At 63.2% G+C, this 57,671-nt stretch carries 50 protein-coding genes and 1 riboswitch (2 of these 51 only partly in view); of the genes, 14 read left to right on the top strand and 36 right to left on the bottom strand.

Features of this window, described 5'->3' with window-relative positions; translation table 11 throughout:
- Nucleotides 1-127: riboswitch (FMN riboswitch) on the bottom strand (it extends 74 nt beyond the left edge of the window).
- A 96-nt stretch (nt 128-223) separates the two neighbouring features.
- Nucleotides 224-1,399, bottom strand: coding sequence for an MFS transporter (locus O7A70_RS17350; RefSeq protein ID WP_337141457.1), 1,176 nt, complete (start codon nt 1,397-1,399; stop codon nt 224-226).
- Between the two features lie 48 nt (nt 1,400-1,447).
- Here O7A70_RS17350 and O7A70_RS17355 point away from each other — a divergent pair, with 48 nt between their 5' ends.
- Nucleotides 1,448-1,987, top strand: coding sequence for an Lrp/AsnC family transcriptional regulator (locus O7A70_RS17355; protein WP_140714696.1), 540 nt, complete (start codon nt 1,448-1,450; stop codon nt 1,985-1,987).
- A 117-nt stretch (nt 1,988-2,104) separates the two neighbouring features.
- Here the strand turns inward: O7A70_RS17355 and mtnA are convergent, their stop codons facing one another.
- Together mtnA and mtnK are read right to left on the bottom strand one after the other, a co-directional pair.
- Nucleotides 2,105-3,199 (bottom strand): S-methyl-5-thioribose-1-phosphate isomerase, encoded by a 1,095-nt coding sequence (gene mtnA, locus O7A70_RS17360; protein WP_337141458.1) that lies wholly within the window; start codon nt 3,197-3,199, stop codon nt 2,105-2,107.
- Complete coding sequence (gene mtnK, locus O7A70_RS17365) at nt 3,196-4,467, bottom strand: S-methyl-5-thioribose kinase (protein WP_337141459.1); 1,272 nt, start codon at nt 4,465-4,467, stop codon at nt 3,196-3,198. The genes mtnA and mtnK overlap by 4 nt, the downstream gene beginning before the upstream one ends.
- Nucleotides 4,468-4,604: 137 nt before the next feature.
- Between mtnK and O7A70_RS17370 the strand changes: the two genes are divergently transcribed.
- The 3 genes from O7A70_RS17370 to O7A70_RS17380 all read left to right on the top strand — a co-directional run bounded on the left by O7A70_RS17370 (nt 4,605) and on the right by O7A70_RS17380 (nt 8,295).
- Nucleotides 4,605-6,116, top strand: a complete 1,512-nt coding sequence (locus O7A70_RS17370) for a sugar ABC transporter ATP-binding protein (protein WP_337141627.1) — start codon at nt 4,605-4,607, stop codon at nt 6,114-6,116.
- A gap of 81 nt (nt 6,117-6,197) precedes the next feature.
- Complete coding sequence (locus O7A70_RS17375; protein WP_337141628.1) at nt 6,198-7,193, top strand: ABC transporter permease; 996 nt, start codon at nt 6,198-6,200, stop codon at nt 7,191-7,193.
- Nucleotides 7,194-7,242: 49 nt separating this feature from the next.
- Nucleotides 7,243-8,295, top strand: a complete 1,053-nt coding sequence (locus O7A70_RS17380; RefSeq protein ID WP_337141461.1) for a substrate-binding domain-containing protein — start codon at nt 7,243-7,245, stop codon at nt 8,293-8,295.
- Between the two features lie 72 nt (nt 8,296-8,367).
- Here the strand turns inward: O7A70_RS17380 and O7A70_RS17385 are convergent, their stop codons facing one another.
- The 4 genes from O7A70_RS17385 to O7A70_RS17400 form a co-directional block, all read right to left on the bottom strand.
- Nucleotides 8,368-8,655 (bottom strand): type II toxin-antitoxin system RelE/ParE family toxin, encoded by a 288-nt coding sequence (locus tag O7A70_RS17385; protein ID WP_337141462.1) that lies wholly within the window; start codon nt 8,653-8,655, stop codon nt 8,368-8,370.
- On the bottom strand, nt 8,648-8,908 hold the full coding sequence (locus O7A70_RS17390; protein ID WP_337146278.1) for a ribbon-helix-helix domain-containing protein: 261 nt from the start codon (nt 8,906-8,908) through the stop codon (nt 8,648-8,650). Before O7A70_RS17390 ends, O7A70_RS17385 begins: the two co-directional genes overlap by 8 nt.
- Nucleotides 8,909-9,017: 109 nt before the next feature.
- On the bottom strand, nt 9,018-11,072 hold the full coding sequence (locus O7A70_RS17395) for a bifunctional aldolase/short-chain dehydrogenase (RefSeq protein ID WP_337141465.1): 2,055 nt from the start codon (nt 11,070-11,072) through the stop codon (nt 9,018-9,020).
- 85 nt (nt 11,073-11,157) lie between these two features.
- Nucleotides 11,158-12,123 (bottom strand): sugar-binding transcriptional regulator, encoded by a 966-nt coding sequence (locus O7A70_RS17400; protein WP_337141466.1) that lies wholly within the window; start codon nt 12,121-12,123, stop codon nt 11,158-11,160.
- Between the two features lie 201 nt (nt 12,124-12,324).
- On the opposite strand from O7A70_RS17400, the gene O7A70_RS17405 reads away from it, so the two are divergent.
- The 4 genes from O7A70_RS17405 to O7A70_RS17420 all read left to right on the top strand — a co-directional run bounded on the left by O7A70_RS17405 (nt 12,325) and on the right by O7A70_RS17420 (nt 19,363).
- Entirely contained in the window at nt 12,325-13,965 is a 1,641-nt protein-coding gene (locus tag O7A70_RS17405) for an acyl-CoA synthetase (protein WP_337141467.1), read from the top strand.
- A gap of 190 nt (nt 13,966-14,155) precedes the next feature.
- Nucleotides 14,156-14,761 carry a TetR family transcriptional regulator gene (locus O7A70_RS17410; RefSeq protein ID WP_337141468.1) on the top strand — a complete coding sequence of 202 codons (606 nt, stop codon included), beginning with the start codon at nt 14,156-14,158 and terminating at the stop codon, nt 14,759-14,761.
- 54 nt (nt 14,762-14,815) lie between these two features.
- Nucleotides 14,816-15,958, top strand: coding sequence for an efflux RND transporter periplasmic adaptor subunit (locus O7A70_RS17415; protein WP_027142247.1), 1,143 nt, complete (start codon nt 14,816-14,818; stop codon nt 15,956-15,958).
- A gap of 258 nt (nt 15,959-16,216) precedes the next feature.
- Nucleotides 16,217-19,363 (top strand): efflux RND transporter permease subunit, encoded by a 3,147-nt coding sequence (locus tag O7A70_RS17420; protein WP_337141469.1) that lies wholly within the window; start codon nt 16,217-16,219, stop codon nt 19,361-19,363.
- 80 nt (nt 19,364-19,443) lie between these two features.
- Here the strand turns inward: O7A70_RS17420 and O7A70_RS17425 are convergent, their stop codons facing one another.
- The 16 genes from O7A70_RS17425 to O7A70_RS17500 form a co-directional block, all read right to left on the bottom strand.
- Nucleotides 19,444-21,153: an APC family permease gene (locus tag O7A70_RS17425; RefSeq protein ID WP_337141470.1), complete on the bottom strand. Its 1,710-nt coding sequence runs from the start codon at nt 21,151-21,153 to the stop codon at nt 19,444-19,446.
- A 255-nt stretch (nt 21,154-21,408) separates the two neighbouring features.
- On the bottom strand, nt 21,409-23,778 hold the full coding sequence (locus O7A70_RS17430; protein ID WP_337141471.1) for a DUF1989 domain-containing protein: 2,370 nt from the start codon (nt 23,776-23,778) through the stop codon (nt 21,409-21,411).
- 142 nt (nt 23,779-23,920) lie between these two features.
- Nucleotides 23,921-24,547, bottom strand: a complete 627-nt coding sequence (locus tag O7A70_RS17435) for a sarcosine oxidase subunit gamma (protein ID WP_337141472.1) — start codon at nt 24,545-24,547, stop codon at nt 23,921-23,923.
- Nucleotides 24,540-27,521 (bottom strand): sarcosine oxidase subunit alpha, encoded by a 2,982-nt coding sequence (locus tag O7A70_RS17440; RefSeq protein WP_337141474.1) that lies wholly within the window; start codon nt 27,519-27,521, stop codon nt 24,540-24,542. Before O7A70_RS17440 ends, O7A70_RS17435 begins: the two co-directional genes overlap by 8 nt.
- A 226-nt stretch (nt 27,522-27,747) precedes the next feature.
- The gene (locus O7A70_RS17445; RefSeq protein ID WP_027142253.1) at nt 27,748-28,023 is read right to left on the bottom strand and encodes a sarcosine oxidase subunit delta; all 276 of its coding nucleotides are present in this window, start codon (nt 28,021-28,023) and stop codon (nt 27,748-27,750) included.
- Between the two features lie 14 nt (nt 28,024-28,037).
- Nucleotides 28,038-29,291, bottom strand: coding sequence for a sarcosine oxidase subunit beta family protein (locus O7A70_RS17450; protein WP_337141475.1), 1,254 nt, complete (start codon nt 29,289-29,291; stop codon nt 28,038-28,040).
- A 38-nt stretch (nt 29,292-29,329) separates the two neighbouring features.
- Nucleotides 29,330-30,637: a type III glutamate--ammonia ligase gene (gene glnT / locus O7A70_RS17455; RefSeq protein ID WP_027142255.1), complete on the bottom strand. Its 1,308-nt coding sequence runs from the start codon at nt 30,635-30,637 to the stop codon at nt 29,330-29,332.
- A gap of 32 nt (nt 30,638-30,669) precedes the next feature.
- Complete coding sequence (locus O7A70_RS17460; RefSeq protein ID WP_337141476.1) at nt 30,670-31,998, bottom strand: FMN-binding glutamate synthase family protein; 1,329 nt, start codon at nt 31,996-31,998, stop codon at nt 30,670-30,672.
- A 6-nt stretch (nt 31,999-32,004) separates the two neighbouring features.
- On the bottom strand, nt 32,005-32,727 hold the full coding sequence (locus O7A70_RS17465) for a GXGXG domain-containing protein (RefSeq protein ID WP_337141478.1): 723 nt from the start codon (nt 32,725-32,727) through the stop codon (nt 32,005-32,007).
- 4 nt (nt 32,728-32,731) lie between these two features.
- Nucleotides 32,732-33,628 carry a class II glutamine amidotransferase gene (locus O7A70_RS17470; RefSeq protein ID WP_140716964.1) on the bottom strand — a complete coding sequence of 299 codons (897 nt, stop codon included), beginning with the start codon at nt 33,626-33,628 and terminating at the stop codon, nt 32,732-32,734.
- 84 nt (nt 33,629-33,712) lie between these two features.
- Nucleotides 33,713-34,042 carry a hypothetical protein gene (locus O7A70_RS17475; RefSeq protein WP_337107839.1) on the bottom strand — a complete coding sequence of 110 codons (330 nt, stop codon included), beginning with the start codon at nt 34,040-34,042 and terminating at the stop codon, nt 33,713-33,715.
- Nucleotides 34,039-34,728, bottom strand: coding sequence for a hypothetical protein (locus O7A70_RS17480; protein ID WP_337141481.1), 690 nt, complete (start codon nt 34,726-34,728; stop codon nt 34,039-34,041). Before O7A70_RS17480 ends, O7A70_RS17475 begins: the two co-directional genes overlap by 4 nt.
- Before the next feature lie 46 nt (nt 34,729-34,774).
- Complete coding sequence (locus tag O7A70_RS17485; RefSeq protein WP_140507951.1) at nt 34,775-36,181, bottom strand: APC family permease; 1,407 nt, start codon at nt 36,179-36,181, stop codon at nt 34,775-34,777.
- Between the two features lie 14 nt (nt 36,182-36,195).
- The gene (locus tag O7A70_RS17490; RefSeq protein ID WP_027142261.1) at nt 36,196-36,357 is read right to left on the bottom strand and encodes a hypothetical protein; all 162 of its coding nucleotides are present in this window, start codon (nt 36,355-36,357) and stop codon (nt 36,196-36,198) included.
- A 32-nt stretch (nt 36,358-36,389) separates the two neighbouring features.
- Entirely contained in the window at nt 36,390-36,767 is a 378-nt protein-coding gene (locus O7A70_RS17495) for a hypothetical protein (protein WP_023771056.1), read from the bottom strand.
- A 12-nt stretch (nt 36,768-36,779) separates the two neighbouring features.
- Complete coding sequence (locus tag O7A70_RS17500; RefSeq protein ID WP_027142262.1) at nt 36,780-37,067, bottom strand: hypothetical protein; 288 nt, start codon at nt 37,065-37,067, stop codon at nt 36,780-36,782.
- 287 nt (nt 37,068-37,354) lie between these two features.
- On the opposite strand from O7A70_RS17500, the gene O7A70_RS17505 reads away from it, so the two are divergent.
- From O7A70_RS17505 to O7A70_RS17520, 4 genes are all read left to right on the top strand, one after another.
- Entirely contained in the window at nt 37,355-38,488 is a 1,134-nt protein-coding gene (locus O7A70_RS17505) for an aminomethyltransferase family protein (RefSeq protein ID WP_027142263.1), read from the top strand.
- Between the two features lie 38 nt (nt 38,489-38,526).
- Nucleotides 38,527-39,123: a dimethylamine monooxygenase subunit DmmA family protein gene (locus O7A70_RS17510; RefSeq protein ID WP_337141483.1), complete on the top strand. Its 597-nt coding sequence runs from the start codon at nt 38,527-38,529 to the stop codon at nt 39,121-39,123.
- Nucleotides 39,120-40,085 (top strand): PDR/VanB family oxidoreductase, encoded by a 966-nt coding sequence (locus tag O7A70_RS17515; protein WP_337141484.1) that lies wholly within the window; start codon nt 39,120-39,122, stop codon nt 40,083-40,085. The genes O7A70_RS17510 and O7A70_RS17515 overlap by 4 nt, the downstream gene beginning before the upstream one ends.
- 91 nt (nt 40,086-40,176) lie before the next feature.
- Entirely contained in the window at nt 40,177-41,217 is a 1,041-nt protein-coding gene (locus O7A70_RS17520; RefSeq protein WP_337141485.1) for a heme-dependent oxidative N-demethylase family protein, read from the top strand.
- Nucleotides 41,218-41,345: 128 nt separating this feature from the next.
- Here O7A70_RS17520 and O7A70_RS17525 read toward each other — a convergent pair whose 3' ends face one another.
- Both O7A70_RS17525 and O7A70_RS17530 read right to left on the bottom strand, forming a co-directional pair.
- Complete coding sequence (locus O7A70_RS17525) at nt 41,346-41,717, bottom strand: endonuclease domain-containing protein (RefSeq protein ID WP_337107848.1); 372 nt, start codon at nt 41,715-41,717, stop codon at nt 41,346-41,348.
- Between the two features lie 157 nt (nt 41,718-41,874).
- Nucleotides 41,875-42,591, bottom strand: coding sequence for a helix-turn-helix domain-containing protein (locus tag O7A70_RS17530; protein ID WP_140507935.1), 717 nt, complete (start codon nt 42,589-42,591; stop codon nt 41,875-41,877).
- A 258-nt stretch (nt 42,592-42,849) separates the two neighbouring features.
- Between O7A70_RS17530 and O7A70_RS17535 the strand changes: the two genes are divergently transcribed.
- Entirely contained in the window at nt 42,850-44,208 is a 1,359-nt protein-coding gene (locus O7A70_RS17535) for an NAD(P)/FAD-dependent oxidoreductase (protein WP_337141487.1), read from the top strand.
- Nucleotides 44,209-44,227: 19 nt separating this feature from the next.
- On the opposite strand, the gene O7A70_RS17540 is transcribed toward O7A70_RS17535, so the two are convergent.
- The 11 genes from O7A70_RS17540 to O7A70_RS17590 all read right to left on the bottom strand — a co-directional run bounded on the left by O7A70_RS17540 (nt 44,228) and on the right by O7A70_RS17590 (nt 57,074).
- Nucleotides 44,228-46,210 (bottom strand): ABC transporter permease, encoded by a 1,983-nt coding sequence (locus O7A70_RS17540; protein ID WP_337141488.1) that lies wholly within the window; start codon nt 46,208-46,210, stop codon nt 44,228-44,230.
- Complete coding sequence (locus tag O7A70_RS17545) at nt 46,207-47,277, bottom strand: quaternary amine ABC transporter ATP-binding protein (RefSeq protein WP_337141490.1); 1,071 nt, start codon at nt 47,275-47,277, stop codon at nt 46,207-46,209. Before O7A70_RS17545 ends, O7A70_RS17540 begins: the two co-directional genes overlap by 4 nt.
- Nucleotides 47,278-47,353: 76 nt before the next feature.
- Nucleotides 47,354-48,328 (bottom strand): ABC transporter substrate-binding protein, encoded by a 975-nt coding sequence (locus O7A70_RS17550; protein WP_337141492.1) that lies wholly within the window; start codon nt 48,326-48,328, stop codon nt 47,354-47,356.
- A gap of 436 nt (nt 48,329-48,764) precedes the next feature.
- The gene (locus tag O7A70_RS17555) at nt 48,765-49,529 is read right to left on the bottom strand and encodes an SDR family oxidoreductase (protein ID WP_337141493.1); all 765 of its coding nucleotides are present in this window, start codon (nt 49,527-49,529) and stop codon (nt 48,765-48,767) included.
- Between the two features lie 58 nt (nt 49,530-49,587).
- The gene (locus tag O7A70_RS17560; protein WP_337141494.1) at nt 49,588-50,172 is read right to left on the bottom strand and encodes a hypothetical protein; all 585 of its coding nucleotides are present in this window, start codon (nt 50,170-50,172) and stop codon (nt 49,588-49,590) included.
- Between the two features lie 100 nt (nt 50,173-50,272).
- Nucleotides 50,273-50,464, bottom strand: a complete 192-nt coding sequence (locus tag O7A70_RS17565) for a hypothetical protein (RefSeq protein WP_337141495.1) — start codon at nt 50,462-50,464, stop codon at nt 50,273-50,275.
- Nucleotides 50,461-51,567: a mandelate racemase/muconate lactonizing enzyme family protein gene (locus tag O7A70_RS17570; RefSeq protein WP_337141496.1), complete on the bottom strand. Its 1,107-nt coding sequence runs from the start codon at nt 51,565-51,567 to the stop codon at nt 50,461-50,463. Before O7A70_RS17570 ends, O7A70_RS17565 begins: the two co-directional genes overlap by 4 nt.
- Nucleotides 51,568-51,602: 35 nt before the next feature.
- Nucleotides 51,603-52,295: a GntR family transcriptional regulator gene (locus O7A70_RS17575; protein ID WP_337141497.1), complete on the bottom strand. Its 693-nt coding sequence runs from the start codon at nt 52,293-52,295 to the stop codon at nt 51,603-51,605.
- Nucleotides 52,296-52,485: 190 nt separating this feature from the next.
- Nucleotides 52,486-53,637 carry an efflux RND transporter periplasmic adaptor subunit gene (locus O7A70_RS17580; protein WP_337141499.1) on the bottom strand — a complete coding sequence of 384 codons (1,152 nt, stop codon included), beginning with the start codon at nt 53,635-53,637 and terminating at the stop codon, nt 52,486-52,488.
- Nucleotides 53,638-53,652: 15 nt separating this feature from the next.
- Complete coding sequence (locus O7A70_RS17585) at nt 53,653-56,829, bottom strand: efflux RND transporter permease subunit (RefSeq protein WP_027142278.1); 3,177 nt, start codon at nt 56,827-56,829, stop codon at nt 53,653-53,655.
- Nucleotides 56,823-57,074 carry a hypothetical protein gene (locus tag O7A70_RS17590; protein WP_337141501.1) on the bottom strand — a complete coding sequence of 84 codons (252 nt, stop codon included), beginning with the start codon at nt 57,072-57,074 and terminating at the stop codon, nt 56,823-56,825. The genes O7A70_RS17585 and O7A70_RS17590 overlap by 7 nt, the downstream gene beginning before the upstream one ends.
- 264 nt (nt 57,075-57,338) lie before the next feature.
- On the opposite strand from O7A70_RS17590, the gene O7A70_RS17595 reads away from it, so the two are divergent.
- On the top strand, nt 57,339-57,671 hold the 5' portion of the coding sequence (locus O7A70_RS17595) for a TetR/AcrR family transcriptional regulator (protein WP_015318879.1). It continues 258 nt past the right edge of the window; 333 of the gene's 591 nt are visible here — the first part of the coding sequence; the start codon lies at nt 57,339-57,341; its stop codon lies beyond the right edge, outside the window.

The following is a 57,671-nucleotide window of genomic DNA, read 5'->3' on the forward strand; positions in this document are numbered from 1 at the left end:
GAAAGCGCTCGCGGGCTTGGGCCCCGCGCATGACCCCGAAAACCGGAACCGGTTTTCGGAAAGGAATCATGCGCAACTGGGAGTCCTTACCGCCGGTGGGGACTTTCACCCCGCCCTGAGAACATTAACGCGCTCTGTATGAAGAGCAGGGGTGCCGGTGTCAACCGCGCGACAGGCCGCTGGCCAACCACGTTCCGTCGGCTCGAGCAATGCGATGATGGTTCTACCGGGTGCGCCATGCCGCAGCCGAGGCGGCAACCAGCATCAGCACCGCCGCGACCATCGCGCATGTGGCAAAGCCGAAGCCGGAATAGAGCGGCCCGAAGCCGGTGGTGCCGACGAACACCGCGAGGTAGGTTACCGCGCTGTTCAGGCCCATGATCGTACCCCGCCGTGACGGATCGAGCGCCGACAGGCGCATCACCAGCACGTTCAGGCCGAAATGATTGGCAAGCCCCCAGGCGGCCACCATGGCGAGTGTCAGGCCATAGCTGTCGCTGGTCGCGGCGATCGCCACATAGACCATGGCGACGAGAAGATAGGCGAAAGGCATGACGCGCCGGGCGCCCAGGCGATCGATGATGCCATCGAAGAGCGCCGCCGTGCCGAACCCCGCGCCATAGGCGAGGGCCGCCAGACCGTTGGCGCTGACCGCCTGTCCCAGTCCGCTGTGAAGATGATCGCCAAGATAGCCATAAACACCGTAGAAGGCCGTCATGAAGGCGCCGCAGGCGACCAGCAGCGGCACGATGCCGGGAATGCCGAACGCCTCGAACGGCGAGGGCGCCGGCCCGGTCTTCCTGACATCCGGGAGCGACGATGCGCTGAGACCGCCCAGCGCCAGGGTGGCCAGCAGCGCCACGGCGGCGAAGACGGCGCGCCAGTGCACGAGATCGGCAAGCACCGCCGACAGCGAAACGCCGGCCACCATGCTGAGCGTCCATCCGGTCAGCACCACGCCGATCGTGCCGCTTTCGCGGCCGGGCGGAGCGATAGCCGCGGCACTCGCGTAGATTGCCGGCATGGCGACGCCGGCGGCAATCCCGGCGACAAGCTGCGCGGCAACCAGCGCGGCCACCGTGGGCGCGGCCGCGCTGGCGACCAGGGCCAATGCCAGCAGCAGCAAGGCCGCTTGCAGCATCCGGCGCGCGCCGACCCGGTCGATATGGCGTGCCAGGAACAGGGCGCTCGCCGATGTGCCGAGGCCGAAGGCGGCCGCCGCCATCATCACCATGGGAACGCTGGTCGCGAACGATACGGCCACCGCCGGAGCGATCGGGCCCAGCACCAGCGAATTCGAGCCGATCACGGCGATGCATCCGGTCAGGAGATAGGCAAGCGCCGGGATGGGCGGCCTGGTGTCCGCGTTCAAGGTTGCAGCTTGATCGTTGTTCGACATATCATCATAATGGCCGTATTAAATTCCGTGACAATCGGGAATATCGGCATGGATGAAGAAACAGATGGCATTCAGCGGAACAGGCCGGCGGCCCGGGATGTCGATGCGACCGACCGAAAGATATTAGGCGTTCTGGTCGACGACGCGACCGTCAGTTATGCCGAGCTCGGCGAACGTGTCGGCCTGTCGCCGCCGGCAGCGCATGAGCGCGTCAAGCGGCTTCGGCGCAGCGGCGCCATCCGCAACACGGCCGCCATCATTGATCCCAACGCGGTGAGAAAGCCGCTGCTCACCTTCGTCCATATCGACACCAGCGGCTGGGGCAAGACCCCGGAACTGATGGCGATCTCGGAATATCCCGAGGTCGAGGAAATCCACACCGTCGCCGGCGACACATGCGTCTTGCTCAAGGTGCGCACCGAGGACACCAAGGCGCTCGAAGGACTGCTGTTGCGTCTCTACGAGACACCCGGCGTCACCTCGACGCGCAGCTACGTGGTTCTGGCGACCTACCTCGAACGGCCGGTGCAGCCCGGCATCACGGCGCAATGGCCGACGCCGAAGCACATGGGCAAGCCGCTCTACTGAAGCAATTCCAGGAAAACTGTGCTGCGGTTTCCGTCGGGAATTGCGTGAAAACAGAGAGTTGGAGCGGCCGGCGATTCCAGCTGGACCGCTCTAACGGATGACGCCGCTCGGTTCTGATTATCCCCGCTCGGGGAACATCGCCTTCAGTCCTTCGCGCGATGCCTTGGCGATGCCGCGCTCGGTGATCAGTCCGGTCACCAGCCGTGCCGGCGTCACGTCGAAGGCGGGGTTCCTTGCCGGCGTCGCTTCGGGCGACACACGCACCTGGGCGATCTCGCCCGTGGCGGTCTTGCCCCAGACCAGCGATACCTCGTCGCCCGAGCGCTCCTCGATCGGGATTTCGGCGAGGCCGTCGCCCACCGTCCAGTCGATGGTGGGAGAGGGCAGCGCGACGTAGAACGGCACGTCGTTGTCGGCTGCGGCGAGCGCCTTCAGATAGGTGCCGATCTTGTTGCAGACATCGCCGTCGGCTGTCGTGCGGTCGGTGCCGACGATGACCATGTCGATTGCGCCGCGCTGCATCAGATGGCCGCCGGCATTGTCGACGATCAACGTGTGCGGCACGCCATGGCCGGCCATCTCCCAGGCGGTCAGCTGGGCGCCCTGGTTGCGCGGGCGTGTTTCATCCACATAGACATGGACGGGAATGCCGGCTTCGACAGCGAGATAGATCGGTGAAGTGGCTGTGCCATAGTCGACCGTCGCCAGCCAGCCGGCATTGCAGTGGGTGAGGATATTGACCGTCTCGCCCGGCTGCTTGCGCGCCGCGATGTCCTTGATGATGGCGAGACCGTTCACGCCGATGGCGCGGTTGAGCCCGACATCCTCGTCGGCGATTTCACTGGCGCGCCGATAGGCGGCAGCGGCGCGTTGTCCGGCCGGCAACGGCCGCAGGAAACGCCGCATCTCGTCCAGCGCCCAGCGCAGGTTGATCGCCGTCGGTCGTGTCTCGTGCAGAGTTTCCCACACGGTGTCGAGCGCTTCGTCGGACGGATCGTGCGCCATCTGCATGGCGACGCCGTAGGCCGCCGTGACCCCGATCAACGGTGCGCCGCGCACCCACATGTCGCGGATCGCGGTGGCGATGCCGGCGACCGTGCCAAGCTTCTCGATGCGGAATTCATGCGGCAGCCAGCGCTGATCGATGATCTCCACCGAGCGGCCGTCGTCGCTGAGCCAGATGGTCCGATAGTGGCGGTCGCCGACGTTCAAATGCTGTTCTCCTGTTCGATCAGCGCGGCCAGATTGTTGACCTCGTCGATGCTGTGAATCTGGCGCCGGTTCACGGCGATGTGGCGGCCGAATTTCAGTGCCTTCGCCTCACAACTGGCGCGCAGATCTTCATCGGCAATGGTCTCGAAGTCGGCATTGTGGGCGAGGCCGAGGATGCGCCTGTGCACCTCGATGCCGGCAAAGCCGAGCAGATCATCCCAGATCTGGTGCAGGACATTATCGAGCGCCTGTTCGGCGCCCAGCCTGTCGCCCTGATCCTCGAACAGGCTCTTCTGGTAGAGCATGCCGGTGCGCTCGGTGCGCCACAGATGCGAGAACTCGGCGCGGAACACCGCCCATGTCTCGACCACGACGTCGAGCAGATAGGCACGCATGGCGTCGCGCTTGCCCTTCTGCTCATGCCCGCGTTGCGAGAAGAACGACATCCAGAAATTGGCGAGCAGCATGCCGACGTCGAACGCCATCGGACCGTAGTAGGCGAACTCCGGATCGATCATCCGCGTTTCCTGATCGGTGACCATGATCGAGCCGGAATGCAGGTCGCCATGCAGAAGTGTCTCGGCATTGGCGGCGAAGAGATGCTTCAGCCGCTGCGCCTCCACCTTGAGATCGCGGTCGGCCCGCAGTTCCGCCACCAGACCGTCGAGCTGCGGACTGGTGTGGCGGTTCATCTTGGCGTCGAAATACGGGTCGGAAAACACCAGGTTCTCGGTGATGTCGCAAAGCTCGACATTGTCCGCGAACAGCGCCAGGTCCGCCTTGCGCTCCTTGGTCACCATCGACAGGTCGGACCCGCGGAACAGCGTGCGGGCCATGAACAGCCCGATATCCCGGGCGATGTTCGGCAACTGCCGGCCTTCGATCAGCGCCCGCCGCAGGATGATGTGCGGCGACAGATATTCCATGATGATCAGCGCCTGGACTTCGTCGAAGTAGTAGATCGCCGGCACCGAGCCCGGCGCGCGCGCCTCCTGCCGGGTCAGTGCGTGGTATTCGAAGAAGGAGCGCTTCAAGGGGAGCGGCCAGCTGTCGCCGACCAGCCGGACATAGGGCAGGGCCTGCTTGACGATGGCGCCGCCGCTGGCGCCTTCGACGATGAACACCAGGTTCAGATTGCCGTCCCCGACCTCGCGGACCTTCCAGGCGCTCGCATCCTTGCCGATCTTCGCGCACAGCGCTTCGTTCGTGCCGAGACGTGTTGAGAGCGTCTCCACCGACAATGCTTCGAACGGCAATTTCCCAGTCATCCTTGTCCCTCCCGCCTATGTGCTCCCATCATAAGGGAGCCTTGACGGCGAGGCCAAGCTAGGAAGCCGTCTGGCAATTGTCAATCGTGTTGACAATTGCCGATATTGACCATAGCGTCATGGTCAGGGAGGAACGCATGGTCGGCAATGCCGTGTTCCGCGTAGAGGGACTGAGGAAATCCTTTGGCCGCAACGAGGTGCTTGGCGGCATCGCGCTGGATCTCCATGCCGGTGAAGTGACCGTGCTGATGGGCGCCAACGGCGCCGGTAAATCCACCCTCGTCAAGATCGTCAGCGGCGTCTACGAGCGTGGCGGCGGCACGATGACGCTTGCCGGGCAGGATTTTGCGCCGAACACGCCGGCGGAAGCGATCCGCGCCGGCGTCGTCACCGTGCACCAGAACATCAATGACGGCGTCGTCGCCGATCTCGACGTAGCCACCAATCTCACCCTCGACAGGCTGAGCGGCAAAGGCGCGCCGACCCTGTTCAATCCCGCCCGCGTGCGCCGCGAAGCCAAGGCGGTCGCCGACCGCATGGGGCTGGATATCGATTTGAAGGCGCGCGTCAGCGATCTTTCGCTCGCCGATCGCCAGATGGTGGCGATTGCCCGTGCGCTGGCACACCAGCCGAAAGTGCTGATCCTCGATGAGCCGACCTCGTCGCTCTCCAGCGCCGAAGCCGACAGGCTGTTCGCGCTGGTCGACCGGCTGCGCGAGCAAGGCGTGGCGATCCTCTATATCTCGCACCGCATGTCGGACATCAGGCGGCTTGCGGACCGCATCGTCTCGATGCGCGACGGTGTCGTCTCCGGCGTCTTCGACACCAAGCCGCTCGACTATGAAGGCGCGGTCAACGCCATGCTTGGCCGCAAGATCCATCTCGACCGCATCGTCGCCAGGAGTTCGGCCAGGGCGGTCCTGAGCGTCGAAGGCCTTCGCATCGCGCAGGGCGCCAAGCCGATTTCGCTGACGCTTGGCGATGGCGAAGTGGTCGCCATCACCGGTCTCGTCGGTGTCGGCAAGACCGCTCTTGCCGAGACGCTGTTCGGCGTGCGCCGACCAGTCGCCGGCACCATGACGATGAACGGCAAGCCTTACGCGCCGCGCTCGGCGGGCGACGCAATCGCCGCCGGCGTGTTCCTCGTCGCCAAGGATCGCGCCACCAGCGGCATCGTCGGCGGCTTCAACATCGAGCGCAATGTCAGCTTGCCTTTCCTGAAGCGTATGTCGAATTTCAGCGTGCTCAAGCGCCGCCTCGAACGCTCCACTGCGCGCCGGCAGATCGAGCAGCTCGGCATCGTCTGCCGCTCGGAGAAGGATGAGATGTCGGCGTTGTCCGGCGGCAACCAGCAGAAGGTGATGGTCGCCCGCTGGATGGCCCAGAATGCCGCGCTGTTCATCCTCGACGAGCCGTTCCAGGGCGTCGACATTTCGGCCCGGCGCGACATCGCGGCCAAGCTGAGGGCAAGCGCCAATGGCCGCGCCACGCTTTTGTTCGTCACCGAACTCGACGAAGCGCTGGAGACCGCCGACCGCATCCTGGTGATGTCGGAGCACGCAATCGTCGGCGAACACCGCAACGCCGATGTCGATCTAGATCGCCTGCTGGCCGAGGTCGCGGGCGGACCGCTGCACAGCGCTGCCTGAGCGTGGCGGCCGATGGAATTGGAATGGAGAGACCATGGGTTGGAGTTGGGTAAAAACGGCAGCGGCGCCGGGGTGCGCGGAATGACGCTGCGCGACTACGCCATCCGCTATGGGTTCATCGTGCTGTTGTTCGGATTGGTCGCCTATTTCGCGATCGCCGCCGACGGGTTCGTCTCGCCGCAAAGTGCCGTCTTCATCTTCCAGTCGGTCGCCATCACCGGCGTGCTGGCGCTCGGTGTTACCGCCACCCTGGTAGTCGGCGGCTTCGACCTGTCGATCGGTTCGGTCGCGACCTCGGCCATGATGGCGGCGGCCTATGTCATGGTGGTGCTGGAGCAGAACGCGTTCGTGGCGGTCATCGTCTGCCTGTTGATCGGCGCCATTGTCGGCCTGATCAATGGCTGGCTGATCGTCTATATGCGCGTGCCAGACCTGCTGGCGACACTCGGCATGATGTTCCTGCTGGTCGGCCTGCAGCGCATCCCGACAGAAGGCCGCTCGATCGCCACCGGCATGACAATGCCCGATGGCTCGGTCGCCAACGGCAAGTTCTCCGATGCCTTCCTGGCGCTTGGCCGCCACCGCTTCGACTTCTTCATCCCGAACCTCATTCCGGTCTCGGTGGTCGTGCTTCTGGTGCTGGCCGTGCTGATCTGGTTCTTCCTCGAATACACCCGCTTCGGCCGCATGATGTACGCGGTCGGCAGCAATGAGCGCGCCGCCGAACTCGCCGGCGCGCCTGTCAAGGCATACAAGATCTGGGCCTACGTTATTTCAGGAGTTTTTGCCTCGATCGGCGGCATTTTGCTCGCTGCCCGGCTTGGACGCGGCGACATCGCCTCGGGTAATAATCTGCTGCTCGATGCGGTTGCCGCTGCGCTGATCGGCTACGCGGTGCTCGGCGCCGCCAAGCCGAACGCCTTCGGCACCGCCATCGGCGCGCTGTTCGTCGGCATCTTGCTGCAGGGCCTGACGATGATGAACGCGCCCTACTACACGCAGGATTTCGTCAAGGGCGTGGTTCTGGTCGTCGCCCTTGTCTTCACCTTTGCCCTTTCGGGTAGGGGCAGGAACTAGCATTTGGCCGGATAGGATTTTGGGTTCAACAAAAGTGGAGGAAAACAAGGTGAACATCACAAGAAGACTTCTGGGGAAAGTGGCGCTCGGGCTCGCCGGCGCAACCATGCTGATGCAGGTCCCGGCATTGGCCGCGGACAAGCCGGCGCCGTTCGACAAGCCCGGTGTCAAGATCGCGCTGGTCCGCTATCTCTCGACCGGCGACTTCTTCCAGGCCTATCTGTCGGGCGTCGAGGCGCAGTCGAAGGCGCTCGGCATCGACCTGCGCGTGCTCGACAGCCGCCAGGACGCCGCCCTTCAGGCCGACATGGTCGATCAGGCGATCGCGCTCGGAGTGCAGGGCATCATCATCCAGCACGGCCTGACGGAATCGATGAAGGACGCCGCCCAGCGTGCCGTCGACGCCGGCATCAAGGTGGTGGCCTTCGACGTCAATGTCGAAAACCCCAAGGTCCCGCAGATCGAACAGTCGGACAAGGACCTGGCGCGGCTGGCGCTCGAACAGGCAGTCAAGGACAATGGCGAAAGCTGGAACGCCGGCTATGTCTATGTCGCCGGCATCGCGCCGCTCGACCGCCGCAACGAAACCTGGGTCGACGTGAAGAAGAAATATGCCGGCATCAAGGAAGCCGCCATGTTCGGCACGCTCGACAATCCGATCGCCAACTCCGTCGCCAACCAGGCGCGCTCGGTGCTGTCGGCGCACCCCGACATCAACGTGATGTTCGCCCCTTATGACGAATTCGCCAAGGGCGTGAAGATCGCCGTCGACGAAGCGAGCCTGAACAAGAAGATCAAGATCTATTCGGCCGACATTTCGACGTCCGACATCGCGGCGATGCGCGAGCCCGACAGTGCTTGGGCGGCGACCGCGGCGACCAACCCGGCCGTCGTCGGCCAGGTCTCGGTGCGCGCCCTGGCGCAGTTGCTCGCCGGCGAAGACCCCGGCCACAACGTCATCGTGCCGCCGACGCTGATCACCCAGAAGGAGCTGATCGACAAGGACATCAAGAACATGGAAGACCTGTCGGCCAAGCTGCCGCAGTTCGCCCACGCCGATGTCGCCATGCCTGCCTGGATGCCGAACCCCAACGCGAAGTAGGCGCCGGTCCGATAAGAAGCGAAAGGGCGGCCACGAGCCGCCCTTTCCATATGGATGTTCGCTTCTTTCGGTCTACAGCCAGTGTTCTGGATCGCGCATCCCGTGGACAATCGCCACGACTAGGACACCGTCCGACTGTGGTTCGTAGATGACGATGTAGCGGCCTTCGATCAGCACTCGGGCTGTTGCACTCAATTCCGGGCGGGCTGCTCCTATCCTGGGGTGCTGAGCCGCCAGATCCAGCTTGTCGAAGATGCGCATCAGCAGCTTGTCCGCTGCCTTTTCGTTGTCGATTGCGATGGTGTGCCAGACATCTCGCAAATCCTGCGAGGCGCGCGGTGTGAACCGATATTTAGCCACGGGCGCGGCGTTCTGCCTTCAGGCCTCGAATGAACTCGGCGGGTTCGACTTCCACTGGCTTGCCGCTGGCCATGCCATCGGCATAGGCGCGTTTCAAGTGCTCAAGCTCCAGCGCACGCAATTCCTCGCGCTGCTCCCACAGGCGCAAGGCGTCGCGGACAATCTCGCTATTGGAGGCGTATGCCCCGCCTTCGACCGCACTTTGCAGGCGAGCAATCTGCTGCGCGGTGAGCGAGATGGTGAGGGTGCGCATCGGTTCGGCTTTCATGCCGACTATTATAGCGGACCCCGCAAGAACTAACAATATTTGTTAGGACTTTCGTCTCGATCTCTGCCTGGCTCTAAACGATGGCAGAGATTGCCTACCGCAGCGCCGCGGCTATGTTGCCGCCGTCGACCGTCGTCACATCGGCGGTCGTCCGGTCGGCCAGGGCGTGATGCAGGAAGGCCTGCGCCACATCCTGCGCCGTCACTTCCTGGCCGAGCAGATTGCCGGACATGTAGTCCTTCTCCGACACGCCGCGCGCGCCCGAGCGGCTGGCGATCATCGCGTCCGTCAAAAGACCCGAGCGGATGCGGTCGGCGTTGACGGCATTCGAACGGATGCCATGGGCGCCGTAGTCGAGCGCGTATTGCCTGGACAGGAACAGCGTCGCCGCTTTCGGCACGCCGTAGGCGCCGAACTTCGGGCCGGGGTTGACCGCCTGCTTGGAGGTGTTGAACAGGAGAGCGCCGCCGGTGCCCTGTTCGAGCATGATGCGCACGGCGTTCTGCGCCGCCGACTGATGGGCGAAGAAATTGAGCTCGAAGCTCTTGCGCAGCAGCGCATCGTCAAGCTCGCCGATGCGGCCTTCCCACGCAGCACCCGCATTGGACACCAATATGTCGACGCCGCCGAAGACGGCAACAGCCTTGTCGAATGCGGCGCGCATCTGAGCCGGGTCGGTGATGTCGGCGCCAACGCCGATCGAATTGTTGCCGGCTTTCCTGGCGGCATCAGCGGCCTTTTCGGCGTCGAGATCGACGACGACAGCATGGGCGCCATTGTCGGCGAACAGTTTTGCGGTCGCCGCGCCGATCGCACCGGCGCCGCCGGTGATCAGCACCACTTGTCCAGTCAGCGGCTTCGGCTTGTTAGAGGCAAGCTTGGCCTGTTCCAGCGACCAGTATTCGAGCGGGAACAGGTCGGCCTTGGACAATGGGTGGAAACGGCCGACCGCCTCGGCACCGCGCACCGCCTCGATCCACATCTCGCCGACGTCCGATGCGATCCTGGCGTCCTTCAATGTGCGGCCATGGCCGAACATGCCGAGCCCCGGCACCAGCGTCAGCCGCGGCATGGGATCGAGCATGGTGCGCTTGACGTCGTCGAGCGCGTCATTGGTCTCGAAATAGGCACGATAATCCTTGGCGAAGGCATCGACATGACTCTTGATCACCGCCTTGTAGTCACCGACCTTGTCGGCGTCGGGCGCCGGCACCGCCATCGGTCCGGTCTTGATGCGGATCGACAGATCCGGCGTCGACACGCCACGTTGTGCATAGTCGGCGATCTCTGCCGAATTGATGAAATCGACGATCGCGTCCGAGGAACGGAAATCGCTAATCATGCGGTCGAAGCGGCCTTCGCCGCGTGGCGCCGCGACAGCGCCGCGCAGCATGGGCGCGATCGCCGCCGGTGACGCGAGCCTTGCCGGCAATGCCGCCTTCGCAGCCTTGGGCTTGGCGTGCTTGGCCACATAGTCCTCGGCGACGTTCACATAGTGGATCATCCGGTCATAGGCCTGCCTGGCGTCGTCGCCGAAAGTGAAGATGCCGTGCTTGTCGAGGATCAGGCCTTCTACCGCAGGGTCGGCGTCGAAGACGTCGGCCGCCGCCTTGGCGAGGTCGAAGCCTGGCATGATGTAGGGCACGTAGCCCATCTTTGCTCCGAACACCTTTGCCACCAGCGGTTTGCTGTCTTCCTGATCGACAATGGCCAGGATGGCGGTCGAATGGGTGTGGTCGACGAATTTGTGCGGCAGGAAGGCATGCAGCAGGGTCTCGACCGATGGGTTGGGCGAGGCGGGGTCGATCAGGTTTGCCCGCTGCAGGGCGACCATGTCCTCGTCGGAAAGCCTGTCCAGCTTGCGCGCCTTGAGCAGGGCGCCCATCTTGACGGCGGGTAGGCCCTGCGGCTCGATGACGGCCATGTCCCAGCCGCTGCCCTTGACGCACAGCACGTCCCACTCGTCGCCGACGAGGTCGGTCGCCTTGATCTTGCAGGAGGTGTTGCCGCCGCCATGCAGGACCAGCTGTGGCACGCCGCCCAGAAGCCGCGTCGTGTAGACACGCAAGGCCAGGTCGCGGCCGACGCCCTTCTTCGCATAGTCGGCAACGAGTTTTTCGGCCGCGTCGTCGTTCCACAGGTTCTTCATGTTCGCTTCGTCCAGTTGCTGTTTTTGATGGTGAAACAGGAATGCCGCGACGCCTTGATGACAATGCGTCGGCAAAGGGTTGGTTTCAGGATGCCTTTTCTGCTGACGCTCCGGCATGATCGAGCAGCCGCTGCGCCATATGCGCGCCGACCACCAGATGCGTGCAGAGGCCGCCGGCGATTGCCGCGAGCAGCGGCTCGAACTTGCTGTCTTCCTGCACGACCATCAGCCGCTTCCCGATGACGCGCAGTGAAGCAAGCCCCGCTGAGATGACCCGCCGGTTGTAGCTGCAGTCGAGCAACTCGCCACCGGCATCGATGATCTGCCCGGCAATGACACCGGCGGCACCTTCCTTGCGCAGTGCCGCCATCTCGGCTGCCGTCAGCGCACCACACTTCACCAGGTGGCTGTCGGCATCGACCGCGCCGATGGAATAGAGCGCAAGATCGCAGTCGCTGATCCCGGCAAGCTGGTCACGGATCACCGGCTCGGCGCGCAGGCCTTGCGCCAGTTCCTCGGTCGACAGCACCAGAGGTGCGTAGAAATTGAGGCCCTTGGCATTGAGCCGCCGCGCGATTTCCATGGTGCACTGGTCGGGCCGGTAGGAATAGGGCGCGCCAAGATTGCCGCAGAGCTGCACCACGGTGACGTCCTGCAGGTCGGCATAGGACATGATGTCGGCGATGGTGTAGACGGTGCGGCCCCAGGCGACGCCGATGCGGTCGCCCTTCCTGACGAGTTCCAGGAAGACGCTTGCCGCCAGCACCGCGATATCGATCGAGGGATCGGCGAGGTAGGCGTTTTCCGGCGCGATCCAGACGGCGTCGAGCTTCAGGGCATCTTCCAGCCTGCGCGCCATGATGTCGTCGGTGAAGAGCTGCGTCGAGGTCGAGATGTTGACGATGCCTGTCTCGCGCGCCTTGCGCAGATACATGGCGACGGAAGCGCGCGAAATGTTGAGCTGATTGGCCACTTCGTCCTGGCGAAGCCCATGGGCATAGTAAAGCCAGGCCGCCTTGTGGATGAGCTGTTCTGCCGGTCGGATCGCCATGCCGCCTCCTCGGCTGACATTAGTCACGGCTCTCGACAAAAGTCAAATTTGGATGAGCAAGAGGGATCTTCTGCCGGCGCGGCTCAATCGAGATCACCGTTCCAGCAAGTCGGCGCAGTATAGCATTCTCAGCCCTTCTGGGGGATAGCGTGACGACGAGCCTAAGGTTAGAAAGTTCGAAAAGACTTTGGGGAGAACGGGATGGCCAATCCCTACGAACAGGATCTCGACAGGAACGCCGCCAACCACCAGCCGCTGACGCCGCTCACCTATCTGGAGCGCGCTGCAAAGACTTATCCCGACCACATCGCCATCATCCATGGCGGCCAGCGCATCAGCTACCGCGATTTCTGGCGCCGCTCGCTGAAGCTCGCTTCGGCGCTGCACCAGCACGGCATCGGCAAGGGCGATACGGTGACCGTCATGCTGTCGAACACGCCGCCGATGCTGGAGGCGCATTTCGGCGTGCCGATGACCAAGGCGGTGCTGCACTCGCTCAACACGCGCCTCGACGCCGCGGTCATCGCCTTCCAGCTCGATCATGCCGAAACCAAGGTGCTGATCGTCGATCGCGAGTTCTCCGGAGTCGTGCGAGAAGCGCTCGATCTGGCCAAGGTCAAGCCGCTGGTCATCGATTACGACGATCCCGATTACGCCGCTGACGCGCCCTATCCGAAAGGCGAGCGGGTCGGCACGGTGGACTATGAGGCCTTTGTCGCCAATGGCGACGAGGAGTTCGCCTGGTCGATGCCCGACGACGAATGGGACGCCATCTCGCTCAACTACACGTCGGGCACGACAGGCAATCCCAAGGGCGTCGTCTATCACCACCGGGGTGCGGCGCTGATGGCCTACACCAACACCATCCATGCCGGCATGGCCAAGCATGCGGTCTATCTCTGGACACTGCCGATGTTCCATTGCAACGGCTGGTGTTTTCCCTGGACGCTCGCGGTCCAGGCCGGCACGCATGTCTGCCTGCGCTGGGTGCGGCCGAAGCCGATCTATGACGCCATCGCCGACCACAGCGTCACGCATCTGTGCGGGGCGCCGGTCGTCATGTCGGTGCTGATCAACACCAGGGAGGAGGACAAGCGCGCGTTTGCGCAAACCGTCACCTTCAACACGGCGGCCGCGCCGCCGCCCGAAGCCGTGCTGTCGGGGATGGCCGATGCCGGCTTTGCCGTCACCCACCTCTACGGATTGACCGAAACCTATGGTCCGGCTGTCGTCAACGAATGGCATAATGGCTGGGACGCGCTCGACAAAGGGGCGAGGGCGGGCAAGAAGGCACGGCAGGGCGTGCGCTACGCCGCGCTCGAAGGCCTGACGGTGATGGACCCCGAGACCATGGCCGAGACCCCCGCCGACGGCGAGACCATCGGCGAGGTCATGTTCCGGGGCAACATCGTCATGAAGGGCTATCTGAAGAACCGCAAGGCGACCGACGAGGCTTTCGCCGGCGGCTGGTTCCACTCCGGTGATCTCGGCGTCATGCACCCCGACGGCTACATCCAGCTCAAGGACCGCTCCAAGGACATCATCATCTCCGGTGGCGAGAACATTTCCTCGATCGAGGTCGAGGACGCGCTCTACAAGCATCCCGCCGTCGCCTCCTGCGGCGTCGTGGCGCGCCATGACGACAAATGGGGCGAGGTGCCTGTTGCCTATGTCGAGTTGAAGCCGGGCAAGGTGGCGAGCGAGGCGGAGATCATCGAGCACTGCCGGACGCTGCTCGCCCGCTTCAAGGTGCCGAAAGCGGTGATCTTCGCCGAGATACCGAAGACCTCGACCGGCAAGATCCAGAAATTCCGGCTGCGGGAAATGGCCAAGGTCGCCTGAAGCCGTCCCGCGCATTTTCGAGAGAATTATTTTCAGTCGCCCGCATCCTGGGGGCACCTTGTGACGTCTATGGGATGTCACCATCTGTCACCTATCGTACGCGTACATCGAATCCGCGTTGACACAGTGCTCTTTTCGATTTACGAGTGATGAAAATCGAAATTCGTCACTCGTTATTTGACAGAGAGCTATGTCCGAAGCCGCCAACATCGTCGCCGACGTCGCCCGACAGGAAAATGTGACGCGCATTCTCGATTGCGCCGAGCGCCTGTTCCGCCACTATGGCTACGGCAAGACCAATGTCGCCGACATTGCCCGCGAACTCGGCATGTCGCCGGCCAATATCTACCGTTTCTTTGCCTCCAAAGTCGAAATCCACCAGGCCGTCTGTGGCCGGATGCTCGGCGCCAGCTACAAGATGGCCTACGAGATCATGCACCTGCCGGTCAGCGCCGAGGAGCGGTTGCGGCGTTACGTGCATGCGCAGTACAAGATGACGATGGAGGTCATGCTCGACGACCAGAAGGTCCACGAGATGGTCATCGTTGCCCTCGAGCGCGACTGGGGCGTCATCGACAAGCATGTCGACAGCATCCACGATCTCTTCGCCGAGGTGATCCGCGAGGGCATCGAGGCCGGCGAGTTCAGGAAACAGGACCCGGTGACCGCGTCGCGCTGTTTCGGTGCCGCCACCGTCATCCTGTGCCATCCGCAGATGGTGGCGCAGTGCCTCGCCAAGACCAATCGGGCGATGCCCGACGACCTCATCGATTACGCAATCAGAGCCTTGAAATAGCCGCCGCCAGCCGGTGCCGGTGTCGACAGTCCGTCTCCAGTCGGGAGTATCAATATGTTTTTGCCCAGTTCCATCCTTCGCAAGCTGCCAGCTGCCGGCCTGATCGTCGCATCGCTTGGGCTCGCCGGCTGCTCGCAGGAAAAAGCGGAGGTGAAGGACATCATTCGCCCGGTCAAGGTCGTCGAGATCGCCCAGGCCCATGACACGCGCACGCTGTCCTATTCCGGATCGGTGCGCGCTCGCACCGAGAGCACACTGGGTTTCCGGGTCAATGGCAAGATCACCGAGCGTCTCGTCGACATCGGCCAGCGCGTGGCGCCTGGCGATGTGCTGGCCCGTATCGATCCCTCCGACTATGACCTGTCGGTCAAGAGCGCGCAGGCCGCGCTGGATGCCTCCGAACGGCAGGTCGAGACCGTCGAACTCGCCCGCAAGCGCGCCGAGCAGCTTTTCGCCAAGAACTTCGCGCCGAAATCGCAGCTCGAACAGGCAACGCTGACCTATGACCAGGCCGTCGCCACGCGCGACTCTGCCCGCTCGACGCTTGCCCAGGCCAGGAACCAGGTCGGCTATACCGACCTCAAGGCCGACAGGGACGGCATCGTCACGGCGGTCAACGCCGATGTCGGCCAGGTGGTCGGGTCGGGCACGCCGGTGGTCACCGTCGCGGTCGATGGCGAAAAGGAAGTGCTGATCGCGGTTCCGGAAATGGAGATCGCGCAGTTCAAGCCGGGCAAGGACGTCAAGGCGGGCTTCTGGTCCGATGCCGCTCTGGCGCTCGACGGCAAGGTTCGCGAGGTCGCCGGCAGCGCCGATCCGCAGTCGCGCACCTTTGCCGTCCGCGTCAGCCTTCCCAACGACCCGCGCGTGCTGCTCGGCATGACCGCCAATATAGAGGCGTCGGCGGCCAATGAAAAGCAGCTCGTTTCTATCCCACTGAGCGCGCTCGCCGAGAAAGACAGCCAGTCGATCGTTTGGACGGTCGATCGCGGCGCCGACACGGTTCATGCCCGTCCGGTCAAGGTCGCCAAGTTCGCCGCCGATGGCGTGCGTGTCGCGGAGGGATTGAAACCGGGCGATATCGTGGTCGCCGCCGGTACGCAGTTCATGACCGAGGACCTGAAGGTGAAACTCGCCGGCGGCATCACACAGCAGTCCGCCTCGGCCGAGGGCGGGGACGCCAGCCAGTTGCGCTGACGACAGACAGGTCGGCCGCGCGTTCCCGCGGCCGCAGGTTTCCGGGCGGCGTGCCCGAAAGGTCGAGACGTCAAGGCCGATGTACCCCCGCATCGACCCTCGCGTCCCACCGCGATGAGTGTCTCTCCGCTCGAAGAGCGACGCCGCCCGGAAACCAGTATCGAACGCAAATGATTTCGTTTCGCGCGCCGCGCTTCTTCGTAGCACCTTCCTCGAAGCACAAGGGCGCCGGCAACCAAGCAAAGTGGACCACCACCGATGACGACCTCCACTGAAGAAAAGCGGCCCTTCAATCTCTCTCGTTGGGCAATCGGCCATCCCTCCATCGCCCGCTTCCTGTTCGGGCTGATCATCATCGCCGGCGCGCTCGGCCTGATGCGCATGGGCCAGAAGGAGGATCCCGACTTCACCTTCCGGGTCATGGTCGTGCAGGCGATCTGGCCGGGCTCCTCGATCCAGGAGATGGAAGACCAGGTCGTCAACAAGATCGAGCGCAAGCTGCAGGAGACGCCGCATCTCGACTTCGTGCGTTCCTTCACCCGCGCCGGCAGCGCCATCATCACCGTCCAGATCAAGGGCGACACCAACGCCGCCGAAGTGACCGATGCTTTCTATCAGGTGCGCAAGAAGGTCGGCGACATATCGGGCGACCTGCCGCAGGGTCTGCTCGGCCCCTATTTCAACGACGAATTCGGTGACACCTTCATCACGCTGCATTCGATCAGCGGCGACGGCTTCTCTTATCCCGAGCTGAAGAAGTTCGCCATCCAGGCGCGCGATATGCTGTTGACGACGCCTGGCGTCGAAAAGGCGGTCATCATCGGCGACCAGCCGGAAAAGCTCTACATCGATGTCTCGTCCAAGGCGCTGGCCGAACGCGGCCTGACGCTGACCGACGTGCAGAACGCGATCAAGGGCCAGAACAACGTCGACCCGGCTGGTTCCGTCGACACCGGCGTCAATTCGGTGCGCATTTCGGTCGAAGGCGACGTCGCCAAGGCCGCCGACATCCGCGAGCTGCGCCTGCGCGCCGGCGGTCAGGTCACCCGGCTTGGCGACATCGCCACCGTCACTTCGGGGCTGGAAGACCCCTTCCAGCGCAAATACCGCTTCAATGGTCACGACAGCGTGCAGCTTGGCGTCGTCATGGCCAAGGGTTTTAAAGTCACCGACGTCGGCAAGGATGTCGAGGCGACCTACAAGCACTTCGAGGAAGCGCTGCCCTATGGCGTTTCGGTCGACCAGATTTCCGACCAGCCGGGCGTCGTTACGGACGCGGTAGCCGAATTCATGCATGCGCTCGGCGAAGCGCTGCTGATCGTGCTCGTCGTCTCGTTCCTGTCGATCGGCTGGCGCTCAGGCCTGGTGATCGCCATCGCCATACCGCTGGTGCTCGCCGCCACCTTCGCCATCATGTACGAGATCGGCATCGACCTGCAGCGCATTTCCCTGGGCGCGCTGATCATCGCGCTCGGCCTGCTCGTCGACGATGCCATGATCGTCGTCGAGATGATGGAGCGCAAGCTCGAGGAGGGGCTGGTCAAGATCGAGGCGGCAAGCTTCGCCTATTCCTCGACCGCCTTCCCGATGCTGACCGGCACGCTGATCACCACCGCCGGCTTCATCCCGGTCGGCTTCGCCGCTTCGACGGCTGGCGAGTATGTGCGCACCCTGTTCTATGTCGTCGGCATCGCGCTGATCGTGTCGTGGTTCGTGGCGGTCTATTTCACGCCGTGGCTCGGCCATATGATCCTCAAGCAGCGCAAGCATGCCGGCAGCCATCACGACGCCTTCGACACGAGCTTCTATCGTCGGCTGCGTGCCACGGTCGGCTGGGCCGTGCGCCATCGCATCATCGTCCTGGTGATGACGCTGGTGACTTTCGGCACCAGCCTTTGGGCGTTCCAGTTCATCCCGCAGAATTTCTTCCCGCAATCGTCGCGGCCGGAAATCCTCGTCGACCTCTGGCTGCCGGAAGGCACCAGCATCAAGGAGGTCGAGACGCAGGCCAAGGCCCTGGAAGCCAAGATGATGGACGACAAGGACAAGCGTTTCATCGCCACCTATATCGGCGAGGGCGCCCCGCGCTTCTTCCTGCCGCTCGACCAGCAACTGCGCAACCCGAATTTCGCCCAGTTGCTTGTCATGGCCAATGACGAGCCGGCGCGCGAGCGGCTGATCGTCAAGCTTCGTACGGTTCTGGCGCAGGATTTCCCATCGATCCGTGCCAAGGTCGACCGCCTGTTCCTCGGACCGCCAACCGGCTGGCCGGTGCAGATGCGTGTCATGGGTCCGGACCGCCAGGAGGTGCGTCGCATCGCCGACCAGGTGAAGGCGAAGTTCCGGCAGGATCCGCTGCTCGGCGCCGTCCATGACGACTGGCTGGAGCCCGTTCCGGCGATGAAACTGGTCATCGACCAGGATCGCGCCCGTGCGCTCGGCGTCACCTCGCAGCGCATCCGCCAGATGCTGCAGGCCACGATGTCCGGCGCGCCGCTAGACGATTTCCGCGACGGCGAGGAGACGGTATCCATCGTCGCCCGCGAACCGGATGCAAGCCGCAGCCTGCTGTCCTCGGTCGACTCGGTCTATATCCCGACCGATTTCGGCGGCTTCGTGCCGCTGTCGCAGGTCGCCAAGGTGGTGCCTGTGCTGGAGCAAGGCATAGAGTGGCGCCGCGACCGCCTGCCGACGATCAGCGTGCGCGCCACATTGCCCGACGGCGTGCAGTCCAACGACGTCGTCACCAAGATGTACAAGGACATGCAGGGCCTGCGTGACGGCCTGGCGCCCGGCTACAAGATCGAGATCCAGGGCGGGGCCGAGGATTCGGCCGAAAGCCAGGCTTCCATCGCCGCCAAGGCGCCGATCATGCTGGCCATCATCGTCGTGCTCCTGATGATCCAGCTGCAGAACTTCGGCAAGGCGATGCTGGTGCTGGCGACCGGCCCGCTCGGTATCATCGGTGCTGCCGCCGCTCTGCTGATCAGCGGTGCGCCGTTCGGCTTCGTCGCCATCCTCGGCGTCATCGCACTGCTCGGCATTATCATGCGCAACTCGATCATCTTGGTCGACCAGATCGACCAGGACATCGCCAGGGGCATGGACCGTTCCGAAGCGATCATCGGCTCGGCGGTGCGCCGCTTCAGGCCGATCGTGCTGACGGCGATGACGGCTGTGCTGGCCCTGATTCCGATCTCGCGCGCCGTGTTCTGGGGCCCGCTCGCCTACGCCATGATGGGCGGCATTCTCGTCGCCACTGTGCTGACCATCCTGGTGCTGCCGGCGGGGTATGCGCTCTTCTTCGGACGGGAGCCGAAGAAGGCGAAGACCGACGAGCAGGCGCCGGAGCCGGAAGCGATCGAAGGCATTGAACGTCCGCAACTGGCGTTGGCGGCCGAATAAAAAAACCGGCCGGTCGAATTTGCGACCGGCCGGTTTTCCCTTAATGCAACAGTGGCTTGGGCCGCTTGGCGGTCAGACCATCAGATGACGAATACCCAATTGGCGATGAGCATGACCGCCACGCCGGCGACCAGCGTCAGATAGGGCAGCATGCCCGCCTTCCTGACCTTTAGATCGGCCGAGCTCATGCCGAGATCGGCCAGCATGTGGTCGGGGAATTTGCCCTTGTCCTGGATGTAGTGGCGGAAGCAGAACACCGGGATGATCAGCGCGGCGGTGATCAAGCCGGCCCACAGAGCCATCGGGTTCCAAACCTTGGCGCCTGCGCCCATGAAGATGGCGTTGACATAGGCGAAGATCGCCCCGATCCCCAAGAGCCAGCTAGGCGCTTTCCATGGCCGTGCGATATGGCCGTTGTCGATGCGGTGGATCCAGCCGGCATTGAGGTTGAGGAAGTTGAAGATGATGTAGCCGCAGTTCGACACGGCGAGGATGAAGAAGAAGCTCGTCGCGTCGGCCGAGGCGATGGCCAGCACGATCAGGTTGAAGCAGAGGTCGGTCCACATGGCCCGCGTCGGCGCACCGTGCTCGTTGACGTGGCTGAGATAACGCGGCAGCCAGCCGTCGACCGAGCCCTGGTAGAGCGTGCGCGAGGAGCCGGCCATCGCCGTCATGATGCACAGCACCAGCGCCAGGATCATCAGCATCACCAGGAGGCTGTGGATCAGCCTGCCGCCGCCGACCATGCCGGCCAGTGCATCCGCCACGCCGGAGCCGTCGACGATCGGCGTTGCCAGCATGCCGTTCAGGCCGAGCACGCCCTGGAAGGTGAAGGGCACCAGGATGAACAAGAGCATGCAGAGCAGGCCGGAATAGAAGATGGCCTTGAACGTATCGGTGCCGGGGTTCTTGAACTCCGACGTGTAGCAGACGGCCGTTTCGAAGCCATAGGTCGACCACGCGGCAATGAACATACCGCCGAGCGCCAATGTCCAGCCGGCAATGTTCCAGGAGCCCGGTTCGGGCGCGTAGGCGGCGGCCAGCGGCACCAGCGGCGAAAAGTTCGACCAGTCGATCTGGCCGGTGAAGATCGGCACCACGCCGACGATCAGCATCGGGATGATGACCAGCAGGCCGATATATTTCTGCACGCTGGCGGTGCCCAGGATGCCGCGATGCTGGATCGAGAAGATGATCAGCATCAGCACCGCGCCAATGAAGAAGGTGGCGTTGAGCGTGAACGAGACCGGTCCGAGCGTATGGCTCCACAGCGTCCAGTTACGGATCGCTGGTGTCGCGGCGGCCGTCACCGCGGTGATGGCATCGGCGGGAACCGTTCCGGCATGCGCGGCGATGTAGGCGACAACATCGGGCGAAGTTTCGGTGAACAGCGGCACCGGCGCCAGCGCGTTGAGGATATAGGCGGCGGCGATCGAGCAGCCGAGCGACAGCACCGGCGACCAGGCGAACCAGTTGCACCACACCGACAGCGGCGCGATGAACTTGGAATAGCGCAGCCAGGCGGTGGCGCCATAGATCGAGGCGCCGCCGGATTTGTTCGGGAACAGGCCGGCGATCTCGGCATAGGTAAAGGACTGCAGGAAGCCCATGATCATGGACACCGTCCAGATCAGGAAGGCCAGCTTTCCCGTCGTGCCGGCAATGCCGCCGATCGAGAACAGGACCAGCGCCGGAACGCCGCTCGCCACCCAGAAGGCGCCGCGCCAGTCGATATGTCTGAGCAGCTTGCTTTCGGCAGGCTGGTCCAGGACCGTACTTATCGTGCTCATGTCGATGAGTTCCCCTTTTTCGATGTTCCCCGCCAGCGATGCCTCGGCTACGCGAAGCTTGCTCCCCGGCAAATGATCGTTCCGGCCGCGGTGTTTCCACTCAGTCGTATTTTTTTCTTAACAGTGAAGATTGATCCGGCGCGCTTTCACGTCAAGCGATTTGTGAAACCATGCACATCACGCTTGCGCGTGCGGATGAAAAAGCGTCCGGCGGGGTGGCCGGCGGGCGCTTTGAGAGCCCAAAAAGGGCAGTCGTCAGGAACGTGGTTTGGTCTTTTGCGGATCGTAGTGGGCAAAGGCGACGACCCGGGCCGGCAGCCGCTTGGCATGACCATCGAGCTTGCCGATCTCGACCTCCGTGCCGATGGCGGCGTGGGTGACGTCGAGCCGCGCCAGCGCGATGTTTTTGTTCAGCACCGGCGAGCGCATGCCCGACGTGACGACGCCGATCTGGGCGCGGCCGATATGGACGCAGTCGCCATGGCCGACGGCGACATTGCTGTCTATGTCGAGGCCGACCAGCTTCGTCTTAGGATGGTCCTTGCGCCGGATCAGTGCCTCGCGGCCGATGAAATCGTCGGTCTTGGTCTTCAGCGGCACGGTAAAGCCGATGCCCGCCTCGAACGGATCGGTCTGGTCGGAAAACTCGTAACCGGCGAAGATCAGCCCGGCCTCGATGCGCACCATGTCGAGCGCCTGCAGTCCCATCGGCTTCAGCCCATGCGGCTGGCCGGCTTCCCAGATGGCGTCGAACACCTTTTCGGCGTCGCGCGGATGGCACCAGATCTCGTAGCCGAGTTCGCCGGTATAGCCGGTGCGCGAGACGACGATGGGAATGCCATTGCCGCCGCCGATCCTGGCGACCGCGAAGCGGAACCATTCGAGTTCCTCGATCGAGGGCTGCAGCGGGGAGGTCCAGATCACCTGTTTCAGGATGTCGCGGCTCTTTGGCCCTTGCACGGCGATGTTGTGCATCTGGTCGGTGGACGAGCGCACCAACACGTTGAGGCCGAGCTTTGTCGCCGTCTCGCGTAGCCATTCACCGGAGAGATCGTCGCCGCCGATCCAGCGGAAATTGTCCTTGCCGAGCCGCAGCAGCGTGCCGTCGTCGATCATGCCGCCATGCTCGTAGCACATGGCGGAGTAGACGACTTGGCCGACGCCGAGCTTCTTGACGTCACGCGTCAGCGTGTATTGCAGCAGCGCTTCGGCATCCGGACCGGTGACCTCGAATTTGCGAAGTGGCGACAGGTCCATGATCACCGCATCCTGCCGGCAGGCCCAGTATTCGGCGATAGCGCCTTCTTTGGCGAACGAGTTGGCCAGCCAATAGCCCCTGTACTCGACGAAGTCGCGCGTGTGTTTGGCAAAGCTCGAATGAAAAGCTGTCTCGCGGGTCATTTTGGGTTCCGAATCGGGCGTCATGCGTCTGGCGATCGCTCGCGAGAATTTATGCTGGCCGGAATAGGACCGCACATGGATGTCGGTCAGGTCCCAGCCATTGGCAGGCGTCGTGTCGTCAGGACAGGCGGAGGAGACGCAGACGATGTCGGTGAGCGCCCTGAGCAGAACATAGTCGCCGGCTCGCGACCATGGCTCGTCCGACACCATGACGCCATGGGCGTCGATCGCCGTGTTGAAGAAGAAGTTGATCGCCATCCAGCCGGCGCGGGGATTGACGCCCTTGCCGGTGAGCGCGCGGTTGAAATTCTCCGAGCAGTTGGTGTGGCCGGGATAGCCGATGTCATCGTAATACTTCGCCGCACAGGCGAGCGCGAAGGCGTCGTGCCGGCCGCACGTGTCCTGCACCACCTCGACCAGCGGCTCCATGTCCTGGTCGTAGTATTTCGAATGCAGGCCGGGCATCGGATAGCTCGCGCCCATCAGCGTGCGCGTCGTCGTGACGTCGAGCGGATGGTCGAGCCCCTTGTCCAGCTTGCGCGCCGAAAAACACTGGAAGTCGGTGCACTGGCGCCCGTCGACATCGATGATCTGCAGATAGTCGCCCGCCTTGACGAAATAGGACTCCGCCGTCGCCGAATGGACGCGCAGATCGAGCACCGGATCGGCCAGTGGATCGGCAAGCCGGGATTTTGTTTTCAGGCGGATTGTGTTGCGCCGCACGATGACGCTGAGTGGCGTCGCCGTGTCGTGGCCGTCGACCAGCATTGGCCCGCCGGGCGCGGCAATCAGCATCGCACCATCGCGCGCTATCGCGAATGCCTGCTCGGCACCGGCCGGAGTGGTGCCGCCAAACACGCGCACAGCATTGGCCTGGTCGAGCTGAACCTGGCGACGCTCGAGGCCGCGGCGCAGGGTGCCGAGACTGTCGTCGCCCTCGGAGAGCAGCGCCTTGATGCCGGCGGCATTGCTGTTCGATTTTTCGCCGAGAATGCCGGGGTCGGTGACGCCCGACTTGTCCCAGGCCAGCAACTCGCAGGCCTGGCCGCCCTCGACATTGCGTACCGTGATCGTATCGCCGGCCTCGACCTCGATCAGCACCGCGCCATTGCCCTGTACGGTATAGCGCTCCATGCCGGCCGGCAGCGCGATCTGGCCCGGCCTCAGGATGAGGCTTGGCCTGGGCGGTCCGGCTGTCACGGCTGGGTAGGGCGACTGGCTCATCTCAGCCTTGCGGTTCGAGAAACAAGTTTGCCTGTGCGTGAAATTATTTTAGCAGCAAGAATAGCAGCGGAGCGGAGTTTGGCAAGGCGGAGGGTGGCGCTTCTTCCTTCTCCCGCAAGGGGAGAAGGACAGGCGCGCCATGCTACGCCAAGTCCTCCGAATGCCCGATCTCGACACCATACTCGGCACCCGAGTCCAGCATAGTATGCCACAAGCTCTCGGCGAACGTCGCGAACACCAGGACGTTGAACACCGCCTGTCCGTCCCGCGCATCATTGCCGCGCCACAGCGTGACGCTGGTGTGGTCCATCGAGGTGGCTGCCGCGGTTCCGACCGGGAACGCCGCCGGATATAGATCGATCGACGACAGTTTGGCGAGCAGGGCGCGCGCCTTGTCGCCGGAAATGCGGATCAACACCCGCGCATGCGACTGGTCCGACAGCGAAGCCGAGGCCGCGAAAACTGGAGCCAGCGACCCCACCTGATATCTGCCACTTTTCGACAGCACGAAGAACTGATCCGGTCCCGACCAGATGAGCGTGGCTTCGGCTGCTCCAGCCGTCATCGGTGTTTCCGGAACCGCTACGCCGAAATGGGCGTTAGCGGCGCTCGCCATCTCGGCCGCCTTGTCGCGGCGCGCCATCACTTGGACGAGATCGAAATTGCGAATCTCGGTCAGGGTGACGCCGGCCTCGCCATGCGCGCCATACGGTCCCGAAACCAGCGCGCGATGGAGCGGGCTGCGGGTTTCCCAGGAAAACTCAGCCACGCTGGCGCCCTCCATCCGGATCGTAGAAGACGGGGTTGCAAATCTCGACGTCATAGTCTTCGCCGCGCAGCGGATCGTGCGCATGCACGATCTCGCCGATGCGCTCGCGGCCGCGCTCGACAAGCGCAAGCCCTATCCATTGGTCTGCCGTCGGCGAGAAGCAGACCGAGGTGACGTAGCCCTGGTCGTTATCAGGCCCGGGTGTTTGCCCCTTCGGAATGATGTGCGCGCCGGAGCGTAGCCGTCGCGTCTTGTCGGTCGGCTTGATGCCGACGACGACCTGCCGATCCGCAGCAACCAACGCCTCGCGGCCAGCCATGACGCGGCCGATGAAATCCTTCTTGGTCGACATCATCTTGCCGAGACCGAGATCGGCGGGGGTGGTCGTGCCGCTGAGTTCCGGTCCCGCGACATGACCCTTTTCGATGCGCATGACGCCGAGCGCCTCGGTGCCGTAAGGCGTCACGCCGAACGGCTTGCCCGCGATCATCAGATTGCGGGCCATCGCCTCGCCGTAGCGCGCCGGCACCGAAATCTCGAACGCCATTTCGCCGGAGAAGGAGATGCGGAACAGCCGCGCCCTGACGCCGCCGCGCAACGCGACTTCGCGTGCGCCCATGAAGGGGAAGCCTTCGTTGGAAAGGTCTTCCGAAGGATCGACGATCTCTTTCAACAGGTCGCGGGTTTTGGGTCCGGCGATCGAAAATTGTGCCCACTGGTCGGAGACCGAAGTCAGCTGGACATCGAGTTCAGGGAACAGCACCTGCCGGCAGAATTCGAGATGCTGCATCACCAGTCCGGCCTTGGCGGTTGTGGTGGTCAGGAAATAGTGGTCCTCGGCCAGGCGCGACGTGGTGCCGTCATCGTAGACGATGCCGTCCTCGCGCAGCATCAGTCCGTAGCGCGCTTTTCCCACCGCAAGATTGGAGAAGGTGTTGATGTAGACGCGGTCGAGGAAGGCGCCGGCGTCGGCGCCATGCACGCCGATCTTGCCAAGCGTCGAGACGTCGCAGAAGCCGACGCCGGAGCGCACAGCCTTGACCTCGCGGGTCACCGATTCCAGCCAGTCCTTCTCGCCGGCGCGCGGATACCATTGCGCGCGCTTCCACAGGCCGGTGTCGACGAAGATCGCGCCCTGCTCGGCGGCCCAGTGATGCGACGGCGTCAGCCGCGTCGCGTGAAAAGTCTCATCGCGATGATGGCCGGCGAAGGCGCCGATGGCGACCGGCACGTAAGGTGGCCGGTAGATTGTCGTGCCGGTCTCGGGAATGGATTTGCCCGTGACCGCCGCCATGATGGCGAGGCCGGCGACGTTCGAGGTCTTGCCCTGGTCGGTTGCCATGCCGAGCGTGGTGTAACGCTTCAGGTGCTCGACCGATTCAAAACCTTCGCGCTGCGCCAGCTCGATATCCGATGCGGTGACATCATGTTGCTGGTCGACGAAGGCTTTGCCCTTGCCCTCGACATGCCACAGCGGCGTGAGCGAAAAGGCTTGGTCGTCGGCCATCGGCGTGGAGCCTGAACCATTGCCGTGTCCGGCATCACGTGCCGCCGCCGCGCCCGCCGCAAATCCTTCGCGCAGGCAGGCGCCAAGTCCGAAGGCGCCGTTGGCGGCACCCGCGGCAACCATGCCAGGCGGCGCGCCGTCGGGAACGAAGGCGGCGATGTCGTCGCGCCATTTCGGCCGGCCGCGATGGTAGGAGGTGAGCCCGACCGCCGGGTTCCAGCCGCCGGAAACGGCAAGCCCATCGGCTTCCACTTCGGCACGCGCGCCGCCGGTGAGTGCGACGGAAATCTTGCGCACGCCATTCTTGCCGCCGTCGATGCCGCTGACGGTGCCATGCAGGATGGGAAAGCCGCTCTTGCTGGCAAGCGAGCGCTGCTCGGGCGCGATTTCCGCGCGCGCGTCGATCACGGCGGCGACCTGCAGCCCGGCGCCGAGTGCCGTCTCGACCGTGCGCCAGCCATCCTCGTTGTTGGTGAACAGCGCGATGCGCTTGGCCGGCGCCGCGGCGTAACGTGCGATATAGCTGCGCATGGCGGACGCCATCATCACGCCCGGCGTGTCGTTGCCGGCAAAGACGATTGGCCGTTCGAGCGCGCCCGCCGCGACGACGCAGCGCTTGGCCACGATCCGCCATAGCCGCTGGCGCACCTGGTGCTCCGGCGGCGAGGGCAGGTGGTCGTTGACACGCTCGATCGCGCCGTAGGTGCCGCCGTCATAGACGCCGAACAGCGTCGTGCGCGTCATGATGCGGACATCGGGCATGGCGGCAAGCTCACTGAGCGTGCGCGCAATCCATTCGGCGGCAGGCAATCCGTCGATCATGCCGCCATCGGCAAGCAGCCGGCCGCCGAGGACAAAATCCTCTTCGCACAGGATGACGCGGGCGCCGCTGCGGCCTGCTGCGAGGGCGGCCGCGAGGCCAGTCGGGCCGGAGCCGGCGATCAGCACGTCGCAATGCGCCCAGGCCTTGTCGTAATGGTCGGGATCGGCGATGCCGGCGGCGCGGCCAAGGCCGGCGGCACGGCGGATCGCCGGCTCATAGATCGCTTCCCAGAACTTCGCCGGCCACATGAAGGTCTTGTAGTAAAAACCGGCGACGAAGATCGGCGCGAACAGCTGGTTGACCGACATCACGTCGAAGTCGAGCGACGGCCAGCGGTTCTGGCTGGCGGCGTCGAGCCCTTCATAGAGCTCCGCTGTCGTCGCCTTGGTGTTCGGCTCGCGCCGTGCACCGCTGCGCAATTCGACCAGCGCATTGGGCTCTTCCGACCCAGCGGTCAGGATGCCGCGCGGGCGGTGATACTTGAATGAGCGGCCAACCAGCTTGACGCCGTTGGCAACCAATGCCGAGGCAAGCGTGTCGCCTTTGAAACCGGAGAAGCTCTTGCCGTCGAAACTGAAATTCAGTGGCGCCGAGCGGTCGACGAGACCGCCGTCGGCGAGGCGATTGGGTTGAAAGGAAGTCACGATGCACGCCTCACAATCGGAAGGTCGGCGCTGCCCCTCATCGCCCTGCCGGGCACTTCGCCCCGTATAGTGACGGGGAGAAGGCGGCTGGCCGCGATGCTGGCTCTCTTCCTGCAACGCTGGCGATTGGCGAAACCGGCGACGGCAGCGCCCCTCTCCTCGTCCCTATATGGGGAAAGGATGCCGGCAGGCAGGTGAGGGGCAGCGCCGAGTTCGATAGGAAACCTCATTTCGCGACCTGCCTAGCGCCGGCACCCGCCGCTGGTTCGACCGCCGAAATCTCGTGCGTCAGCGTGTTGCGGGTGACTTTCAGCCAGGCCCGGCAACCGCCGCCGTGATACCAGTTCTCGTCCATCACGCCGGCGATGTTGTCGCGCAGATAGACGTAATCGTAGACCTCATCTTCCGATGCTCCAGGTGCCGGCCGCATCGGCTTGGCGTCGCCGAGATAGGTGAATTCGCCGAGTTCGCGTTCGCCGCAGAAGGGACAGGTGATGCGCATGGTTCCAGCCGCCTTCAGTGCAGGTTCGGTTGGGCGCCCTGGCCCTTTTCGTCGATGACAGCGCCAGACCGGAACCGGTCGAGACGGAAGCGGGCGGCCTCCTCATGCGACTCATCGCGGGCAAGCAGATGGGCGAAGACAAAGCCTGAGCCAGGTGTCGCCTTGAAGCCGCCATAGCACCAGCCGGCGTTGAGGTAGAGCCCGTCGACCGGTGTCTTGTCGATGATCGGCGAACCATCCATCGACATGTCCATGATGCCGCCCCATTGGCGCAGCAGGCGCACGCGGCCGATCATCGGCATCAGCGCCATGCCGCCCTCGCAGACATCTTCCATGACAGGCATGTTGCCGCGCTGGGCGTAGGAATTGTAACCGTCGATGTCGCCGCCGAAGACCAGCCCGCCCTTGTCGGACTGGCTGACATAGAAATGGCCGGCGCCGAAGGTCATGACACCGGGAATGAGAGGCTTGATCGCCTCCGAGACGAAGGCCTGCAGCACATGGCTTTCGATCGGCAGCCGCAGGCCGGCCATTGCAGCGACCCGTGACGAAGAGCCGGCCACCGCCATGCCGACCTTGCCGGCGCCGATCCTGCCGCGCGACGTCTCTACGCCGGTCACCTTGCCGTTGGCGTCCCTGACAAAGCCGGTGACTTCGCAATTCTGGATGATGTCGACGCCAAGTTCGCTGGCAGCATGGGCGTAGCCCCAGGCCACGGCGTCGTGCCGCGCCGTGCCGCCGCGCCGTTGCAGCAGCCCGCCCTGCACGGGAAAACGCGCATTGTCGAAATTCAGGAACGGGATCATCTTCCTGACCGCCGCCAGGTCGAGCAGTTCGGCGTCGATACCGTTGATGCGCATGGTGTTGCCACGCCGCGCATAGGCGTCGCGCTGCGCGTCGGAGTGATAGAGATTGATGACACCGCGCTGGCTGACCATCGCGTTGTAATTGAGGTCCTGCTCCATCCGCTCCCACAGCTTCATCGACAATTCGTAGAAGCCGGTATTGCCGGGCAGGCCGTAATTGGAGCGAATGATGGTGGTGTTGCGACCGGCATTGCCGGAGCCGATCCAGCCCTTTTCCAACACCGCGACATTTTTGATGCCGAACTCGCTGGCCAGGAACCAGGCGGTGGCCAGCCCATGGCCGCCACCGCCGATGATCACGACGTCATAGCGGTCCTTCGGCGAAGCGTCGCGCCAGGTGCGTTGCCAGTTCTTGTGGCCGGAAAGAGCGGCGCGGGCGAGCGAGAAGATCGAGTATTTCATAAAATCATTCCAAGGCCGCTCGCCCTACGCGTTGGAGGTCAGATATCCAGCGTGTGGTCGCGCTCCCACTGCGTGAAGTGCGAAGCATAGGAATTCCATTCCTGGTGCTTGAGCTTTAGGTATGCCGACGAAAATTCCTCACCCAGCGCCGCCTTGAGCGATTTGTCGTGGTCGAACTCGCGCAGCGCGTCGAGCAGGTTGAGCGGCAGTTTCGGCGCATCCGTGACGGTATGGCCGAGCTGGTACATGTCGATGTCGTAGCGCTTGCCGGGATCGGCCTTGGAGCGGATGCCGTCGAGGCCGGCGGCGATGATGACGGCCTGCAGCAAATACGGGTTGGCCGCGCCGTCGGGCAGGCGGAGCTCGAAGCGGCCCGGCCCCGGCACGCGCACCATGTGGGTGCGGTTGTTGCCGGTCCAGGTCACCGTGTTCGGCGCCCAGGTCGCGCCCGAAATGGTGCGCGGCGCGTTGATGCGCTTATAGGAATTGACCGTCGGATTGGTGATCGCGGCCAGCGCCGAAGCGTGCTTCATGATGCCGCCGAGGAAGTTCTTGCCCTTGGCGGAAAGACCGAGTTCCATCGAGTTGTCGGCAAAAACATTGGTCTTGCCGGTCTCGTCCCACACCGAGATATGGGCATGGCAGCCATTGCCGGTCAGGCCCTGGAAGGGTTTGGGCATGAAGGTGGCGCGCAGCCCATGCTTTTCCGCGATCGACTTGACCATGAACTTGAAGAATGAGTGCTTGTCGGCGGTTGGCAGCGCATCGTCGAAGGCCCAGTTCATCTCGAACTGGCCGTTGGCGTCCTCATGGTCGTTCTGGTAGGCGCCCCAGCCGAGCGCCAGCATGTGGTCGCATATTTCGGCGATGACATCATAGCGGCGCATCACCGCCTGCTGGTCGTAGCAAGGCTTCGAAGCCGTGTCGTATTCGTCGGAGATCGCCTTGCCGTCCGGCGAGATCAGGAAGAACTCGGCCTCGACACCGGTCTTGACATGCATGCCGTCGGCGGCTGCCTCGGCGATCAGCCGCTTCAGCGTGTTGCGCGGCGCCTGGCCGACCTCCTTGTCGTCCATGATGCAGTTGGCGGCGACCCAGGCGACTTCCGGCTTCCATGGCAGTTGGATCACCGAGTCCGGATCCGGCACCGCCAGCATGTCGGGATGCGCCGGCGTCAGATCGAGCCAGGTGGCAAACCCGGCAAATCCGGCACCATCCTTCTGCATGTCGGCGATCGCCTGCGCCGGCACCAGCTTGGCACGCTGGCCACTGAACAGGTCAGTGTAGGAAATCATGAAATATTTGACGCCGTTCTCTTTGGCGAATGCGGCGAGATCGTTCCCCATTATAGTTCCTCGCTTATGTCTTTGGATGTGTTCTAGAAGCCGTTCTTCCCCGGTATCCAGTTGGTGCCGGCCAGCGGCACGCCGGCCATGGCGGCAGCCTCGATCGTCAATGCGACGAGGTCCTCGGGTTCGAGATTGTGCAGGCTGTTCTTGCCGCACGCGCGGGCGATGGTCTGCGCCTCCAGCGTCATCACCTTCAAATAGTTCGCCAGCCGGCGCCCGGCGGCCACGGGGTCGACCCGCTTCATCAGTTCCGGATCCTGCGTGGTGATGCCGGCAGGGTCTTTGCCCTCATGCCAGTCGTCATAGGCGCCTGAGGTGGTGCCGAGTTCGTTATACTCCGCCTCCCAGCGGGGATCATTGTCGCCGAGCGCCACGAGTGCCGCCGTGCCGATCGACACCGCGTCGACGCCGAGCGCCAGCGCCTTGGCGACATCGGCTCCGTTGCGGATGCCGCCGGAGACGATCAGCTGCACCTTGCGGTGCATGCCGAGATCCTGCAGCGCCTGCACCGCCGGCCTGATACAGGCAAGCGTCGGCTGGCCGACATTTTCGATGAACACTTCCTGCGTCGCCGCCGTGCCGCCCTGCATGCCGTCGACCACGACGACGTCGGCGCCGGCCTTCACCGCGAGTGCCGTATCATAGTAGGGGCGGGCGCCACCGACCTTGACGTAGATCGGCTTTTCCCAGTCGGTGATTTCGCGCAATTCGAGGATCTTGATCTCGAGATCGTCCGGGCCGGTCCAGTCGGGATGGCGCGAGGCCGAGCGCTGGTCGATGCCTTTCGGCAGCGTCCGCATCTCGGCGACACGATCGGAAATTTTCTGGCCAAGCAGCATGCCACCGCCGCCGGGCTTGGCGCCCTGGCCGACGACCACTTCGATGGCATCGGCGCGGCGCAGGTCGCGCAGGTTCATGCCATAGCGCGACGGCAGGTATTGATAGACCAGTTGCTTGGAATGACCGCGCTCTTCCTCGATCATGCCGCCATCGCCTGTCGTGGTCGACGTGCCCGACAGCGTCGCGCCGCGCCCGAGCGCTTCCTTGGCCGGGCCGGACAGCGAGCCAAAGCTCATGCCGGCGATGGTGATCGGGATCTTCAGCTCGATCGGCTTCTTCGCATGCCGCGACCCCAGCACCACTGAGGTATCGCAGCGCTCACGGTAGCCTTCCAGCGGATAGCGCGAGATCGAGGCGCCGAGAAACAGAAGATCATCGAAATGCGGCAGCTTGCGTTTGGCGCCGGCACCTCTGATATCGTAGATGCCGGTCGCCGCGGCGCGGCGGATTTCGGAAAGCGTGTAGTCGTCGAAGGTCGCGGATTTGCGCGGCGTCGTCGGCGGGTTGCGATAGGTCATGCTGCCTCAATACGCATCGGCGTTGTCGATATTGAAATTGTAGAGCGTGCGTGCCGAGCCGTAGCGCTTGAACTCCGACGGCTTGACGCCGGTCACGCCGGCGCGATCCAGCAGACCCTGCAGCAACTCCAGATGCTCGGGCCGCATCTCCTTGGCAATGCAGTCGGCGCCCAGGCTGTCGACCTTGCCGCGCACGAAGAGCCGCGCCTCGTAGATCGAATCGCCCAGCGCGTCGCCGGCATCGCCCAGCACCACGAGATTGCCGGACTGCGCCATGAAGGCCGACATATGGCCGATATTGCCGTGCACGACGATGTCGATGCCCTTCATCGAAATGCCGCAGCGCGACGAGGCGTTGCCCTCGATGACCAGCAGCCCGCCCTTGCCGGTGGCGCCGGCATATTGGCTGGCGTCGCCCTTGATGACGATGGAACCCGACATCATGTTCTCGCCGACGCCCGGGCCGGCCGAACCATGCACGGTGATCGTGCTGCCCGAATTCATGCCGCCGCAGTAATAGCCGACGCTGCCGCGCACATCGATGCTGACGGGCTGGTCGACGCCGACGGCGACCGAATGGCTGCCTTTCGGGTTGAGCACTTCCCACGCCGTCTCGTTCGAGCCGGGAGCCAGATTGTGCAGCGCCTGGTTGAGTTCGCGCAGCGACAGGAGGTCGAGGTCGAAGACGCGCGCATGGCTGTCGCGCATTGCCTTGGAGGTTGCCGGCATGAACTCAATGCTCCCAGAAATAGACGGTTGCGGGCTCCGGTTCCCAGACCCTCGCATTGTCTATGCCGGGCAGTTTGGTCAGCGCGCGATATTCCGAGCCGAAGGCGACATACTGGTCGGTCTCGGCCATCACGGCGGGCTTGCAGGCGATCGGATCGCGCACCACGCCAAAACCGTTCTTGGTGCCGACGACGAAGGTGAAGAAGCCGTCGAGGTCGGAGAGAGTGCCTTCCAGGGCCTCGCCGAGGTTCTTGCCATGCGCCATTTGCGAGGAAAGATAAGCGGCCGCCACCTCGGTATCGTTCTCGGTCTCGAATTTCATGCCTTCGCGCACCAGCTCGCGGCGGACATTGTTGTGGTTGGACAAAGAACCATTGTGCACCAGGCACTGGTCGGCACCCGTCGAGAAGGGATGCGCGCCCATCGTCGTCACCGCCGATTCCGTCGCCATGCGGGTGTGGCCGATGCCATGCGTGCCGGTCATCTTGCGGACATCGAAGCGATCGACGACAGCTTCGGGCAGGCCGACTTCCTTGTAGATCTCCACCGCTTCGCCGGCGCCCATGATGCGGATGTCGGGCCTGAGCGACTGGAGGGCTTCACGCGCCGCGTCGACCTTGTCGGGCGTGGTCCTGACCACCGCGTGTGTCGATTTCACCGCAATGCTCACCGGCGCTCCGAGAGCCTTGGCGAGTTCGGCGTCCAGGCCGCGGAAATCGCGTTCCGGCTTCGGCGACTGGATGGTGATCTTGGCCTCGTTGCCTGATGTCGCGCCATAGATGGCGATGCCGGCGCTGTCAGGGCCGCGATCGCTGAGCGATACCAGCATCTCCGACAGCATCGCGCCGAGCTTCGGCTCCAGCGCCTTGTCCTTCAGGAAAAGTCCAACGATTCCGCACATGTCAGCCTCCCGACGTTTGTGACTAGAGATGATGTACCGAATGAAATCCTGGAATTCAATGGGATGAAAAAAATTTTCCTCTGATTACGTATGCGGCTCAATGCCACTCTGCGTATCATCGCCCTGCGGTCGGGCATTATGAGCCCATTTGGCGGTACGGATGCGGGCGATCTTGTAGGCGTCGAGGATCGACAGCGCATAGATCAGAAAGCCGCCCGCATGACGGCCGACGAAGCTCGCATCCGGCGGCGAAATCTTGGCGGTCACCCAGGCCAGGATGACCATGAAGAAAAGGAACTGCAGTCCGCGCACGGGTACCCCAAGAATGACATGACCGCTTGCCGGCAGCACGATCGCGGCGCCCATGACGAGATAAGGGCTCACGGGTGCCGGCGATGTGTTTGAAGTGCTCATGCCACCTGCCGTTCGCTTTGGTTGATGGCGTCCCGCAGCTTCGAGAGAGAGACGAGCAGCCGCTCAATCAGCGTCGCATCGATCCGCTTGTCACCGAACGCGGCTTGCCGGAAGACGCCGTAGCGTGCCCGCTCGGCCTCGGCCAGCAGCCACACGATGCGCACTCCGTTTGGCGTGATCAGCAGCTCCTTGGCCCGGCCATCCGCAAAGGCTTCGAGATGACCGGCGATGATGCCTTGCGGGAAACGCGTGCCTCTGCGGTCCGTCCGCAGCACCGCTTCGGCTGGAAATCCCGGAGCTTTCGGCAGCGTATGGTCCAGATGATCGAAATTGGAGAAGGTCGTCGGTGAGCCCGGCCGCATCATCATATCGAGAATGGCTGACACCGCGACCTTCTCGGTGATCGAAACACTAAGCCAGCGCGCCGGCAGTTTCCGCGTCGCCAGCGTGTCGATGATGGTGCGCAGCTGGACGCGTTGGCCGTTCCACGATCCTTCCCAGGTGATGACGCCGGCGGTGCCCTCCGAGACATTGGCCGCGTCCGCGACGACGGCGCGAATGCTGGCCTCGTCGGCGGCGAGCGCTGCCGAGGCCCTGTCGCGGCTGCGGCGTGCCAACCACGCAAAGTGAAGGACGAGAGCCAGGACAATTGCCCCGACAAGCAGTGCTGATGTCACTTCCGACATTTTTATCGTGCAAGACCCGTCCAGACCCTGGGCGGGCCTACTCCCATCAATAGCCCTGCGGTTTCGGCCACGGCATGGTGAACTGGTCGCCACGCCGCACGAATTTGTAGCGGTAGAAATGGAACCACAGCGAGATCAGGAAATAGAAGGCGACCATGGCGATCAACTGCGAGCCGAAGCCGAGGAAGATGGCGAAGAAGGTCACCACGCACAGGCAGAACAGGACGATTGCCGGCAGCGGATGGAAGGGGTGCGTGTAGCCGCGGCGGATCGAGCCCAGCGGCCACTTCTTCCTGAACATCATGATGTTGATGCTCATGAAAGTGTATTGCAGCACGCCCGACAGGATCGAGAAGGTGATCGCCTGGTTGAGATCGGCGATGAAGGCGAAGGCCAGAGCGATCGGCAGCAGGAACAGGATCGATCGGTAGGGCGTGCGGTATTTCGGATGCACCGCCGAAAACCAGCTCGGCAGATAGCGGTCGCGGCCGAGCGAGAACCAGGCGCGCGCCGCGTCGTTGATGCAGCCATTGGCGGAGGCAAGCGCGGCGAGCAGCGTCGCTATGAACAGAAGGTTCTCCAGCAGCGGGCTTCCGGTCAGCTTGCCGGCATCCCAGAGCGGATAATAGGTGATGCCGAGATATTCCCAAGGCATCAGCGAGGCGCAGACATACCAGGTCATGGCGGCGGCGATCAGAAGCGTGATCATGCCGGCCATGGTGCCGTAGGGCAGGGAACGTGCCGGCGAGCGCACTTCCTCGGCCGCCTGCGTGGTGCCTTCGATGCCGAGATAATACCAGATGCCGAACTGGAAGGCGGCGATGACGCCGATCCAGCCATAGGGCAGCGCGTTGCCTGGGGTGACCAGTTCGTTGAGCTTCAGCACCGCGCCTTGCGTCCAAGGGCTGACCGAGAAGAACAGGACGACGATCGAGACATAGGCGATGGCCGTTATGACGAAGTTGACGTTGAGCGTCATCAGCACGCCGCGATAGTTGAGCCAGGCCAGAACCACGATGGTGGCGGCGATGAAGGAATTGTGGGTTAGCCCTTCGACTCCCGCCTTGGCAACGATGGTGTCGCCGAGCAGGATGGCATCGGACACTTCCAGCATCGTGTAGGCAAAAACCAGGAACAGCGCGACGTTAAAGGCCATCAGCGGGCCGACGATGTGCTTGGCCTGCGCATATTGGCCGCCGGCGGCGGCCACCGTCGACGTCACCTCGGAATCGATCATGGCCACCGAGGTGTAGAGCAGCCCGACGACCCAGCACACGATCAGGGCCGCCAGCGCGCCGCCCTTGTCGGCCGAGAAATTCCAGCCGGTGAACTCGCCGACCAGAACGATGCCGACACCGAGCGCCCAGACATGGGCCGGGCCAAGCACCCGAAGCAGCGATACCCGGTCGCCGTGAATTGTGGTGGTGGTGGTGTTTTCAAGCGCGACCGTCATCGATCAATCCCCACTCAGATCCGGTGTTTTTCGGAAACGGCTTCAAGCTCGCCTTCGCGCGACGAGGTCAGAACGTCCTCGGAGTAGTTCGTATCGACCTTGAACCAGTCGTAGAGCATCCAAAGCGCGAGCACGATCGAGATGCCCCAGCATGCGTAAGAGAGTGCCACCCACATGATCGTGTCCCCAAATTCTTCGTCGTCAAACTCTATTTGTCGTCGAACTTTTCGTTGATGACATCGCGATATTCGCGGTCGGATGCCCGGAACAGGAACACGAAATAACCGATCAGTACGGCCGCCATGATGATCAGCGTCGGCCAGTCGATGATGTAGTGGAACCGGTTCTGGATGACGTCGTGAGCGGTCTCCGGCGTATAGCCGAGCTTTTCCCAGATCGACGCCATCGTCGGATTCTGCCCGAGCGCTTCCCAGGTCTTGGCATCGAGCGCATCGATGGATTTCGCGGCACCGGCAAGACCAAGCTTCAGCGGTAGCCACAGCGCCACGAAGATGGCGACCACGACAACGGCGATGTCGAAAACTTGCCCGGCCTTGCTCTGCTCCGGCGGCGTATAGCGGGACATTGTTTCTCCCCCTCAGGACTTGCGGTTGCGGGATGCGTCGGCGTTCTTGATGTCGAGCCCGTAGATGAACTCCTTGTCTTCCTTGTAGTGTTTGACCATCGCCAGGATGGCTGCCGTGTTGAAGATGAGCACCGCGGCGGCGGCAATGGCGACGACGGCCTTGATGCCGCCCTGCGGAATGTATGGCCACGTCATGAAGAGGACGAAGAGGATCGTCGCCCACAAGCAGACGATCAGGAGCGCGGATCCGCGCAAGTCGGAGCGGTACAGCGCCTCGATGCGCTGCTGCAGGTCTGACATCGGTTTTCCCCTTCTTTGCCGACGTCCGGTTCCGAATCCACCGCCCGCCGCTCTCTTTCAAGAGAGTGAAATTTTTTTCATAAGTTCCGCCCGAATCTCGGAGTTGTCAAGACTAATTTACGTAGCGTTAACCGCTCGTTTCGAGTGAATAATTTTGCCTGACAATGAAATTATTTGCTTCAAGGGGATTGCAGGCTTCCCGCGTTTGCGGTCAATATTCCATCCAAAGCTCCGGCCTCGCGCAAAGGAGCAGGGAACAGCAGGATTTTCGAACGGAGGACGAGCGGATGACGGCATCCTGGAGATTTTCAACCCTGGCGGATCGCCATCGCGCTCTGGGGTCGAAACTCGAAGACTGGAGCGGTATGGGCACCGCCTGGACCTACGACAAGGATGCTGATGAGGAATATATCGCCATACGCACCAAGGCCGGGCTCATGGATGTTTCCGGCCTGAAGAAGGTGCACATCACAGGGCCGCACGCCTCGCATCTCATCGACCTCGCCACAACGCGCGACGTCGAAAAAATCTATCCCGGCAAGTCGGCCTATGCCTGTATGCTGAACGAAGCGGGAAAATTCACCGACGACTGCATCCTCTACCGCACGGGACCGAATTCCTGGATGGTCGTGCACGGCTCGGGCACCGGCCACGAGGAACTGCAGCGGGCGGCGATGGGCCGCGACGTGTCGCTGCGCTTCGACGACAATCTGCACGATTTGTCGCTGCAGGGGCCGGCGGCGGTCGACTATCTGGCCAAGCACGTGCCCGGCATCCGCGACCTCAACTATTTCCATCACATGCAGACGCAGCTGTTCGGCTTCCCCGTCATGATCTCGCGCACCGGCTATACCGGCGAGCGCGGCTACGAGATCTTCTGCCGTGGCCAGGATGCCGGCACGATCTGGGACAGGATCCTCGACGAGGGCAAGGGCGCCGGCATCATCCCGTGCCGCTTCACCACCCTCGATATGCTGCGCGTCGAGAGCTACCTCTTGTTCTACCCTTATGACAATTCGCAGAAATATCCGTTCGAGAACGAAGGCCCCGGCGACACGCTTTGGGAACTCGGCCTCGACTTCACCGTCAGCCCCGGCAAGACCGGGTTCCGCGGTGCCGAAGAACACTATCGCCTGAAAGGCAAGGAGCGCTTCAAGATCTACGGCGTCCTGCTCGACGGCAAGGAGCCGGCCGATGAAGGCGCTCCGGTCTATCGCGACGGCAAAAAGGTCGGCGTGGTCACCTGCGCCATGTATTCGCCGCTGGTCGAGAAATCGATGGGCATCGCCCGGCTCGACGTCGACTGCGCGGTCAAGGACACCAAGCTCGAAATTCGTAACAAGAGCGGTTCCATCAAGGCGACGGCGCAGCCCTTGCCGTTCGACGATCCCAAGAAGACCAAGCGCACGGCGAAAGGCTGAGGCATAATCGACGAGGGGTTTCGAGGCACAAAGACAGAATGGCAGCCAAGACCATCATCAGCCGGCCGATTTACGGGACCCTGTCTCCGCAGCTCGGCACGCATCACCTTTTCCTAGCGGATGCGGAAGGCGCGCTCGCGATAACGGACTTGGCCGCCAGGGCTCCGGACGGGTTCTTCGACGGGGCCGAAATCGTCTTCATTCCCGGTCCTGACGGCCAATACGTTGCGGCTCTCGAAGCGTTGAAGCCGGCGCAACTGCACATCGCGCCGTCCTTCGCCAGTCTGCTGCCGCGTCTGAAGCAGACGCTGACCAACGCGCATATGGGTCTGCGCCTCTATCTCGCCGGCACCGAAGGGTTGATCGGCCAGGCCATGCAGGTGGCGCTCGAAGCCGGCATCGATCATACCTCCATGCAGACCGAGCATCGCGGCTCGCTGGCACGGCGCATGCAGTGCGTGCACTGCAAGGGCATCACCGAGAATGTCACGACGCAGCCGGCGACCTGCTCTCATTGCGGCCTGCTTCTCCTGGTACGCGATCACTATTCAAGGCGTCTCGCCGCGTTCCAGGGCGTCTGCATCAATGCCGAAGATCGCAGTGAAATTCCTCCCATGGAGGAGATCTTTCGATGAGCACCGGAACCACCAAGCTCGACGTCGTCGTCAGCGATGTCGTCCCGGTCAACGACCTGGTCACCCGTTTCCATTTCCGCCGGCGTGATGGCGAGCTGTTGCCGACCTTTTCCGGCGGCGCCCATGTCGTGGTCGAGATGCGCGATGGCGAGCGCACAAGGCTCAATCCCTATTCGCTGATGGGCTCGCCGCTCGACACGCGCGAATACACCATCTCGGTGCGCCGCGACGATGTCGGTCGTGGCGGCTCGCTGTTCATGCACAGGTCGGTCAAGCCGGGCCTGGAGATGGTGATCAGCTATCCCGTCAATCTGTTCTCACTCGACCTGCGCGCCAGGAAGCACCTGATGCTGGCCGGCGGCATCGGCATCACGCCGTTCATGGCGCAGACCGCCCAACTTGCGGGGGAGGGTGGCAATTTCGAACTGCACTACACCTGCCGCACCGCCTCGCTCGGCACCTATGCCGACGTGCTGCGGGAGCGCTACGGCCGTCGCGTCCGGTTGTATCATGATGACCGCGGGGAGCGCATAGAGCTCGACCGGATGCTGTCCTCGCAGCCGCTCGGCACGCACCTCTATGTCTGCGGCCCCGCCGGCATGATCAACTGGGTGCGCGACCGCGCCGCCGCGCTCGGCTGGCCGCCGGAGACCGTGCACTACGAGCATTTCGCGGCGCCGCAGCCCGGCCTGCCGTTCGACGTGACGCTGGCCGTCAGCGGCAAGACCATCCGCGTCGGCGAGCAGCAGAGCCTGCTCGAAGCCATCGAAGCCGCCGGCGTCGATCCGCCCTACCTTTGCCGTGGCGGGGTTTGCGGCCAATGCGAGACCAACGTCATCTCGTGCGACGGCAAGTTCATCCACAACGACCATTGGCTGAGCGAGGAAGACCACCGTTCCGGCAGGAAGATCATGCCGTGCGTGTCGCGCTTCGAAGGCCGGTCGCTGGTGCTGGAGCGATAGAGCATTTTTCAGCCAAGTTAATACACTTGGCGTCGCAGAAATGCGGCTAAAACAAAGAGATAGGGCGGGCATCCCGCTCTAGGAGGAAAACATGGGCATCACCTTTCGCAAGGAAACGTTCCGCGACGACTTCACCTTCAAGAACAGCCCGGAGCACATCAGGCGGTTTCCGTTCCCGTTCCACGAAGACAGCTACATGTATGCGGTCAACATCGAGCCGCATGTCGTCGGTCCGAAAGGCTCGGTGCTGGAGAACCTGATCGACGTCGACGAGCATTATGTCGCCGAGATGCAGGACCGCGCGCTGGTGCTGGCCGAGGATCCGTTGCGCTGCCAGTCGCTGCCGCACATGACGCTCGCCGGTTGGGACCTGCTGGAACTTTTGATGGAGCAGCAGGCGCTGGGCTATCCCGAGCATTTCACGCTGACGCGCGATGGCGACCGCTGGCGCTGGATCAACCGCCCGCTTGGCATCGATGACACCTTCATCTTCGGCGATACCTCGACCTTGCCTTACGGGCCGATGGAGTACATCACCCGCCAAAGCCAGGGCGATTTCTGCATCCTCGACCAGCGCGACGGCAATCTGTGGATGGATGCCGGCATGGTCACCACCCAGGCCGACTGGTCGCTCGATTTCGACATCGGCATGAATTTCTTCGAGTGGCACGCGCCGGTGCCGCTGGCGCATGAGAAGGGGATTTTCGTCAGGGCGCTAAAATTCCTCACCAACATCCAGCAGGGCAAACCGGCCAGGCGCCTGAACTGGACGATGACCATCAATCCGCGCCTCGATACCAGCCCCGAAAATTATCACAAATGGGGACCGGACCGCACGACCGTGACGCCCGAAAATGTCGGCGACAAGGTGCATCTACGGGTCGAACTGCAAAGCTTCTGGCGGCTGCCGCGTTCAAACGGCATCGTCTTCCCGATCCGCTGCTACCTGATCAAGATGGACGAATTGGTGACGCAGCCGAAATGGGCACAGCGCCTGCACCGCGTGATCCGCGATCTGCCCGAGGAACTGGCCAATTACAAAGGCCTGACCCGGTATCGGTCGACGCTGGTCGAGTGGCTGTCGAAGCTGGATGATGGGAGTGCGACGAGCCCAGGGTTTGGACCGGATTGAATTGCTGGTATGGCGCTGCTCTCCACGCAGCCAATCTCCCCCCAAGAGGGGGAGATGCCCGGCAGGGCGAAGGGGGCGTCGTCGAGCGCCAGCCTTGCCCCATGTCCACCCCAGCGCTTCCGCGAAACTCACGACGCGCCCCCCAACCCAACCACAATCACGACATGCTGGCAGACATTGTCGACATCGCGGATGACGTCGTCGTTCCAGAAACGCAGGACAGTCCAGCCCAGCGCTTCGAACTTGGCGGTTCTTGCAGCGTCGAATTCCAACGTTTCGGCTTGACCATGCTGGGAACCATCAAGCTCGATGATGAGCTTTTTGTCCGGGCATGCAAAATCGACTATATGGCCGGCAATAGGCATCTGGCGCCGAAACCCCATTCCCATCAGCCTGTGTGCCCTGAGCTCATTCCAGAGCTTGAGTTCGGCATCGGTCATCACCTTGCGCATCCTGCGCGCATTGCCGCGGTTGTTGGCTGATACTAGATTATGCGTCATCGCGGTTCGCCCCCCTCTGTCCTGCCGGACATCTCCCCCTCAAGGGGGGAGATCGGATGTCACTTCGGCTTTCGCCGATCGCTAACGCTCCAAAGAGGAGCCGCCGCGAGGCTGCCGACCTCCCTCAGGAGGAGACCAAGGGGAGATTGGCCACACCTCAACCCGCACTATTCTGCGGATAGCAAATAATCGACAAATAGCGCATCGGCAGCTTCGTCAGTTGTTCGGGCCCGTGCGGTGCGTCGGCGTCGAAGAACAGGCTGTCGCCAGGCTTCATCGGATAAAGATTGCTGCCGTGCCTGTAAACGACCTCGCCCTCGAGCATGTAGAGGAACTCCATGCCCTCATGCTGGAACGTCGGGAATACATCCGAATCCTCGGTCAGCGTGATCAGATAGGGTTCGACGACGACGCCGCTGGTGTTCGACCCGATATGGCCGAGCAAATTATATTGGTGGCCGGCGCGCGTGCCGCGGCGTTCGACATCGAGGCCTTGGCCGGCCTTGACGAAGACGGCACTTCGCTCCTCCTCGAAGCGGCGGAAGAAAGCGGTGACGGGAACGCCGAGCGCCCGCGACAGCGCCTGCAAGGTGGTCAGCGACGGCGAGGTGATGCCATTCTCGATCTTCGACAGCATGCCCAGCGAAATGTCGGTGGCGACCGCGAGATCCGCGACGGTGATGCCGAGCTTCTTGCGGAAGGCCCGCACCTCGCGGCCGATCGCGACCTCCAGGACTTTTTCGCGGGTGTCGCGAATGGCGTGCGGGTTTTGTGTCAGTGGCGCGCGGATGGTCCTGCCATCCGCCGACACTTTCGGTGACGGTTTTGCCTTTGCGCTCGCGGGAGCCTTGGTATCCGAAATTGCCTTTGCCATGTCGCCCCCCGATCGTCAGGATTTATTTCACTCAAGGTGAACATGTCAGGTGCCGATACAGAGCGCAACCGCAACGGCAAGCCATCTTATGTCGCACACGGCAGTGCAGCCATCGCGGCTGCCGCAGGTTTTTCGCCAGGAATACGCTGTGCGCAAATGCCGTTCCCGCAGATGTCTGTTGACAGCACCAAGCGGCCAATTACTGTCACTGCCAGTGAAATTTGTTTCGCTGGGGAAATCAAAAAGAGGAGGCCCGGAATGAACACTCGCGTTGCCGTTATCGGAGCTGGACCGTCCGGTCTGGCCCAGCTCAGGGCCTTCAAGTCGGCCGCCGACAAGGGCGCCGACATTCCCGAGATCGTCTGCTTTGAAAAGCAGTCCGACTGGGGCGGCCTGTGGAACTACACCTGGCGCACCGGCCTCGACGAACATGGCGATCCTGTCCACGGCTCGATGTATCGTTATCTCTGGTCGAACGGGCCGAAGGAATGCCTGGAATTCGCCGACTACACGTTCGAGGAGCATTTCGGCCGTCCGATCGGCTCCTATCCGCCGCGCGCCGTGCTGTGGGATTACATCAAGGGCCGCGTCGAGAAGTCGGGCCTGCGCAAATGGGTGCGCTTCAACAGCCCGGTGCGCATGGTCACCTTCTCCGACGAGACGAAGAAATTCACGGTCACCGCGCATGACCGCACCAATGACGTGACTTACTCCGAGGAGTTCGACAATGTCGTCGTCGCTTCGGGGCATTTCTCCGTGCCCAACGTGCCCTATTTCGAGGGCTTCTCGACCTTCAACGGCCGCATCCTGCACAGCCACGATTTCCGCGACGCGATGGAGTTCAAGGGCAAGGACATCCTGATCATCGGCCGCTCCTATTCGGCCGAGGATATCGGCTCGCAATGCTACAAATACGGCGCGAAATCGATCACCTCCAGCTACCGCTCGAAGCCGATGGGCTTCAAATGGCCCGAGAATTGGAAAGAGGTGCCGCTGCTGCAGAAGGTCGTCGGCAAGACAGCGCATTTCAAGGACGGCACGACCAAGGATGTCGACGCCATCATCCTGTGCACCGGCTACCTCCATTCCTTCCCCTTCCTCACCGACGACCTCAAGCTCAAGACCGCCAACCGCATGTGGCCGCTGGACCTCTATGAGGGTGTCGTCTGGGAGAAGAACCCGAAGCTTTCCTACATCGGCATGCAGGACCAGTTCTACACCTTCAACATGTTCGACGCGCAGGCCTGGTTCGCGCGCGACGTCATCATGGGCCGCATCAAGTTGCCCTCGGCCGAGGCGATGGCGGCGCATGGCGCGAAATGGCGCGCCCGCGAGGAAACGCTCGAGGATGCCGAGCAGATGATCTGGTTCCAGGGTGACTACACCAAGGAGTTGATGGACCAGACCGACTATCCAGGCTTCGACGTCGAGGCGGTCAACCAGACCTTCATGGAGTGGGAGCACCACAAGGGCGAAGACATTATGAGCTTCCGCGACCACGCCTACCGCTCGCTGATGACCGGCACCATGGCGCCACTGCACCACACGCCCTGGCTGCAGGCGCTGGATGATTCCATGGAGAGCTACCTCGAGGTGAAGGGCGTCGCGGCGGAGTAGCCGCGGCGCATCTTCCTGACTATCCGAGCCTTGCCCGCGCCTTCGCCGTCCAGGCATTGAACAGCCGGTCGGCGACGATGCCGATGAAGGCGATGGCCAGGCCCGCGACGATGCCGCGGCCGGAATCGGCCTTCGACAATGCGATGAACACTTCCTGGCCGAGGTCGCGCGTGCCGACCATGGCGCAGATGATGATCATCGCCAGCGCCATCAGGATGGTCTGGTTGACGCCGAGCATGATCTCCGGCAGCGCCAGCGGCAGTTGCACCCGAAAGAAAGTCTGGCGCGGCGTGCAGCCCGAAACCTTCGCGGCCTCGATCAGCGCCGGCGGCACCTGCCGGATGCCGTGATTGGTGTAGCGGATTGCCGGCACCACGGCGAAGGCAACCGTGGCGATCATCGCGGTGACGTCGCCGACACGGAACAGCATCACCACCGGAATAATGAAGCAGAAAGACGGCAGCACCTGCAGTGTGTCGATGACGGGCGTGACGATCTTTTCGAATCGGTCGCTGCGCGCTGCCATCAGCCCGATCGGAATGCCGATCAGGCAGGCTATGAAGGCCGATATGCCGCAGAGATAGACCGTCGCCATGGTCTTTTCCCAAAGGCCGGTGAGGGCGCAGAAGGCGGTGAGTGCCGCGACAAGTGCGGCCAGCCGCAAACCTGAGAGCCGGTAGCCGGCAAGGCCGAGCAGGAACACCGCGCCCAGCCACGGAAACCCTTCGCAGAAGGCGCGCACTGGATTGAGCACATTGAGGATCAGCGCCACCCGAAACGCTTCGATAACGTCGAAAAAGTTGATCGTCACCCAGTTCACAGCCGCTTTCCACAATGGCGCGGTGGTGAAGGTGATCGCCTTCGGCACGGCCGCGAAGGCCGGCACGAACAGGCCGAGCAGCGTCGTGACGACAAGGATGGCGATGGCCAGCGTCAGATTGGGGTAGCGCCGCCAGAAACGCGGGCTCGCGGACGACCGGTGGACATTGCCTGTTGCCTGCTTGTGGGCGATGGCCTGGCTCAGCCGGTCGAGCGCGATGGCGAGCGCGACGATCGCGAGTCCGGCTTCCATCGCTTCACCGACCTTCAGCGCGCGCAGGGCGAGCAACACGTCGTAGCCAAGCCCGCCGGCGCCGATCATCGAGGCGATGATCACCATGTTCAGCGCCAGCATGATAACCTGGTTGACGCCCACCATCAGCGTCGGCCGCGCCGAGGGCAACAGCACGCGCCACAGTTTCTGCCGCGCCGTGCAGCCGGCCATTTCGCTGAAATCGTCGATCTCGGACGGCACCCGCGATAGGCCCAGCATCGTTGCCCGCACCATCGGCGGCGTGGCGAAGATGGCGGTGGCGATCATCGCCGAGACCGGGCTGTTGCCGAACAGCAGCAGCATCGGGATGAGATAGGCGAAGGTCGGGATGGTCTGCATCAGGTCGAGGGCAGGGGAGACGACGAACCGCTCCGCCCACGGCTTGCGCCACGCCCAGATCCCGGCGAATAGCCCGGTGACGATGCAGAACGGCACGGCGATCGAGATCAGCGCCAGGGTCAGCATGGCGCTGGTCCATTGGCCGAACAGCGCGATGTAGAGGAAACAGCCGCCAACCAGCAGGCCGAGTTTTCTGCCGCCGGCCGCATAGCCGGCAAGGAACGCCGCCGCGCAGACGCCAACCCAGGACAGGCGCGGCAACACGAAAGCGTCGGCGCCGTGGCCGAACTTGAAATTCTTGGCCAAGAGATTGAGCGCGAAGTCGAGCGGCACGCCGAGCACCGCGGTGACCGAGCGGGTCAGCCAGGACAGGTTCGACTTGATCCAGCCCATCAGCGAGCTGACCCAGTCGGCGACGGGGACGACCGCCTCGACCGGATAGTTGACGGCCCATGGCAGTCTGTCCTGCAGCAGGAACACCGCCAGCACGGCGGCAAGCGCGAGCACCCAGATCACCAGCCACCGCTGAATTGGTGGCCTTGTCTGGCTGGCGCTTGCCGTCACCGTCATGCGCCGGCTCGCTCGATGCCGGCCAGCAGATCGATCACCGCTTGCGGCGTCACTTCGCCGATCGGCGTGCCGGTGCCGTTGATCACCGCGAACGGTTTTCCGGCGGCAACGATGCTGGCGGAAAAACTCGCAATCTTGGCCTCCGGCGCCACCGTGCCGCCATGCTCGGCGCCATCGCAGTCACGCATCAGGCTGCGCGCCGAGATCACCTTGGCGCGGTCGACGTCGCGGGTGAACTCGGCGACATAGTCGGTCGCCGGATTGACCACCAGTTCTTCCGGCGTGCCGATCTGGATCACCTCGCCGTCCTTCATGATGGCGATGCGGTCGGCGAGCCTGATCGCCTCGTCGAAATCATGGGTGATGAACACAATGGTCTTGTGCAGCATGGTCTGCAGCCGCATCAACTCATCCTGCATTTCGCGGCGGATGAGCGGATCCAACGCAGAGAACGGCTCGTCGAGGAACCATATCTCGGGCTTGGTTGCGAGGCTGCGGGCGATGCCGACGCGCTGCTGCTGGCCGCCCGACAATTCGCGCGGGTAGAAATGCTCGCGCCCGCGCAGGCCGACGAGTTCGATGACTTCGCGGGCGCGCGCCTCGCGTGTCGAACGATCCTGTCCCTGGATGCTGAGCGGGAAGGCGATGTTGTCGAGCACGTTGAGATGCGGCAGCAGGGCAAAATTCTGGAACACCATGCCCATGCGATGACGCCTGAGTTCGATCAGCGCGGCATCGGAAATCTTGAGCAGGTCCTTGCCTTCGAATTCGACCTTGCCATGTGTCGGTTCGACCAGCCGCGACATGCAGCGCACCAGCGTCGACTTGCCGGAGCCCGACAGGCCCATGATGATGAAGATCTCGCCCTGCCGGATTTCGAGGTCGACGGCGCGCACCGCACCCACCAGCCCCGCCGCCGAGACGTCAGCCATGCTGGCCTTGCCGTCGCGCTCGCGGATGAAATCGGCGGCGTTCGAGCCGAACAGTTTCCAGACATTACGGCAGGCAAGTTTTATCGGGCGGGGATTTTTTCCCGCATTCGATGCCTGTTCAATCGCTTCCGTCATTCAGTCGTCCTTCTGGAGCATCAGGAATTGAGACCCGGCTGATATCAGCCGGGTCTCCCTTTTCCAGTCGGAGCGATCACTGCGCCCAGGCTTTCCAGTCTGCCTCGTGGGCGGCGATCCAGGCGGCGGCGACGTCTTCCGGCGTCTTGCCGTCGAGGTCGATCTCGCCGCTCATCTTGTTCAACTCGTCGGTATCGACCGTGTAGGCCTTGGCCACCTTGTAAGCGACCGGCCATTTGTCCTTCATGCCGTTCCAGGAGTATTTCCAGATCTCGCCATGCGGCTTGCCGCAGTCGTATTTGGCGTCCGGGTTCACGCCCCATTTCGGGTCGTTGTAGCATTCGGGCGTGTATTCCGGGAACTGCACCCATTCGCCCTTGTATTTTGCGGGCGCCCAATGCGGCGAATAAATCCACAGCATGATCGGCGCCTTGCGCTGATAGGCGGAATCCAGTTCGGCGAACATCGCCGCATCGGTGCCGGCATGGATGACGGTGAAGGGCAGTTTCAGCGCCGCGACACGTTCATCGTCAAAGCCTTCCCAGGTCACCGGGCCGCCGAGGTAGCGCCCCTTCGGCGCCGTCTCGGCGGTCGAGAACGATGCCGCGCAGGTGGCGTCGAGCAGCGCGTGCCAATCCGGCAAGGTCGGGCACTTTTCCTTCATGTATTCGGGAAACCACCACTCTTCCTTGGCCTTGGGCCCGAGCTTGCCCAGCCTTTCGGTCTGCCCCGTGGCGTCGGAAGCCTTCATGGCTTCGCCGGCGGTGGTGTCCCAGAACTCCAGGCCGACATCGATATCGCCATTGGTGAGGCCGGTTGTCAGGCTGGAGAGGTAGTCGGCGGTGGGGTATTCGACGGTATAGCCGAGCTTTTCCAGGATGCCGCCGAGGATCTTGGCGTTGAGGTTGACGCTGGTCCAGTCGAACAAAGCAATCTTGATCGGGTCGTTGGATTCCGGTGCCGCTGCCTGCGCCGTTGGCACCAGCACACTTGCCGCGGCAAGTGCAAAAACTCCCATTGAGAATTTTGAAATCACACTGCGAATTGGCATTGCTTGGTTCTCCTTCAAGCTGTGACGATTGTTGGTCGTTCCCTTTTTGCGTCTTTTCTTGATTGTGTTGGAAAGGCCGGCTGTTGCGCAAGGCCGTTATCGCCAGCGCAGGCGCGGCGATGCTCGATTTCGGTGATAACGAACGCTGCCGAGGCGGGCAGTCTCATGGCCGATCGATCGTCGCGACGGCGATCCGCGGATCAATTGCCAGTCCTGCAACGCCCTGCAAGGTGCGAGCCATCAAGGTCCCATGATCCCGAGCATTTCCGGCGGAATTGCTCTCGGCTATAGCCCTGGCAAGCCCCGTCTCGCCAGCACTGTTTCATAGGATGAAATTATATATACCAACGTTCATGCCGCGCAACGACTAACGCCACGCTTGCGCCGGAATTTCAGACCGCAGGCGAAGCCGGCGGGACATGGCTCGCATGTCCCGTTACCAGCAGACGTAGCCGCCATCGACGATCAGGTCGAGGCCGGTGACGAAGCTCGACGCCCGGCTGGCCAGGAACACCGTCGGCCCGACCATTTCCTCGGGCGCCGCCATGCGTCCCATTGGCGTGTCGCGTTTGAAGATCTTCACCTGTTCGGCCACCTCCGGCCGTTTGTTCATCGGCGTCAGCGTGTAGCCCGGGCTGACGACATTGACGCGCAGCCCACGATCGGCCCATTCCATGGCGAGGCTCTTCGACAGATGAATGACGGCGGCCTTCGAGGAATTGTAGTGCGCCTGCGTCAGCCCGCGATTGACGATGGTGCCCGACATCGAGGCGATGTTGATGATCGAGCCCTTGCCCCGCGCCAGCATCTTGCGCGCTTCGGCCTGGCAGGACAGGAACACACCGGCGACGTTGACGTCGTGCACTTTCCGCCACTTTTCCAGCGGCAGTGTCTCCGCTGGTTCCGAGCCGGCAATGCCGGCATTGTTGACAGCGACCGTCAACGCACCGAGTTCGGCTTCTACGCGATCGATGGCCGCCGCGAGATCGCTATCCGAGGTCACGGTGCCGGTCAGCACCAGCGCCCGGCGGCCGAGTGCCGTGATCCGGTGAGCGGTGTCGTCCAGCCCGCCCTTCGACGTATGGCCGAAACAGGCGACATCGGCGCCTGCCTCGGCCAGCCCGATCGCGATTGCCTGGCCAATGCCGCTGCCGGCACCAGTGACCAGTGCGACATCGCCCTCCAGTTTGAAAAGATCCATTGCCTTGCCTCCCTTGTCGAAGGAGGTTATGCGCATTGCCGTCCTTTGATCAATCTCATCAGAAGTCGCAAGCCTTTGGGCGCCGGTCAGTGGACCAGGCCTTGAGCGGCACGGGCTTGAACTTGCCCTTGATCGGCTTGCCCTCTTCAAGGTCCTTGGAGACGATGCCTACGCCTGTGAGATAGTTGATGTCGCAGCCGCCGAGCGTCGTCTTGACGCCATCCGACGTCTGCTGGTTCCAATCCCAACTGCGGCTGTAGCCACCGACCAGGAATTGGCCCCGGCGATAGACGATCGTCATGGTTTCTTCCGTCGACTTGCTGGCGCCGCATCCGAAGCAGGACGTTATCGCCAGCGATCCCTTGCCCTTGATTTCAAGGTCGAGGACCCGATCTTCCGTCAGTCCTTTCCTGACGAAATCGGGGCGACGCGAGGAATCGAACTTCTCCTCGCCGGTTGCCAAGTAAATATAGAGATCGGCCGGCGCACCAAGCTCCTGCATCACCCTCGCCCAATCCATCTTGCCGTCCTGGTCGATATCGAGCTTGAGCTCGAACGTTGGCGGACTTTCGGCAAATCCCACTGCGGGCAGCGCGACGAGGCCAACGAGCCAGGCAACGGCCGCGTGATGAAATGCCGTCATGAGCAATCGTCCGCCGTGAGTGTTCAGCCTAACACCGACCGGGACGGAGGAAAATACGAAACCCAGGCAGACCTCGAGTGCAATCGACTACGTGACGGCTTCAGAAATATCCGTCCGAGGCGCGGGTGCGGTCATTGATCGACTGCACGTCGGTCCAGAAGGGCAGGCACACATGTTCGGCGCCGGCAATGTCGAAGGCGTCGCGGCCGACCGGCCGTTGGGCGAGAACATTATTGATGATGACGGTCGCCGCCGGCCTCGGCGGCGTGGCCTTGATGCTGCGGATCTTCACCGGCCGATCTCGAAGAACGGCTTGCCAAGCAGGTCGGGAACGACGTCGATGCCAAGGCCCGGCCCGGCGGGAATGCCCATGCGGCTGCCGGTGACCGGCGGCGCGTTCGACGCGGTGCGCACCGTCACCCATTCATGAAAGGCAATCGCGTGCAGCCGGCGCTCCTCCGGCGTCGACAGCGACAGATGCGCCATGGCGGATGTATCGATCTCGGCGCCGCCGGTATCCTCGACCGTGATCATGAAGCCGAGGTCGACGGCGACGTCCCGGATCAGTCGGGTCTTGGTGACGCCGCCGAGCCGCGAGATCTTCAGCGTCAGTCCATCGGCCGCGCCGAGGCGATGGATTTCCAGCATCGCCTCGAGCGAAGTGACGGATTCGTCGAGCACCATCGGTTTGTCGAGCATGCGGCGCACGGACATGTTCTCGTCGATCGTCGTGCAGGGCTGCTCGAACGTATAGTCGATCGCCCGCGTCGCATCGGCGAACTGCCGCGCCTGGTAAGGCGCCCAACCGGCATTGGCGTCGCAGAAAATGACAGTGCCTTTCGGCACCGAGGCGGCGACCGCGGTGACGCGTTCGATGTCGTCATGGACATTGCCGCCGACCTTGACCTGCAGCCGGCGGAAGCCGTCCTCGACGATGCGCCCGGCAAGTGCGGCCATTTGATCGACCGTGCCATGGGTAACGACCTTGTAGAGTTCCGCCGTGTCGCTTTCCTTGCCGCCGAGCAGCGTCACCAGCGGCACGCCGACGGCGCGCGCCGCCAGATCCCAGCAGGCCATGTCGAGCGCTGATTTGATGTAGGGATGGCCCTTGAACACGGTGTCCATCAGCCGGCCGATGCTGGCCAGCCCGCACAGGTCCTGGCCGATAAGATGCGGTGCGATCTCCGGCACGCCGGCCCTTGTGCCGGCGGGGAAGGCGGCCGAGTAGAAATTGCCGAGCGGCGCCATCTCACCCCATCCGGTGATGCCGCTGTCGGAGGTGATGGAGACGATCACGGCGTCGAAGCAGTCGGCCACGCGTCCCTTGGACATGCGATAGGGGCCGTCCACGAAGGGCTGCACGACGTGATAGGCTTTGATGGTTTCGATCTGCACGTGGGGTATCCATTATCCGCGATGAGGGAAGGGGGTCAGGCGCCTTTCGACGGGCGCCTTTCGAGGCCGCGCGCATAGGCAAGAAGCTCTTCGAAATCGAGGTCGATATGCTCGCGGGCATGGCGCTGGGCGGCACGCATGTCGTCGCCCTTGAGCAGCGCCACATAGGTTTCATGGATATCTTCGGCCGGCACGGCTTCCTTTCGCGCCTGTTGGTGGAGGGCGAAGTACATCTGCAAACGGCTGGTCAGCCTTTGCCAGGTTTCCAGGAGCACCGAATTGTCGGCCCATTCATGGATCAGGCCATGCAGTTGCAGCGCGGTTTCGATCTGCCTTGTGGTGTCGCGGTCTCGGGTCGCCTGTTTCACCGCCTCATGCCGCCGGTCAAGCTCTTCGAAGAAACGCTGGTCGCGCTGCTTCCACGTCCGTTCGATGGCGAACTCGTCCAGCACCTTGTTGAGCGAATAGACGTCGTCGATGTCCTTGGCGGTGACATTGATGACGAAGGTGCCGGCATAGGGGGTGCTGGTCAGGATGCCTTCCTGCACCAGCTCGCGCATCGCCTCGCGCAGCGGCGCACGGCTGACCCGCATCTGTTCGGAAATCCTGAGTTCGTTGAGCCTCTGGCCGGGCTCAAGCTGACCAGTCAGGATCGCGCGCCGCAGCAGTGCCACGATTTCGGCGCGGCGCGTCGTGTCGGCAATCGGGCTGAACTCCGTCTTCACCATCCGGTCCACTCCAGCGAGCACAGAAGGCAAGACAATCAGATTGTCGACAATCTAACAAGAGCTCGGGGTCGGATTTCCAGTTTCCGACGGCGCCGACGTCGCCGCCTTGGTCGGTCTGCTCGTGAAAACGGCGCCCGCGACCCTGGGAAAAAGTCGAGGGCGCCGCGCGGAAACCGGGCCTGCGGGGGAGTCAGGTAGCCGGTTTCTGTGGGAGGGGCGAAATCGGCATTCCGGGGCCGATCTTCTGCAGGTTGCCTGTGATCACCTGGTCGCCTTCGGCGACGCCGCTGAGGATGGCGACCATATCGCCGCTGGTCGGCCCGAGCGAAACCAGCCGCTGGTCGACCGTATTGCCCTTGCCGACGACGTAGAGATATTTGCCGAGTTGGCTTGATCCCAGCGCGACCTGCGGCACCATCAGCGCATCGGGCTGTTGTTTGACGTGCAGCCGCACGCGAACGTACTGGCCAGGCAAGAGCGTGAACTTGGCGTTGCCGATGGTGGCGCGTGCGGTGATCGTGCCGGTCGAGTGATCGATCGTGTTGTCGATAAAGGTGAGCTCGCCCTTCTGGTGGGCTTCGGTCTCACCCGGAAGCAGGACCTCGACCTCGATCGGGCCGGCAGCGCGCGCTTCCTCGATTTGCGCCAGATCCGTCTCGCTCGGATTGAAGGTGACGTAGATCGGATCGAGCTGCACCAGCGTGTTGAGCACGGTGCCGGCAACGCTGACCAGCGTTCCCACGGAAGCCTGGTTGCGGCCCAGGCGTCCGGGGAACGGCGCGTGGATTTCAGCATAGCTCAGATTGAGCTCGGCCGTGCGCACGGCAGCCTGGTTGAGCGCCAGCGACGCCTGCGCCCCGCGCAAGGTGCTGGTGCGCTGGTCGAAGCTGTCCTTGTCCAGGTAACCGCTCTTGGCGAGCTCGGTACCGCGGCCGAGATTGGAACGCGCATAATCGAGCGTCGCCGTATCGCGCTGCACCTGTGCCTTCGCCTGGTCGAGCGCGGCCTGGAAATCGTCAGGCGAGATCTTGTAGAGCAAGTCGCCCTGCCGCACGTCGGCGCCGTCTTGCGCCGTCTGTTCCTGCAGGTAGCCGGGGACGCGCGCCTGCAGCGTGATGCTGCGGATCGACTCGGTCCGGGCGGCATAGTCGAGGTAGATCGGGATCGTCTTCTTGACCACGCTCGCCACCGGCACCGGCATGACGAACGCTGCTGGAGCCGGCGCGGCCCCGGCCGTGCCGGCATTCAGACTGATATTGCCCATGTCCAGCAGGTGGACGCTGGCAACCGAGATCGCACCCAGCGCGACAGCCGTTCCCAACGCGATTTTCCATTTACGCATAATCATTCTCCAATCTTATTCGGCCGCTTCCGCCAGGGGAGGGAAGGCGGGTTTGGCCGTTGGTTCAGTGTGTTGAGAGGCGGGCTCGTCGCCGCCGCGCCGTTCGCGCAGCTGTTCGATGACCGCGTAGAAGACCGGCACGAACACCAGCGACAGGATGGTCGCCGCGACCATGCCGCCGAACACGGTGGTGCCGATCGACTGACGGCTTGCGGCACCCGCGCCGGTGGCGATCATCAGTGGCACCACGCCGAGGATGAAGGCAAACGCGGTCATCAGGATCGGCCGCAATCTCAGCCGAGCGGCCTCCATCGATGCCTCGATGATGCTGAGGCCTTCCTCGCGACGCCGTCTTGCGAACTCGACGATCAGGATGGCGTTCTTGGCCGCCAGGCCGATCAGCATGACGAAGCCGATCTGCGAATAGACGTCGATCTGCATGCCGCGCACCCAAAGTGCGGCGAACGCGCCGAACAGGGCGAGCGGCACCGCCAGCAGCACCATGAACGGCATCGCCCAACTCTCGTACTGCGCCGCCAGGATCAGGAAGACGAAGACGATGGCGAGGGCAAACACAACCGACGCGATCGATCCCGCCTTGAGCTCCTGGAAGGTGATGCCGGTCCATTCGAAACCGAAATCCCTGGGCAGCGCGGTGGCCGCGGCCCGCTCCATGGCGGCGACCGCCTGGCCCGACGAATAGCCGGGCGCGGCGCCGCCATTGATGGTGGCCGAGGCGTTGTTGTTGTAATGCGGCACGGTTTCCGGGCCGACGAACGGCACCAGTTTGCCCAGCGTGCTGAGCGGCACCATGCCGCCGGAAGCATTGCGCACATAGAGCCGTGAAATATCTGCGGCACCCGCACGTGAATCCTTGTCGGCCTGGATGGTCACCCGGAAGGTGCGACCGAACAGGTTGAAGTCGTTCACGTAGAGCGAGCCGAGATAGATCTGCAGCGTGTTGAAGACGTCCGGCAGGTTGAGGCCGAGCAGCTTCGCCTTGGCGCGGTCGAGATCGTAGTTGAACTGCGGCGTCGAGGTCGAGAACGGCGAGAACAGCTGCTGCGGATTGATTTCCGGCTGCTTGCGCGCCTCGGCGATCACCGCTTGCGTGGCGTCGTTGAGGGCCGTGCTGCCGCGGCCGGTGAGGTCCTCGACGACGAATTCGAAGCCGCCCGTGGTGCCGATGCCAGGGATGGAGGGCGGATCGAAGGAGAGCGCGAAAGCCTCCGGGATCTGCATCAGCTTGCCGCGCACGTCGGCGACGAGTTTGGAGGCGCTCTGGTCGGGGCCACGCTCTTCCCATGGCTTGAGGATGGCGAACTCGACCGCCGAGTTCGACTGCGCCGCGCTGGTCAGGAAGTTCAGGCCGCTGATCGAGCCGACGATGTCCACGCCGGGTGTCGCCTGCAGGATGTCGCGCGCCTTTTGTGCCACCGCATCGGTGCGCTCCAGCGAAGCCCCGTCGGGCAGTTGGATGACGACGAAGAAATAGCCCTGGTCCTCGACCGGAAGGAAGGTCGAGGGCAGCTTCTGCCAGACGAAATAGGTGGCGACCAGACCGGCCGCGAACAAGCCGAGCATGATCCAGCGCAGGCGGATCAGGAAGCGCACGCCATGGGCGTAGGCATGCGACAGTTTGTCGAAACCCGTATTGAACCAGCGGAACAGAACAAACTGCGTCTCGCCGCGATGCCGAAGGAAGGCAGCGCTGAGCGCGGGACTGAGCGTCAGCGAGTTGAAGGCGGAGATGCCGACGGAGATCGCCACCGTCAGCGCGAACTGGTTGTAGAGTTTTCCGGAGACGCCGGGAATGAAGGCAACCGGCACGAACACGGCCATCAGCACGGCGGTTGTCGCGATGATCGGACCCGTGACCTCGGCCATGGCGGCTTTTGTCGCCGCCAGTGGTTTCAGTCCGGCCTCGAGCTGTCGCTCGACATTCTCGACCACGACGATGGCGTCGTCGACGACGAGGCCGATCGCCAGCACCATGCCGAGCAGCGAGAGCATGTTGAGCGAGAAACCCATCATCTCCATGATGACGAGTGTCGCCACCAGCGACACCGGAATGGCAATGGTCGGAATGATCGTCGTGCGCCAGCTCTGCAGGAAGATGAACACCACCGCCACGACGAGCACCAGGGCTTCGCCAAGCGTGATCAGCACGTCATGCATCGAGGCCGAGACGAAGCGCGTCGTATCGTAGTGCATCGCATAGTCGACGCCCTTGGGGAAACGGGCCGACAGTTCCTGCATCTTGTCCTTGACGCGCTGCTGCAGATCGAGCGCGTTGGAGCCGGGCATCTGATAGACGGCGAGCACCACGGTCGGGTCCTTACCGAAGAAGGCCGAGGACGAATATTGCAGGGCGCCAAGCTCGATACGGGCGACGTCGCGCAGCCGCACCAGCGAACCCGTGTCCGTGTTGGCACGCACGACGATGTCGCCGAATTCCTTGGGGTCGCTCAACCGGCCGACGGCGTTGACCTGCATCTCGAAGGCTGTGCCGGCGGGCGCCGGCGACTGGCCGATCTTGCCGGCCGCCACCTGGACGTTTTGTTCGGCGATGGCGTTCTGGACGTCGACGGCGGTGATGCCGAGATTGGCGAGCTTGTCCGGGTCGAGCCAGACGCGCATCGAATAGCGCCGTTCGCCGAAGATCTGCACGTCGCCGACACCCGGCAGCCGCTTCAACGGATCCACCACCTGCAGATAGGCAAGGTTGGAGAGCGCCACCGGGTCGACGGAATGGTCGGGCGAGGTCAGGTTGACGATCAGGACGAAGTTCGGGTTCTGCTTCTTGATCGTCACGCCGCCCTGGTTGACGATCGCCGGCAGCGACGAGGCCGCCTGGGAGACGCGGTTCTGCACGTCGACGGCGGCAGTGCTCAGGGAATAGCCGACATCGAAAGTGATGGTGATGGTCGACGAGCCGTCATTGGAGCTCGTCGACGACATGTAGGTCATGCCTTGCACGCCGTTGATCTGCTGTTCCAGCGGCGTCGTTACCGTGTCTGCCACCACTTGCGCGCTGGCGCCCGGATAGTGGGCGCTGACCACGACCTGAGGCGGTGTGATGTCGGGAAACTGCGAAACGGGCAGCAGGAAATAACAAATCGTCCCGGCGAGCACCATGATAATGGCGATGGCCGAGGCGAAGATCGGACGATGGATGAAGAAGTTTACCACGACACATACGCCTCTCCGGCCGCTCTTGCCCGCCCGAAGGCGCTGGCGACCCTGGACAATTGGCCGTGCCCGTTACGGGACCCTTCCCGCGAACGCAGCAACGGCACCTCGCGACGCTGCCCATCGGCGAGCGAGCGCAACATGTTCTCGAATGCGCGGGGGTCTACCCCATCTGCTTTCATGACCAGCCGGATCATCGGATCCCGGACGGCCTCATCCATGGTAAGATCGCGGCGCTGTGGCATTGGCCGGCTCCTTGTCTGTCGATTCGCAGCCTATGCTCGCGAACCGTTTTTCATCTCTTCACCGGCCGAAGCCGCATGATTGGCAGTCTTTTCGTCCATCTCGATCTGGCCCGATCCCAATCTGGCAGGACCAGTTCACGGTCTTGTTATTGACGACGGACTACATAGGTGTTACCAGTAAGTAACATTCTGGAAGTTACAGACCGGTAACACCCTAGTCAAGAGGTGGCCGAGGATTTTTTGGAAACGAAAAAGGAGATCATGATGACAGACGGCGTCGTGGAGCGCTCTCGTCCCCGGGATCGGATCCTGGAGACGGCGCGTGACATGTTCCACAAGCACGGCATCAAGGGCGTCGGCGTCGACGCCATCACCGAGGCTGCCGGCACGAACAAGATGACGCTCTATCGTCACTTCGAGTCCAAGGACGAACTGATCGTCGAATGCCTGCGCGCCAACGCGTTGAAAGCCGGCGCGATGTGGGAAACGTTCGAGGCCGAGCATCCGGGCGACAAACTCGCCCAGCTTCATGCCTGGGTTCGCAAGGCCGCCGCCATGCTCAACACCGACGGCCGCGGCTGCGATATGGCCAACGCC

Origin of the sequence: Mesorhizobium sp. Cs1299R1N1 (assembly GCF_037179655.1) — a bacterium.
GTDB classification, from domain to species: Bacteria; Pseudomonadota; Alphaproteobacteria; order Rhizobiales; family Rhizobiaceae; genus Mesorhizobium; species Mesorhizobium salmacidum.

Excerpts from the sequence above, each read along its gene's own strand:
- O7A70_RS17530 (WP_140507935.1), bottom strand. The coding sequence starts at position 42,591 with ATGGCAAAGGCAATTTCGGATACCAAGGCTCCCGCGAGCGCAAAGGCA.
- O7A70_RS17560 (WP_337141494.1), bottom strand. The coding sequence starts at position 50,172 with ATGACGGCATTTCATCACGCGGCCGTTGCCTGGCTCGTTGGCCTCGTC.
- O7A70_RS17535 (WP_337141487.1), top strand. The coding sequence starts at position 42,850 with ATGAACACTCGCGTTGCCGTTATCGGAGCTGGACCGTCCGGTCTGGCC.
- O7A70_RS17555 (WP_337141493.1), bottom strand. The coding sequence starts at position 49,529 with ATGGATCTTTTCAAACTGGAGGGCGATGTCGCACTGGTCACTGGTGCC.
- O7A70_RS17355 (WP_140714696.1), top strand. The coding sequence starts at position 1,448 with ATGGATGAAGAAACAGATGGCATTCAGCGGAACAGGCCGGCGGCCCGG.
- O7A70_RS17425 (WP_337141470.1), bottom strand. The coding sequence starts at position 21,153 with ATGAGCACGATAAGTACGGTCCTGGACCAGCCTGCCGAAAGCAAGCTG.
- O7A70_RS17420 (WP_337141469.1), top strand. The coding sequence starts at position 16,217 with ATGACGACCTCCACTGAAGAAAAGCGGCCCTTCAATCTCTCTCGTTGG.
- O7A70_RS17505 (WP_027142263.1), top strand. The coding sequence starts at position 37,355 with ATGACGGCATCCTGGAGATTTTCAACCCTGGCGGATCGCCATCGCGCT.
- O7A70_RS17445 (WP_027142253.1), bottom strand. The coding sequence starts at position 28,023 with ATGCGCATCACCTGTCCCTTCTGCGGCGAACGCGAACTCGGCGAATTC.
- mtnK (WP_337141459.1), bottom strand. The coding sequence starts at position 4,467 with ATGACTGGGAAATTGCCGTTCGAAGCATTGTCGGTGGAGACGCTCTCA.
- O7A70_RS17375 (WP_337141628.1), top strand. The coding sequence starts at position 6,198 with ATGACGCTGCGCGACTACGCCATCCGCTATGGGTTCATCGTGCTGTTG.
- glnT (WP_027142255.1), bottom strand. The coding sequence starts at position 30,637 with ATGGGGAACGATCTCGCCGCATTCGCCAAAGAGAACGGCGTCAAATAT.
- O7A70_RS17460 (WP_337141476.1), bottom strand. The coding sequence starts at position 31,998 with ATGACCTATCGCAACCCGCCGACGACGCCGCGCAAATCCGCGACCTTC.
- O7A70_RS17515 (WP_337141484.1), top strand. The coding sequence starts at position 39,120 with ATGAGCACCGGAACCACCAAGCTCGACGTCGTCGTCAGCGATGTCGTC.
- O7A70_RS17540 (WP_337141488.1), bottom strand. The coding sequence starts at position 46,210 with ATGACGGTGACGGCAAGCGCCAGCCAGACAAGGCCACCAATTCAGCGG.
- O7A70_RS17350 (WP_337141457.1), bottom strand. The coding sequence starts at position 1,399 with ATGTCGAACAACGATCAAGCTGCAACCTTGAACGCGGACACCAGGCCG.
- O7A70_RS17415 (WP_027142247.1), top strand. The coding sequence starts at position 14,816 with ATGTTTTTGCCCAGTTCCATCCTTCGCAAGCTGCCAGCTGCCGGCCTG.
- O7A70_RS17410 (WP_337141468.1), top strand. The coding sequence starts at position 14,156 with ATGTCCGAAGCCGCCAACATCGTCGCCGACGTCGCCCGACAGGAAAAT.
- O7A70_RS17390 (WP_337146278.1), bottom strand. The coding sequence starts at position 8,908 with ATGCGCACCCTCACCATCTCGCTCACCGCGCAGCAGATTGCTCGCCTG.
- O7A70_RS17400 (WP_337141466.1), bottom strand. The coding sequence starts at position 12,123 with ATGGCGATCCGACCGGCAGAACAGCTCATCCACAAGGCGGCCTGGCTT.
- O7A70_RS17550 (WP_337141492.1), bottom strand. The coding sequence starts at position 48,328 with ATGCCAATTCGCAGTGTGATTTCAAAATTCTCAATGGGAGTTTTTGCA.
- O7A70_RS17500 (WP_027142262.1), bottom strand. The coding sequence starts at position 37,067 with ATGTCAGACCTGCAGCAGCGCATCGAGGCGCTGTACCGCTCCGACTTG.
- O7A70_RS17465 (WP_337141478.1), bottom strand. The coding sequence starts at position 32,727 with ATGCCGGCAACCTCCAAGGCAATGCGCGACAGCCATGCGCGCGTCTTC.
- O7A70_RS17470 (WP_140716964.1), bottom strand. The coding sequence starts at position 33,628 with ATGTGCGGAATCGTTGGACTTTTCCTGAAGGACAAGGCGCTGGAGCCG.
- O7A70_RS17490 (WP_027142261.1), bottom strand. The coding sequence starts at position 36,357 with ATGTGGGTGGCACTCTCTTACGCATGCTGGGGCATCTCGATCGTGCTC.
- O7A70_RS17495 (WP_023771056.1), bottom strand. The coding sequence starts at position 36,767 with ATGTCCCGCTATACGCCGCCGGAGCAGAGCAAGGCCGGGCAAGTTTTC.
- O7A70_RS17545 (WP_337141490.1), bottom strand. The coding sequence starts at position 47,277 with ATGACGGAAGCGATTGAACAGGCATCGAATGCGGGAAAAAATCCCCGC.
- O7A70_RS17395 (WP_337141465.1), bottom strand. The coding sequence starts at position 11,072 with ATGAAGAACCTGTGGAACGACGACGCGGCCGAAAAACTCGTTGCCGAC.
- O7A70_RS17520 (WP_337141485.1), top strand. The coding sequence starts at position 40,177 with ATGGGCATCACCTTTCGCAAGGAAACGTTCCGCGACGACTTCACCTTC.
- O7A70_RS17590 (WP_337141501.1), bottom strand. The coding sequence starts at position 57,074 with ATGCCACAGCGCCGCGATCTTACCATGGATGAGGCCGTCCGGGATCCG.
- O7A70_RS17575 (WP_337141497.1), bottom strand. The coding sequence starts at position 52,295 with ATGGTGAAGACGGAGTTCAGCCCGATTGCCGACACGACGCGCCGCGCC.
- O7A70_RS17580 (WP_337141499.1), bottom strand. The coding sequence starts at position 53,637 with ATGCGTAAATGGAAAATCGCGTTGGGAACGGCTGTCGCGCTGGGTGCG.
- O7A70_RS17430 (WP_337141471.1), bottom strand. The coding sequence starts at position 23,778 with ATGAGCCAGTCGCCCTACCCAGCCGTGACAGCCGGACCGCCCAGGCCA.
- O7A70_RS17525 (WP_337107848.1), bottom strand. The coding sequence starts at position 41,717 with ATGACGCATAATCTAGTATCAGCCAACAACCGCGGCAATGCGCGCAGG.
- O7A70_RS17450 (WP_337141475.1), bottom strand. The coding sequence starts at position 29,291 with ATGAAATACTCGATCTTCTCGCTCGCCCGCGCCGCTCTTTCCGGCCAC.
- O7A70_RS17405 (WP_337141467.1), top strand. The coding sequence starts at position 12,325 with ATGGCCAATCCCTACGAACAGGATCTCGACAGGAACGCCGCCAACCAC.
- O7A70_RS17480 (WP_337141481.1), bottom strand. The coding sequence starts at position 34,728 with ATGTCGGAAGTGACATCAGCACTGCTTGTCGGGGCAATTGTCCTGGCT.
- O7A70_RS17475 (WP_337107839.1), bottom strand. The coding sequence starts at position 34,042 with ATGAGCACTTCAAACACATCGCCGGCACCCGTGAGCCCTTATCTCGTC.
- O7A70_RS17485 (WP_140507951.1), bottom strand. The coding sequence starts at position 36,181 with ATGACGGTCGCGCTTGAAAACACCACCACCACCACAATTCACGGCGAC.
- O7A70_RS17370 (WP_337141627.1), top strand. The coding sequence starts at position 4,605 with ATGGTCGGCAATGCCGTGTTCCGCGTAGAGGGACTGAGGAAATCCTTT.
- O7A70_RS17510 (WP_337141483.1), top strand. The coding sequence starts at position 38,527 with ATGGCAGCCAAGACCATCATCAGCCGGCCGATTTACGGGACCCTGTCT.